This is a genomic window from Gilliamella sp. B2969 (assembly GCF_026536195.1).
Taxonomy (GTDB): Bacteria; Pseudomonadota; Gammaproteobacteria; order Enterobacterales; family Orbaceae; genus Gilliamella.
The window spans coordinates 1-57,671 of the sequence record NZ_JAFNOP010000008.1; the positions used below are offsets into that span (position 1 = coordinate 1).

47 protein-coding genes, 1 tRNA gene, 1 other RNA gene and 1 pseudogene (1 of these 50 running past the window's edge) are annotated in these 57,671 nt (G+C 36.6%); 23 read left to right on the top strand and 27 right to left on the bottom strand.

Annotation, left to right across the window (positions count from 1 at the left end; all coding sequences use genetic code 11):
* Positions 1-340 (bottom strand): annotated as a pseudogene (locus tag J3U66_RS08225) (hypothetical protein); the annotation flags it as partial.
* Between the two features lie 261 nt (positions 341-601).
* On the opposite strand from J3U66_RS08225, the gene J3U66_RS08230 reads away from it, so the two are divergent.
* Complete coding sequence (locus tag J3U66_RS08230; RefSeq protein ID WP_267348696.1) at positions 602-1,648, top strand: LacI family DNA-binding transcriptional regulator; 1,047 nt, start codon at positions 602-604, stop codon at positions 1,646-1,648.
* A gap of 79 nt (positions 1,649-1,727) precedes the next feature.
* On the opposite strand, the gene truB is transcribed toward J3U66_RS08230, so the two are convergent.
* The 12 genes from truB to J3U66_RS08290 form a co-directional block, all read right to left on the bottom strand.
* On the bottom strand, positions 1,728-2,627 hold the full coding sequence (gene truB, locus J3U66_RS08235; protein WP_416379734.1) for a tRNA pseudouridine(55) synthase TruB: 900 nt from the start codon (positions 2,625-2,627) through the stop codon (positions 1,728-1,730).
* A 68-nt stretch (positions 2,628-2,695) separates the two neighbouring features.
* Positions 2,696-3,073, bottom strand: a complete 378-nt coding sequence (gene rbfA / locus J3U66_RS08240; protein ID WP_065798776.1) for a 30S ribosome-binding factor RbfA — start codon at positions 3,071-3,073, stop codon at positions 2,696-2,698.
* A gap of 65 nt (positions 3,074-3,138) precedes the next feature.
* Positions 3,139-5,829 (bottom strand): translation initiation factor IF-2, encoded by a 2,691-nt coding sequence (infB, locus tag J3U66_RS08245; protein WP_267348700.1) that lies wholly within the window; start codon positions 5,827-5,829, stop codon positions 3,139-3,141.
* Positions 5,830-5,846: 17 nt separating this feature from the next.
* A complete protein-coding gene (gene nusA / locus J3U66_RS08250; RefSeq protein ID WP_065798778.1) occupies positions 5,847-7,322 on the bottom strand; it encodes a transcription termination factor NusA in 1,476 nt (491 codons plus the stop codon).
* Between the two features lie 16 nt (positions 7,323-7,338).
* On the bottom strand, positions 7,339-7,800 hold the full coding sequence (rimP, locus tag J3U66_RS08255; protein ID WP_065633366.1) for a ribosome maturation factor RimP: 462 nt from the start codon (positions 7,798-7,800) through the stop codon (positions 7,339-7,341).
* 191 nt (positions 7,801-7,991) lie between these two features.
* Positions 7,992-8,068: transfer RNA gene (locus J3U66_RS08260), tRNA-Met, on the bottom strand.
* Between the two features lie 207 nt (positions 8,069-8,275).
* On the bottom strand, positions 8,276-9,082 hold the full coding sequence (gene trpA / locus J3U66_RS08265; protein WP_267348702.1) for a tryptophan synthase subunit alpha: 807 nt from the start codon (positions 9,080-9,082) through the stop codon (positions 8,276-8,278).
* Positions 9,079-10,272 carry a tryptophan synthase subunit beta gene (gene trpB, locus J3U66_RS08270; protein WP_267343521.1) on the bottom strand — a complete coding sequence of 398 codons (1,194 nt, stop codon included), beginning with the start codon at positions 10,270-10,272 and terminating at the stop codon, positions 9,079-9,081. The genes trpA and trpB overlap by 4 nt, the downstream gene beginning before the upstream one ends.
* Before the next feature lie 21 nt (positions 10,273-10,293).
* The gene (gene trpCF, locus J3U66_RS08275) at positions 10,294-11,676 is read right to left on the bottom strand and encodes a bifunctional indole-3-glycerol-phosphate synthase TrpC/phosphoribosylanthranilate isomerase TrpF (RefSeq protein WP_323849543.1); all 1,383 of its coding nucleotides are present in this window, start codon (positions 11,674-11,676) and stop codon (positions 10,294-10,296) included.
* Between the two features lie 14 nt (positions 11,677-11,690).
* Positions 11,691-13,322: a bifunctional anthranilate synthase glutamate amidotransferase component TrpG/anthranilate phosphoribosyltransferase TrpD gene (gene trpD / locus J3U66_RS08280; protein WP_267333381.1), complete on the bottom strand. Its 1,632-nt coding sequence runs from the start codon at positions 13,320-13,322 to the stop codon at positions 11,691-11,693.
* Positions 13,322-14,884 carry an anthranilate synthase component 1 gene (locus J3U66_RS08285; RefSeq protein WP_267348704.1) on the bottom strand — a complete coding sequence of 521 codons (1,563 nt, stop codon included), beginning with the start codon at positions 14,882-14,884 and terminating at the stop codon, positions 13,322-13,324. The genes trpD and J3U66_RS08285 overlap by 1 nt, the downstream gene beginning before the upstream one ends.
* A gap of 343 nt (positions 14,885-15,227) precedes the next feature.
* Positions 15,228-17,303, bottom strand: coding sequence for a tetratricopeptide repeat protein (locus tag J3U66_RS08290; protein ID WP_267348706.1), 2,076 nt, complete (start codon positions 17,301-17,303; stop codon positions 15,228-15,230).
* Between the two features lie 320 nt (positions 17,304-17,623).
* Here J3U66_RS08290 and J3U66_RS08295 point away from each other — a divergent pair, with 320 nt between their 5' ends.
* Entirely contained in the window at positions 17,624-18,532 is a 909-nt protein-coding gene (locus J3U66_RS08295; RefSeq protein ID WP_267333377.1) for an SPFH domain-containing protein, read from the top strand.
* Between the two features lie 120 nt (positions 18,533-18,652).
* Positions 18,653-19,117, top strand: a complete 465-nt coding sequence (locus J3U66_RS08300) for an NfeD family protein (protein WP_267333376.1) — start codon at positions 18,653-18,655, stop codon at positions 19,115-19,117.
* A 50-nt stretch (positions 19,118-19,167) separates the two neighbouring features.
* On the opposite strand, the gene yqfB is transcribed toward J3U66_RS08300, so the two are convergent.
* The 8 genes from yqfB to dapD all read right to left on the bottom strand — a co-directional run bounded on the left by yqfB (position 19,168) and on the right by dapD (position 30,253).
* Positions 19,168-19,482 (bottom strand): N(4)-acetylcytidine aminohydrolase, encoded by a 315-nt coding sequence (gene yqfB, locus J3U66_RS08305; RefSeq protein ID WP_323849544.1) that lies wholly within the window; start codon positions 19,480-19,482, stop codon positions 19,168-19,170.
* 29 nt (positions 19,483-19,511) lie between these two features.
* Entirely contained in the window at positions 19,512-21,179 is a 1,668-nt protein-coding gene (locus J3U66_RS08310) for a bifunctional metallophosphatase/5'-nucleotidase (RefSeq protein WP_267348710.1), read from the bottom strand.
* Positions 21,180-21,401: 222 nt separating this feature from the next.
* Positions 21,402-23,549 (bottom strand): carbon starvation CstA family protein, encoded by a 2,148-nt coding sequence (locus tag J3U66_RS08315; RefSeq protein ID WP_065633355.1) that lies wholly within the window; start codon positions 23,547-23,549, stop codon positions 21,402-21,404.
* 292 nt (positions 23,550-23,841) lie between these two features.
* The gene (gene btsR, locus J3U66_RS08320) at positions 23,842-24,561 is read right to left on the bottom strand and encodes a two-component system response regulator BtsR (RefSeq protein ID WP_267348712.1); all 720 of its coding nucleotides are present in this window, start codon (positions 24,559-24,561) and stop codon (positions 23,842-23,844) included.
* Entirely contained in the window at positions 24,555-26,255 is a 1,701-nt protein-coding gene (locus tag J3U66_RS08325) for a sensor histidine kinase (protein WP_267348714.1), read from the bottom strand. The genes btsR and J3U66_RS08325 overlap by 7 nt, the downstream gene beginning before the upstream one ends.
* Positions 26,256-26,310: 55 nt before the next feature.
* Positions 26,311-28,584: a beta-glucosidase BglX gene (gene bglX / locus J3U66_RS08330; RefSeq protein ID WP_267346677.1), complete on the bottom strand. Its 2,274-nt coding sequence runs from the start codon at positions 28,582-28,584 to the stop codon at positions 26,311-26,313.
* 233 nt (positions 28,585-28,817) lie between these two features.
* Positions 28,818-29,309, bottom strand: a complete 492-nt coding sequence (locus J3U66_RS08335; RefSeq protein WP_267343529.1) for a YajQ family cyclic di-GMP-binding protein — start codon at positions 29,307-29,309, stop codon at positions 28,818-28,820.
* 119 nt (positions 29,310-29,428) lie between these two features.
* Positions 29,429-30,253, bottom strand: coding sequence for a 2,3,4,5-tetrahydropyridine-2,6-dicarboxylate N-succinyltransferase (gene dapD, locus J3U66_RS08340; RefSeq protein WP_065563367.1), 825 nt, complete (start codon positions 30,251-30,253; stop codon positions 29,429-29,431).
* Between the two features lie 223 nt (positions 30,254-30,476).
* Here dapD and J3U66_RS08345 point away from each other — a divergent pair, with 223 nt between their 5' ends.
* From J3U66_RS08345 to J3U66_RS08360, 4 genes are read left to right on the top strand one after another with little or no spacing between them, the layout of a single operon-like run.
* Positions 30,477-30,953: a prepilin-type N-terminal cleavage/methylation domain-containing protein gene (locus J3U66_RS08345; RefSeq protein WP_267343530.1), complete on the top strand. Its 477-nt coding sequence runs from the start codon at positions 30,477-30,479 to the stop codon at positions 30,951-30,953.
* Positions 30,947-31,513: a prepilin peptidase-dependent protein gene (locus J3U66_RS08350; RefSeq protein WP_267348716.1), complete on the top strand. Its 567-nt coding sequence runs from the start codon at positions 30,947-30,949 to the stop codon at positions 31,511-31,513. The genes J3U66_RS08345 and J3U66_RS08350 overlap by 7 nt, the downstream gene beginning before the upstream one ends.
* Entirely contained in the window at positions 31,494-31,928 is a 435-nt protein-coding gene (locus tag J3U66_RS08355) for a DUF2509 family protein (protein WP_267348718.1), read from the top strand. Before J3U66_RS08350 ends, J3U66_RS08355 begins: the two co-directional genes overlap by 20 nt.
* On the top strand, positions 31,921-32,256 hold the full coding sequence (locus tag J3U66_RS08360) for a type IV pilus modification PilV family protein (protein ID WP_267348720.1): 336 nt from the start codon (positions 31,921-31,923) through the stop codon (positions 32,254-32,256). The genes J3U66_RS08355 and J3U66_RS08360 overlap by 8 nt, the downstream gene beginning before the upstream one ends.
* A 25-nt stretch (positions 32,257-32,281) precedes the next feature.
* On the opposite strand, the gene J3U66_RS08365 is transcribed toward J3U66_RS08360, so the two are convergent.
* A complete protein-coding gene (locus J3U66_RS08365) occupies positions 32,282-33,025 on the bottom strand; it encodes an alpha/beta fold hydrolase (RefSeq protein ID WP_267343534.1) in 744 nt (247 codons plus the stop codon).
* A 136-nt stretch (positions 33,026-33,161) separates the two neighbouring features.
* On the opposite strand from J3U66_RS08365, the gene J3U66_RS08370 reads away from it, so the two are divergent.
* The 14 genes from J3U66_RS08370 (at position 33,162) to J3U66_RS08435 (ending at position 48,648) form a co-directional block, all read left to right on the top strand.
* A complete protein-coding gene (locus tag J3U66_RS08370) occupies positions 33,162-35,102 on the top strand; it encodes an exoribonuclease II (RefSeq protein WP_267348722.1) in 1,941 nt (646 codons plus the stop codon).
* Between the two features lie 191 nt (positions 35,103-35,293).
* On the top strand, positions 35,294-35,530 hold the full coding sequence (locus J3U66_RS08375) for a YecH family metal-binding protein (RefSeq protein ID WP_267333363.1): 237 nt from the start codon (positions 35,294-35,296) through the stop codon (positions 35,528-35,530).
* 149 nt (positions 35,531-35,679) lie between these two features.
* Positions 35,680-36,345 (top strand): hypothetical protein, encoded by a 666-nt coding sequence (locus J3U66_RS08380; protein ID WP_267333362.1) that lies wholly within the window; start codon positions 35,680-35,682, stop codon positions 36,343-36,345.
* A 69-nt stretch (positions 36,346-36,414) separates the two neighbouring features.
* On the top strand, positions 36,415-37,926 hold the full coding sequence (locus tag J3U66_RS08385) for a glucan biosynthesis protein G (protein WP_416379639.1): 1,512 nt from the start codon (positions 36,415-36,417) through the stop codon (positions 37,924-37,926).
* Between the two features lie 23 nt (positions 37,927-37,949).
* Positions 37,950-40,307 (top strand): glucans biosynthesis glucosyltransferase MdoH, encoded by a 2,358-nt coding sequence (gene mdoH / locus J3U66_RS08390; RefSeq protein WP_267348724.1) that lies wholly within the window; start codon positions 37,950-37,952, stop codon positions 40,305-40,307.
* Positions 40,308-40,374: 67 nt separating this feature from the next.
* On the top strand, positions 40,375-41,349 hold the full coding sequence (gene epmA / locus J3U66_RS08395) for an elongation factor P--(R)-beta-lysine ligase (protein ID WP_267333359.1): 975 nt from the start codon (positions 40,375-40,377) through the stop codon (positions 41,347-41,349).
* Positions 41,350-41,394: 45 nt separating this feature from the next.
* On the top strand, positions 41,395-42,702 hold the full coding sequence (gene rmuC / locus J3U66_RS08400) for a DNA recombination protein RmuC (protein ID WP_416379735.1): 1,308 nt from the start codon (positions 41,395-41,397) through the stop codon (positions 42,700-42,702).
* Positions 42,703-42,853: 151 nt separating this feature from the next.
* Positions 42,854-43,099 (top strand): exodeoxyribonuclease VII small subunit, encoded by a 246-nt coding sequence (gene xseB, locus J3U66_RS08405; protein ID WP_267333357.1) that lies wholly within the window; start codon positions 42,854-42,856, stop codon positions 43,097-43,099.
* Positions 43,089-43,961, top strand: a complete 873-nt coding sequence (gene ispA, locus J3U66_RS08410) for a (2E,6E)-farnesyl diphosphate synthase (RefSeq protein ID WP_267333356.1) — start codon at positions 43,089-43,091, stop codon at positions 43,959-43,961. The genes xseB and ispA overlap by 11 nt, the downstream gene beginning before the upstream one ends.
* A gap of 14 nt (positions 43,962-43,975) precedes the next feature.
* The gene (gene dxs / locus J3U66_RS08415) at positions 43,976-45,838 is read left to right on the top strand and encodes a 1-deoxy-D-xylulose-5-phosphate synthase (protein WP_416379631.1); all 1,863 of its coding nucleotides are present in this window, start codon (positions 43,976-43,978) and stop codon (positions 45,836-45,838) included.
* A gap of 7 nt (positions 45,839-45,845) precedes the next feature.
* Entirely contained in the window at positions 45,846-46,130 is a 285-nt protein-coding gene (gene zapA / locus J3U66_RS08420; protein ID WP_267333354.1) for a cell division protein ZapA, read from the top strand.
* A 65-nt stretch (positions 46,131-46,195) separates the two neighbouring features.
* Positions 46,196-46,376: non-coding RNA, 6S RNA (gene ssrS / locus J3U66_RS08425), on the top strand.
* 31 nt (positions 46,377-46,407) lie between these two features.
* A complete protein-coding gene (locus J3U66_RS08430) occupies positions 46,408-46,953 on the top strand; it encodes a 5-formyltetrahydrofolate cyclo-ligase (protein ID WP_267333353.1) in 546 nt (181 codons plus the stop codon).
* A 234-nt stretch (positions 46,954-47,187) separates the two neighbouring features.
* Positions 47,188-48,648: a catalase gene (locus J3U66_RS08435; RefSeq protein ID WP_267333352.1), complete on the top strand. Its 1,461-nt coding sequence runs from the start codon at positions 47,188-47,190 to the stop codon at positions 48,646-48,648.
* Positions 48,649-48,772: 124 nt separating this feature from the next.
* Here the strand turns inward: J3U66_RS08435 and J3U66_RS08440 are convergent, their stop codons facing one another.
* From J3U66_RS08440 to purH, 5 genes are all read right to left on the bottom strand, one after another.
* Positions 48,773-49,396: a hypothetical protein gene (locus J3U66_RS08440; RefSeq protein WP_267333351.1), complete on the bottom strand. Its 624-nt coding sequence runs from the start codon at positions 49,394-49,396 to the stop codon at positions 48,773-48,775.
* A gap of 4 nt (positions 49,397-49,400) precedes the next feature.
* Complete coding sequence (gene rlmB / locus J3U66_RS08445) at positions 49,401-50,156, bottom strand: 23S rRNA (guanosine(2251)-2'-O)-methyltransferase RlmB (protein ID WP_267348728.1); 756 nt, start codon at positions 50,154-50,156, stop codon at positions 49,401-49,403.
* Positions 50,157-52,547 carry a ribonuclease R gene (gene rnr / locus J3U66_RS08450; protein WP_267348730.1) on the bottom strand — a complete coding sequence of 797 codons (2,391 nt, stop codon included), beginning with the start codon at positions 52,545-52,547 and terminating at the stop codon, positions 50,157-50,159.
* A gap of 242 nt (positions 52,548-52,789) precedes the next feature.
* Positions 52,790-54,082, bottom strand: a complete 1,293-nt coding sequence (purD, locus tag J3U66_RS08455) for a phosphoribosylamine--glycine ligase (protein ID WP_267333348.1) — start codon at positions 54,080-54,082, stop codon at positions 52,790-52,792.
* A gap of 112 nt (positions 54,083-54,194) precedes the next feature.
* Positions 54,195-55,787, bottom strand: a complete 1,593-nt coding sequence (gene purH, locus J3U66_RS08460) for a bifunctional phosphoribosylaminoimidazolecarboxamide formyltransferase/IMP cyclohydrolase (protein WP_267348732.1) — start codon at positions 55,785-55,787, stop codon at positions 54,195-54,197.
* A gap of 249 nt (positions 55,788-56,036) precedes the next feature.
* On the opposite strand from purH, the gene idnO reads away from it, so the two are divergent.
* A complete protein-coding gene (gene idnO / locus J3U66_RS08465; protein WP_267333346.1) occupies positions 56,037-56,801 on the top strand; it encodes a gluconate 5-dehydrogenase in 765 nt (254 codons plus the stop codon).
* A 120-nt stretch (positions 56,802-56,921) separates the two neighbouring features.
* Positions 56,922-57,671: the 5' portion of an MFS transporter gene (locus J3U66_RS08470; RefSeq protein WP_267333345.1), read on the top strand. It continues 501 nt past the right edge of the window; 750 of the gene's 1,251 nt are visible here — the first part of the coding sequence; the start codon lies at positions 56,922-56,924; its stop codon lies off the right edge, out of view.

The window sequence follows — 57,671 nt, forward strand, 5'->3', positions numbered from 1 at the left end:
CGGTCAACGAGGGATCGAGCGGAGCAAAAGCACTTAAGGTATTAAGCGTTTGCGTTACCTTTGAGACAATATTGAAATTATTCGCCGGGTGAAAAATAAATGCGGCTTTTTGATTTAAAACCGAGTCAAGCGTGAGGTGTTTATCTGAACTTGTAAAGGAAATGCGATAATGCCAGGGCTGGTTAAGGGCTTCATCACTGCTTACCTCTAATACCGATATTGCTGAGCCTAGTGCTTCTATTGTTAATGTGTAACGATTATGGCTAACATCTGATAACATGTTGTTAATGCCAGCTTTTTCACCTAATGTGCTAATTAGGTTGCTGAGCGCCTTAGGCATAGTTATTTCCTTCTTATTCCTAACAATCTTTTTTTTAATAATTTATTTTTTATTAATTGTAAACGCTTTAAAACAAGGACAGTACATATTTAATCATAACAGATTATCTAAGTAGTATATATTAAATTGGCAAAATAGTCTTTAGTTACTACATAGTCAAAATTATTTGGAAGGCAGATCGCTAAATTCGCTCAAAATCAATTACAGAACTTAGTAACTTGATTAATGTAATTATAATTTTAATAGACTACTTTAATTATTATGAAAAAAACTACACTGTCTGTGATTGCCAAACAGGCAAATTTATCGATTGCGTCGGTATCTAGGGTGCTTAAAAAACCTCATTTAACCTCTGTTACAACGCAATCTAAAGTTTACCGAGCGATTGAAGAGTTAAAGATTGATATAAGTTGTAATTTAAAGCCTCATAGCCATTTTGATAAATCTGATCGCATTTTAGTTTTGGATAATCAATTTACACCATATACATTAATTAACTATGGACTGGAGCAGACGTTAAGACAAGCAGGTTTTACAGTATTTTATTTTCGCTTTCCATGCCAATCTAAAACTGATTTTCATCATTTAATTCAATTTATTAACCAAAACACCTTTGCCGGAATTTTAGTGATTAATGATGCACCTTACTTAAGTGAGCTTGAACAATTTAAAAAAGCATTGCCACCAATTGTTTTAATAAATCATTTTTCGCGTAATTTTACCTGTGTTTATTTTGATCATTTGATGATCGGTTACCAAATAACGCAATATTTATTAGAAAACGCACATCAAAAAATCGCAATTTTGATGAATGATAACAATAAAATTTGTTCCACACTTTTTTTGCAAGGGTATCAACAAGCGTTACTCAGAGCAAATATAGAATTTAATCCTCACTATCTTGTTGAGCGTTGCATTAGTTATGAACATGGCAGAGCTGCCATAAAAAAACTAATCAATAGCAATAATCCACCTTCAGCGATTATTTGTGGTGATAATAGTAGTTTGAGCTATCCAGAAAAGAATTATCATAATTTGCAATGTCATCTTTCCGATTATCATGTTGTTTTAGGTGCATTACATCAAGCCCATGAAAGTCAAGCTCAGCTAGTTCGTCCGCTTACTATAACCTATGTGGGCCATGCAAGTGCAAGGCAATATAACGAATTAGATAAATTAAGTCGAATAAATAAACCATTGTATAAAATGGGCCAAGATTCCGCTAATTTGCTTTGTCAACATATTGATAATGCTATAAAAAACGTTAAAAGCTATCACATTATAGAAGCAGAACCTCGTTTTTATTAATGATTAACATCCATTTTAACTTTACCCGATATTACGAGCAATAAATAGCATAAATTATCTAGGTAACGATGTTCTATAATCAAACTGATATCAGGCGTTTTGGTGATAGTTGATTAAATTTTTGTATACCAATACCGATAAACTGTTGTTCTTGATAAATTCGAACTAATGTTTCGCTCGATACTGATGTATCAAGTACAATATTTCGGCCTAACAATATGTCTTTTCCTTGAATATCAGTTAAAGTAATTTTTGGATAATCTTGCACAGGACTATCCACTGGCATAAGTAAAGCTTGTTTATCGGTAATGTGTTGTAATTCATCCAAGCTGATCATTTTATCAATCGGATAATTAGATACTTGCAAACGTCTTAAATAAATAACATGCGCACCACAGCCAAGTAGTTCGCCCAAATCATCAATAATGGTTCGAATATAAGTGCCCTTCGAGCAATGTATTTCTAATGTTAATTGGTTATTATCGGGATTAAATTGAATAAATTGATTTTGGTAGACAGTAATAGGCCTTGCTTCACGTTCAATCACAATACCTTGACGTGCGTACTCATATAGGGGTTTACCTTGATATTTTAATGCTGAAAACATGGTCGGTACTTGTAAAATATCGCCACGAAAATGCGTTAATGCTTCATCAATTTGTGATTGAGAAATATTAACAACTTTAGAACAAATAATTTGACCATCTGCATCTGAAGTATCAGTTCGTTCGCCTAACTGGGCAATCACGCGATAGCGTTTGTCTGAATCTAACAGGTATTGCGAAAATTTGGTCGCCTCACCAAAACAAATTGGTAACATGCCTGTTGCTAAAGGATCGAGTGCACCTGTGTGCCCTGCTTTTTTTGCATTGAACAGCCTTTTTACTTTTTGAAGTGCATCATTAGAAGCCATACCTTGCGGTTTATCTAACAATAAAACGCCGTGAATGTCACGGCGAATTTTTTTTGTATTCATCATTGGTGCTTTATATTCAAGGTTTAAGTTTTTTTAATAATTATTTGCTAAGTATAATTTTAACTTTTTAGTTAATCTTTATGCCGTTCATTGTCTTGTCTAATCACATCAGACACTAAATTAGACATTTGCATTCCTTTAACCAGTGACTCATCATAAAAGAATTTGATTTCAGGAATAATGCGTAAACGCATCGCTTTACCAATTAAGGTTCGGATATATCCTTTTGCATCATTAAGCACAGTTAGTCCCTGCTCAATAACTTGTGGATCATCATCATTAAGAAAAGTTACAAATACTTTGGCATAGGAAAGATCGCGCGAAATATCTACGCCAGAAACAGTGACCATTCCTAATCGTGGATCTTTGATTTCTCGTTGTAAGATGATCGCAATCTCTTTTTGTAATTCATGCCCAACTCGTGATGAGCGGCTAAATGTTTTTGCCATATCTATTTTCCTTAAAATATGAATAAGCAAGGCTTAAACCTTGCTTATAACATGTTTGGTAATGATTAAATGGTACGCTTGATTTCGATAGTTTCGAACACTTCGATGCTGTCACCAACACGAACATCATTGTAGTTACGTACACCAATACCACATTCCATACCATTACGTACTTCATTAACATCATCTTTGAAGCGTCGTAGGGATTCAAGTTCACCTTCATAGATAACAACGTTATCACGAAGTACCCGAATTGGATTATGGCGTTTGACCACACCTTCTGTCACCATACAACCAGCAATCGCACCAAATTTTGGTGATTTAAATACATCACGCACTTCAGCAAGACCAATAATTTCTTGTTTGTATTCTGGTGCAAGCATACCGCTCATGGCTTGTTTAACTTCGTCAATTAAGTCATAAATAACAGAATAGTAACGAAGATCTAAGTTTTCAGACTCAATAACCTTACGTGCCGATGCATCAGCACGAACATTAAAGCCTAAAATTATCGCATTTGAAGCCGCTGCTAATGAAGCATCAGTTTCGGTAATTCCACCAACACCTGAACCAATAATTTTCACTTTCACTTCATCAGTTGAAAGTTTAAGCAATGAATCACAGATCGCCTCAACCGAACCTTGAACGTCAGCTTTTAACACGATGTTAAGTTCAGATACATCACCCTCAGTCATGTTGGTAAACATGTTTTCAAGTTTCGCTTTTTGTTGACGCGCAAGTTTCACATCACGGAATTTACCTTGTCGATAGAGCGCAACTTCACGCGCTTTCTTTTCATCACGAACAACAGTGGCTTCATCACCTGCTGACGGTACGCCAGAAAGACCTAAAATTTCAACCGGAATTGAAGGGCCCGCTTCGGTAACTTCTTTACCTAATTCGTTGCGCATTGCACGAATACGACCATATTCAAAACCACACAGAACGATATCGCCTTTTCGTAAAGTACCTGATTGAACTAGCACTGTTGCAACTGAACCACGACCTTTATCTAAGAATGATTCAATTACCACTCCGCTTGCCATACCAGATTCATACGCAGTAAGCTCAAGGACTTCGGCTTGTAATAAGATTGCTTCAAGTAATTGGTCGATGCCGGTGCCTGCTTTAGCCGAAACATGAACAAACTGAGTATCACCACCCCAATCTTCTGACATAACGCCATATTGGGCCAGTTCACCTTTTACGCGCTCAGGATCAGCTTCTGGTTTGTCGATTTTATTCACTGCAACAACGATTGGTACATTTGCCGCTTTCGCATGTTGAATAGCTTCAATAGTTTGTGGCATCACACCATCATCAGCCGCTACAACTAATACCACGATATCGGTTGCTTTAGCACCACGAGCACGCATTGACGTAAATGCAGCATGGCCTGGTGTATCTAAAAAGGTGATTTCGCCATTTGGTGTTTTTACATGGTAGGCACCGATGTGCTGCGTAATACCACCGGCTTCACCCGATGCCACTTTCGCTTTACGGATGTAGTCAAGTAATGAAGTTTTACCATGATCAACATGTCCCATGATAGTGACGACAGGCGCTCGAGCAACTTTTTCAGCGCCGGTATCACGGTCGCTCATGAGCGATTCTTCTAGTTCGTTTTCACGACGAAGTACCACTTTGTGTCCCATTTCTTCGGCAACAAGTTGTGCCGTTTCCTGATCGATAACCTGATTAATGGTTGCCATCGCCCCCATCTTCATCATAGTTTTGATAACTTCGGAACCTTTAACAGCCATTTTATTAGCAAGTTCAGCAACAGTTATCGTTTCACCAATGACTACATCACGGTTAACGGCTTGAACAGGTTTAGTAAAGCTTTGTTGCAATGCACTTTTACCTTTCTTTTTGTGACCACTACGCGTAACGGCACGGGCTTCTTCTCGTTCAGCTTTACCTTCAGATAATTTACTAGCTTTTTTCTGTTTAGTTTGTTTACCGCCACGACCTCGGCCTCGACCACCTTCGACTTCTCGGTCGGTATCATCTTCAGCAGCGCGTGCATATTTAGATGTGGTGACATGATAATCATCATCTTCACTATTGTCGTTATCATCAGTATCACTATATTGCTCGGCTAGTTTGCGAGCTTCTTCGGCCATACGTTTAGCATCTTCTTCTAATTTTCGACGATTTTCTTCTTCAGCTTTACGTTTTATTTCGTTGGCCTCTGCTTCTAAACGCGCTTTTTCTTCTTGTGCTTTTTTTACTTTAGGATCCGTTGTCGGCTCTTGCACAGGTTTAGCGGCTTGCTGTTTAGCTTTCTCTTCTTGAGCACGTTTTTTAGCCTCTTCTTCGCGTTTTTTAGCTTCTTGCTCTGCAGCTTCTGCAGCTAACTTCGCTTTCTCTTCAGCTTCTTTACGCGCTTGTAATTCTGCTAATTCTGCTTCTTGTTTAGCTTTTTCAGCTTCTAGACGTGCTTTTTCTTGCTCGGCAGCAATTTCAGCCGGATCGCGTTTTACAAAAGTACGTTTTTTACGGACTTCGACTTTAATTTCTTTGCTTTTGCCACCCGCACTTGACACATTCAACGTTGAATGAGTTTTACGTTGTAGTGTTAATTTTGTTGGACCTTGCTGAGGATTTAAATGCGCAAGCAAAGCTTCTTTTTCCTTTTGTGTAACAGTGTCAGACGCGGTTTTTTTCATCCCAGCATCGGCAAACTGTTGCAAAAGTGTTTGCACTGGAGTATTTATCTCTTGAGCCAGTGTTTCGATTGATACTTTGGTCATGTATTACTTTCCCTCAATTATTCATTTGCAAACCAACAAATATTACGTGCAGCCATAATAAAATCGCCAGCTTGTTTACTTGTTAAACCTTCAATATCCACGAGATCATCGGTACCTTGTTCTGCTAAATCTTCCAAGGTAATAACGTCATGTTGGGCTAATTGGTAGGCTAATTCTTGTGTCATACCCGGTAAATCTAATAAATCTTGCGCCGGTCTTTTATCGCCACTATGAGCAAGCGCTAAGGTTGTTAAAGCATCTTTTGCGCGATTTCTTAATGCTTCAACCAGTTCTTCATCAAGTTCTTCAATTTCAAGTAATTCATCAACCGGTACATAAGCAAGTTCTTCTAGCGAAGTAAAACCTTCTTCAACTAATAGTTGTGCCAGATCTTCTTCAATGTCTAAATGCTTCATTAAGTTACTGATTGCAGCAAATGATTCGGCATGATGTTTTTCTTGTAAATCTTCGGTACTCATTACATTTAACGTCCAACCCGTAAGTTGTGATGCTAAACGGATATTTTGCCCATTTCGACCAATAGCCTGTGGTAAAGTATCAGCATTAACAGCCACATCCATTGTATGTTTATCTTCATCAACAACAATTGACACAACATCAGCAGGTGCCATTGCATTAATCACGTACTGTGCAGGATTATCATCCCACAATACGATATCAATACGTTCACCACCAAATTCATTCGAAACAGCTTGGACTCGAGCGCCTCGCATACCAACACATGCACCAACTGGATCGATACGACGGTCGTTACTGCTAACAGCAATTTTAGCGCGAGAACCCGGATCACGAGCAACACCTTTAATGTCGATCATCTCTTCACCAATTTCAGGAACTTCAATACGGAATAGCTCTTCCATCATCTCAGGGTTAGAGCGACTAATACAAAGTTGTGCTGGTTTATTATCTTGTTCAACCAAATATAAAATACCGCGTACACGATCGCCAATACGGAAGTTTTCGCGTGGCAGCATATCATGACGTGACATCATTGCATCGGCATTATTACCTAAATCTAAAATCACGCTATCGCGATTGGTTTTTTTGACGATACCCGTTACGATTTCACCAATTCGGTTTCTAAACATGTCAATGACCATTGCACGCTCAGCTTCGCGTACTTTTTGTACAATAACTTGTTTCGCCGTTTGTGTTGTAATTCGGTCAAAAGCAACAGATTCAATTTGTTCTTGAACATAGTCACCAATTTTTAATGTTGGATCTTCATATTGCGCTGCTTCTAGGGTTATTTCTTTAGTTGGTTGTGTAACTTCATTGACCACCAACCAACGGCGAAATGTATCATAATCGCCAGTTTTATGATCAATTTTTACCACAACATCAATATCAACATTATGTTTCTTTTTAGTGGCTGTTGCTAATGCGGTTTCTAACGCTTCAAAAATTTTGTCACGCGTTAGTGCTTTTTCATTTGATACTGCTTCAACAACAGCTAAAATTTCTTTATTCATCCTTTACACCCGTACTCTATTTAAGGTTAAAATTAGGTACTATATTTGCTTTTTGAATATTGCTAAAAGCAAACACTTCATCGTTATTATCCACCGTTAGTGTAATCATCTCATTATCAATGGATTTTATCTGTCCTTTCCATTTGCGACGATTAGCAACAGGAATACGCAGACTAATTGTGACTTCTTCACCAACAAAACGTTGATAGTGTTCTAACGTAAACAGTGGTCTGTCCATACCTGGTGATGAAACTTCAAGGTTATAAGCATCTTTGATAGGATCTTCCACATCAAGCACAGCGCTAATTTGTCGGCTAACATCAGCACAATCATCAACAGTTATACCGTTTTCACTATCTATATAAACTCGTAACACTGGGTAACGGCCACGAATGTATTCAACGCCAACTAACTCAAAACCAAGGGCATTCACAGGTTCTTGTATGATATCCGTCAATTGCTGTTCTATATTAGCCAAACAAACCTCCACTGCAAAAAATAAAAAAAGGGCATATAGCCCAACATTCCTTTTAAACTTACGCTTAAATCAAAACACGAAAAAAAACCTCGACATGCGAGGCTACATTTAAAACTAACTATAATGAAGCCACTTGATTCGAACTTTCACGCAATAAAAAGGGTAAATTGATTTATGAATGAAAATCTAAGTGGTTGCGGGGGCTGGATTTGAACCAACGACCTTCGGGTTATGAGCCCGACGAGCTACCAAGCTGCTCCACCCCGCGATAGATGGTTGAAGATTATACCTTATTTTAAATAAAGTGCAACGTGTAATAATGTTAATTTTAGCAAATATAGCTGAAGTAATTGATTAATCTAACAGAATAAATTTCAGTCTTTTTTACAAAACAAATGTAAAATAAGTAAGCAAAATGGCATAACCAAATCTATAAAAAAATAAAATATTCCGCTGAATTCTCAGCGGAAAAAAATTATTTAGACGTCGCTAATTTCATCTTTTTAACAAACTCGGTCATTTCATTTAGCATTTTTTCAGGTTCATCTAAATTTTTCTCGATAATTTTGACTGTCGCAGATCCGGCGATCGCACCAGCTGCTCCTGATTTAATTGCTTCACTCACTTGTGAGGGTTCTGAGATACCAAATCCTTGAATCGCTGGCGGCGCGCCGTACTGAGTCAATTTTTGGATTAAATGCGTTAAAGGTTTATTGGCGCGATTTTCAGTACCGGTTACACCAGCACGTGACACAAGATAGGTGTAACCTTTACCCAATTCAGCTATTTTTTTAATAACTTCGTCATCAGCATTTGGTGGGCAAATAAAGATTGGCGCAATCTTATATTTTTCTGCATGTTTGGTAAATTCTTGTGCATACTCAACCGGTAAATCAGCAATTAATACTGAATCTACGCCTGCTTTTGCACATTTCGCATAGAAGTTATCAATACCATTTTTAAAAACTAAATTAGCATAGATGAGTAAGCCAATAGGAATATCAGTATGATAGCTTCTGATTTGAGTTAATATTTCAAAACATTTTTCAACACTAATACCACCTTTAAAAGCGCGAATATTCGCATTTTGAATGGTTGGTCCATCGGCCATAGGGTCAGAAAACGGAATACCCAGCTCTAATGCATCCGCACCAGCATCAATTAAAGTTTGTATTATTTGTAAAGAGAGTTCTGGATTAGGATCCCCAACAGGAACAAAAGGAACAAATGCGCCCCGCTTTTCTTGATTTAATTTATCAAATAATTTTTGATAACGGTTCATTCAATTTCTCCTTTTGCTTTTAAAATATCATAAACAGTAAAGATATCTTTATCTCCGCGGCCCGATAGATTGACAATCAACAGCTGCTCTTTATTAGGATTTTCTTTGATCATCTTTAGTGCATAAGCTAAAGCATGCGATGATTCTAACGCAGGAATAATACCCTCATGACGCGACAACGCTTTAAAGGCATCTAACGCTTCATCATCGGTAATCGAAACATATTGCGCACGGCCGATACTATCTAAATAAGCATGTTGAGGTCCAACCGATGGAAAATCAAGGCCCGCTGATATCGAATACGACTCTTCAATTTGTCCTTCATCAGTTTGCATCATTGGCGATTTCATACCAAAGTAGATACCCAATTTACCATGTTTTAATGATGCACCATGTTCACCGCTTTCAATGCCGTGTCCACCCGGTTCAACACCAATTAAGCGTACTGATTTTTCTTCAATAAAATTTGCAAACATACCAATTGCATTAGATCCACCGCCAACACAAGCAATCACGGCATCAGGCAAACGTCCTTCTTTTTCCATAATTTGTTGTTTGGCTTCGCGGCTAATCATCTGCTGAAATTCACGTACAATAGTCGGGAAAGGATGCGGACCTGCTGCGGTACCTAGCATATAGTGAGCTTTTTCATAACTTCCTGACCAGTCACGCAACGCTTCGTTACAGGCATCTTTCAAGGTAGCTGAACCTGTTTCAACTGGAATCACAGTCGCCCCCATTAAACGCATTCTAAACACATTAGGCGCTTGCCGTTTAACATCTTTTGCGCCCATATAAATACGGCATTTTAAGCCAAGTAACGCACAGGCCAGTGCTGATGCAACGCCATGCTGCCCTGCACCGGTTTCGGCAATAATTTCGGTTTTGCCCATACGTTTGGCAAGTAACGCTTGCCCTAATACTTGATTGGTCTTGTGCGCACCGCCATGTACAAGATCTTCACGTTTTAAATAGAGTTTAGTTTTAGTGCCTGCTGTTAAGTTTTTACATAAAGTAAGCGCAGTAGGTCGACCGGCATAATTGACTAATAAATCATTAAACTCTTTTTGAAAACTTGGATCATGAATCGCTGATAAAAAAGCATCCTCAAGTTGCTCAAGCACCGGCATCAATATTTGAGGGACATACTGCCCACCAAACTCACCAAAATAAGGATTTAATTTTGACATAACTATTCCTTTTAACATTAATTAAATTTGTTCAAATACAGCTTGAATTTTGTGTTTATCTTTAATACCCGGCGAAATTTCGACACCAGAATTTAAATCCACCCCAATCACATTTGTAGCTAAAGCATTTTTTATATTTTGCGGATTAATGCCGCCGGCTAAAATCACATTAGTTAAATCTTGCCCAGCTAGTAGTGACCAATCAAAGCTTTTACCCGTTCCCCCGGCGCCATGATCAAATATATAACGACTGACTAACGGATTATTGTGTTCGGGGATGGTATTGCTGATACTTAATGCTTTCCAAATCTGACAATTTTTAGGTAATTTTTCACGTAATAATTGGATATATTGGTTATCTTCATCACCATGCAATTGAACAGCATAAAGTGAAAGTTGTTCGGCTATTTGACAAACTTGATCTATCGTTTCATTTTTAAACACACCTACCCAATTTAGCGGCGCAGCTGAAATGACTATTCGGGCATTTATTGGCGAGATATAACGAGGTGATTTTGGTGCAAATATCAATCCACCATATACCGCACCGGCTTGGTAAGCTGCTATCGCATCTTCAGCGCGAGTTAAACCACAAACTTTATTTTCACCCAGCATGACTTTACGAATCGCTAAGGTTAAATTAGGTTCTGACATCAGCGCGCTACCAATTAAAAAACCATTAGCAAACTGACTTAATTCTTTAACCTGATTATGTGTGTAAATCCCCGATTCGCTGATAATAATGCGATCATCAGGAATCGTTTTCGATAGATTTTTAACGCGATTTAAATCGACACTCAAATCACGCAAATTACGATTATTAATGCCTATCACTTTAGCACCAAGTGCAATTGCTCGTTCCACTTCGGCTTGCGTGCTTGCTTCGGTTAATACGCCCATATTGAGTTGATGAGCGATACGGCTTAAGTGACGATACTCATCGTCATTGACGACTGATAGCATTAATAAAATGGCATCGGCCTGATAATAACGCGCTAAGTAAATTTGATATTCATCAATAATAAAGTCTTTGCAAAGAACAGGCTGAGTTACCTCATTACGTACGATAGGCAAAAACTCAAAACGTCCTTGAAAGTATTTTTCGTCGGTCAACACCGAAATAGCCGAAGCATAATCTTTATACACTTTGGCAATAGTTGCAGGATCAAAATCATCCCGAATTAACCCTTTTGACGGTGAGGCTTTTTTGCATTCTAAAATAAATGCTGTTTTAGTTTGATTCAATGATTGATAAAAATCACGATCACTAGGCTTCACATCCATTTTAAATGTTTCAAGCGGTTTTGATGCTTGCTGTGAGACTAACCAACTTTGTTTATCTTCGATGATTTTTTTCAATACGGTTGCCATTTCAACATTTTCCGTTAATGCTGCAATTGCCATATTTTTCTCCACTGTTATCTTGCCGCTAATTGCTGTAATAGTTGATAAGCTTTACCACTACGCATCATTTCAATCGCTTGTTTAGCATTTTGTTTTAAATCGGACTGACCAAACAAACTCATTAACATCGCAACGTTAGCGGCGATCGCTGCTTCATGAGCCGGTTTGCCATGTCCTTGTAAAATCGCAATTAACATATCACGATTCATCTCTGGCGTGCCACCTTCAATATCTTTTAATGTATATTGCTGTAAGCCGAAATCTTGCGGTGTTAATGTAAAGTAACGAATTTTGCCATTATGCACTTCAGCCACTTGCGTTTCACCATGAATCGCAACTTCATCCATTCCTGAACCATGTACCACATAGGCATGGGTATAACCTAACATAGTTAACGTTTCAGCAATCGGTTTGATTAAATCTGGGTGATATACCCCTAATAAAATTCGTTTAGGACGAGACGGATTAATGAGCGGCCCTAGTACATTAAAAATCGTTCGAGTCTTCAATTGCTGACGAACCGGCGCGGCATGACGAAAACCTGAATGATATTGCTGAGCAAATAAAAAACATACACCAAGCTCATCCAACGCCTTACGCGAATCTTCGGCCGGCATATTTAATTTAATGCCTAAAGCAGACAACACGTCTGATGAACCTGATTTACTCGACACCCCACGGTTACCATGTTTAGCCACCTTGTAACCTAACGCAGCAGCCACAAAGGCACTGGCGGTTGAAATATTAATACTGTTGGTACCATCACCGCCTGTTCCGACAATGTCGGTAAACGCATAATCTGGAATAGCAAAACTATCGGCATTTTCAAGCAGTGCTTGCGCAGCTCCTGCGATTTCATCTGGCTTTTCACCGCGAACTTTCATACTAATTATTGCTGTTGCCAATACCGTCGGTTCGATTTTACCTTGAATAATTAAATTGAACAGTATTTTACTTTCTTGTTGGCTTAATACCTGTCCTAAATATAACTTATTGAGAATAGGTTGAATATTATACTCTTGCTTATCAATAATGGCTTCTTGTTTTGGTTGCGCTGTTTTTTGTGATGGATTAAGCGCCCACTCAATGGTTTGCTCAAGCAGTTTTACCCCTTGAATAGTTAAAATTGATTCGGGATGAAACTGAAAACCACACACCCGATCCTCATCATTACGCACCGCCATCACAATATTGTTACACAAGGCATTAATGGTTAGGGTTTTAGGAATATTTTCGCCTTTTAATGAATGATACCGCGCGACCGGTAATGGATTAGGTAAGCCTTTAAACATGGCTTGTTCATCGTGTTCAATAAGTGAAGCTTTGCCATGTAAAATATCACCCGCCGGTACAATGCTTCCACCATAAGACTCAACAATCGCCTGATGACCAAGGCAGATACCTATAATCGGTAATTTACCTTTTAGGCGTTTAAGTAATTCTGGCATACAACCTGCTTCACTTGGTGCGCCGGGTCCTGGCGATAACATCAAAATCGGATTTTGCATTTGTGAGAGTTTTTCAACTATCACATCAGCCGGGATCGTATTACGATAAATCGTCACATGATGTTGGCTATTACGTAGTTGATCGACGAGGTTATAAGTAAAAGAATCAATATTATCAATAAATAAAATATTAGCCATTAGAATACACCTTCTACATTATGTGCTGCCATAATTGCTCTAACCACAGCGCGCGCTTTATTACGTGATTCGTCGGATTCAAATTGTGGTTCAGAATCTAAAACCACGCCGCCACCAGCTTGAACAGTCGCTATGCCGTTTTCAACATAAGCACTACGAATCACAATACACGTATCAAGGTCACCATTGGCAGTAAAATACCCTACTGCCCCACCATAGCTACCCCGTTTAACTTTTTCTGATTCGGCAATCAATTGCATTGCACGAATTTTGGGCGCACCGGTTAATGTCCCCATATTCATGGTCGCTTGATAAGCATGAAGTGCATCTAAATCTTCACGTAATTGACCAATGACTTTTGACACCAAATGCATCACAAACGAATAGCGATCAACTTTGAGTAAATCTTTAGTATATCGTGTACCCGGCTGACAAATACGTGCTAAATCATTACGAGCTAAATCGACTAACATTAAATGTTCTGCTAGTTCTTTCTTGTCGGTACGCATATCTAACTCTAAACGACTATCTAAATCATAATCAATGTCGCCATTGGCGGTTAAGCCTCGAGGACGCGTTCCGGCAATAGGATAGATTTCAACTTGATTGGTAGCTTTACTATATTTAAGCGCGCTTTCAGGTGAAGCACCAAATAACACAAAATCCTTATCTTGCATATAAAACATATAAGGGCTTGGATTATTAGTTTTAAGAAGTTGATAGGCAGACAAAGGCTTAGGACAAGGCAATGTAAAACGACGAGATGGCACTGCTTGAAATATTTCGCCTTGTTGAATCGCATCTTGCATCTTTTTAACTATGGTATTAAAGTCATCATCACTTTTATTACAATCAACCGTAATATTGGCAAGGGATTGAGTAGGAATTGGCTTTATCGGTTGGTTTAACAAAGTTTGCAGCTCATCAATACGTTTAGTTAAACGTTCCACTTCGTTTGGATCAGCCGTGAAAGCGGTCGCTTTTAATATTGAAACGTGATTTTGATGATTAATTTCTAATAACGTTTCGGCTAAATAAAAACAAAAATCTTGGCAGCGCATATCAGTAGGGAGTTTAGGTAAATTTTCAAAACCAGCCACCAAATCATAACTAAATAGCCCGCCAACAAAAATCGCATCATGGCTTGCTTGTTTCGAATAATTCACAAGACTAAGTAGCGTTCTTAACGCATCAAAAACGGATAGCGATTTTAATCGAGAATCCTCATCTTGCATGGCATCAACTTGAGGAAACACCAATGTCAACTTTGACGTTTCAACTTCAACTTTCACAGTACTTGCTGAAAATGCATCGGCAAGTAAAGGTAACAACGTTTGCCCATTTGAAGTTAAAGCTTCAAATATCACCTGCTGATCGATTGCCGAAATGCGTAACGCACTATCCACAATCATCACACTTTTTATGCCTTGCTTGTTATCGATTTCGGCTGATTCAAGCAGCAATGTAGCTGGCCTGTCATGACATAATTGATAAAATACCTGAGTCGGATCTTGATAATAACCAATGGTTTTGGTTATCTGCGTTAATGTTGGCTTATTCATTGTTGACTCTCTATTTTTAAATTTTTATTTAAACTATGCATTTGATTATGAAAAACTAAAAACCCGCGCTAAGCGGGTTTTACATACAAAGACAATGCTTTATCAAATCACCCGCCCAAACTCATACGCCACCAACCAAAATTAGCGAATTTGCAAGCAATCAAATAACAGTATTGTGATTTCATGATTATTATTAATGTAAAATGAATGTTGTACTATTAAACTAGTTCATTGATGCAATGTCAAGTGAATATTTTGTGTGCAGAAATAAAATTTATTTTAGTATATCAATAGCAAGTTTAACCAAAGGATGCTATTTGTTATAAAGCATCCTTTGTAAAAATTAGCGCAACGGCATTTCGGATTGAATCACTTTAACCAACTTAGATCTTGGTTTTGACGAAATCCGAAAGTGGTTAGTAATCCATAACTTATGATGTGCTTCACATTGCGGACCTAAATAAATCTTCTCAATATAATCTTCCACCGTTTTGTAATTAATAAATAAACTGCTGGCTTGAACATAATCTGTCGGCGCTTGAATTTTTTCATCGGCAATATTTGTGATATAAATCATTCGACATTCATCTTCATCTTCAAATGCAGCATGCTTGATTAAGCACGAGATAGGCATGACGGCTAAGGTAATTAATTGATCGAGAATAGAAAGATTTTTTATGCTTCTGTTTTTATTTAAATTTTTTATTACTTGTTTTATTTGATTTAGTTTTTTTCTAATTGTTTTAATTTTATGCTTTTCATCTAATTGTTTTAGGTAGTCATTCCATTTTTCTTCAATCTCAGCTGCAGAACTTTCTCGGTGCTCCAGATAAAAAGAAAATTTATTACGTTTGGCAAGACTAATATATTCATTATTTGGATCAAAATACAAACAACGGAACAAAGGTAGATCATGAAAGGAGGATTGTGTTAACGGTTCGTTCTTCTCATTAGCATCAGTTTTATTATCAATAAAATCTTGTCTTGCCATTTTAACTGATGTTAATTTATTTAAATGATTAATACCATCAGGATTGATGCTTTGTTCAACATCGTCGCCAAAAAAATTTTGGTTAAAAACTACACTAACACTCGAGCCGACAATATTGTTTTCATTGCCATATAAACGAAATTGATTTAACGAATTGTGATTAAATGAAAAACTGGCTAAAAAGCTTTTGATTTCACTATCCGTATCGGTTTTAATATTAAGCCAACTAGTGAGTACCTGATTTTCAGTGGGATCGTTCATAAAATCAACCACATTTAAACGAAAATCGCTAGGCTCATTTTTTAAAAGACTAAATAACACGCCCGGTCTGGTATAATGTGCAACCTGCCGTTCATATTGTTTCTCTTCACTTTTTAAGTTTTCATTTAATTTAAATGTAACCAGTAACTGCTCCTGAATATCTTGTGCTAATGTTCTGATATAACAAATGTACTGAGTAACGGATTGCTCGCGTTTATTGGCATCGGCAAATAGTGAAGAAGCTTCATTCTTATCAATGACTGATAACATGATTTGAGCAATAGTATAAAGCATAAATAAATCATTGGAATAAGACACTTTCAGATAATATTCTTTTGCTTTTTTAAAACTACCTTCTGTTTTGTTAAAAAAGATATTATCCCCTAAATAAAGATTCGCTATATTGGAAACATAAGAATTAATGCTATCACAACATTGTAAGAAACACTGACTGGCTTCGTTATAAAGCTGTTTTTTAGTTTGATAGATAACACCCAAATTACATTGTGCCCTAACATAAGCATCGGCATTATCCTCCCTTTGTACCTGTAAATAATGGTATTCTGCCTGCTTGATATCCTGTTTTTTAAATTGGTAAATAAGGGCTAAATTACATTGTGCCCTAGCATAAGCATCAGCGTTATCCTGCCTTTCTACCTGTGAATAATAATGTTTTGCCTGATCGTCATTCTGTATTTTAAATTGGTAAATAAGCGCTAAACAATATTGAGCCCTAGCATAAGCATCGGCATTATCCTGCTTTTCCACTCGTGAATAATAGTGTTCTGCTTGCGCTATGTTATTTTTTTCATCTTGATATATCAGGGCTAAATTGAACTGAGCTTCGGCATATAAATTAGGATCAACACTCTTTTCAATCTGTAAATAATGGTGTTCTGCCTGCGCTATGTTATTTTCATGTTGATATATCTGAGCTAAATTAAACTGAGCTGTAGCATATAATGTCGAATTACCTAACTTTTCAACCTTTAATAAATGTTTGATTGCAGCTTCAGTATTTTGATCCAAAAAATAAATTTTGGCTAACTCTAATTGAGCCTTTGAAAATGCTTCATCGCCATCGTTTTTGGTGATTTTTTTAAAATCTGCAATTTTCTGCTCGATCGTTTGTTGTTTAATATTTTGTTCAACTGTTTGCTCTTCCATTATTATTCCTATTCTGTTTTTCTTGTCATATTTAATCGTAGTAAACAATTAAACGACAGCCAGTATGTATTTGGCTGGAATGATTCTTGTTGGTTAATATTAGCGCGTCGTTTAAATTAATAGACACAGTTTAGCGTTAAGTTAAAAAATCACCAAAAATTTAACAAGGGATAGAGCAAAAATATGACTAAAAATAAATTAGCTTCATAAAATCAATAATAAATAACATAAAGATTATTTATTAATAACTGGTCAAAAAATCTCATAGCCATTAGAATGCTTATACCGTCGAAATTCATATTACTAAGAGAAATTAATCTATGCCTATATTTTATATTTTTATCGGTATCATCGTGTTACTCGCACTAATCACCGTTTTAAAATGTATTACCATTGTTCCGCAAGGTTATCAATACACCATTGAGCGTTTTGGTAAATACACCCACACACTTGAACCGGGATTGAATATCATTATTCCTTTTATGGATGGGATTGGTCGTAAAATTAATATGATGGAACAAGTGCTTGATATTCCATCACAAGAAGTTATATCAAAAGATAATGCCAACGTACAAATTGATGCCGTTTGCTTTATTCAAGTGCAAGACGCAGCTAGAGCCGCTTATCAAGTCAATCAACTTGAACGTGCTGTGATTAATTTAATGATGACAAATATTCGTACGGTACTCGGCAGCATGGAACTTGATGAAATGCTATCACAACGTGATCATATCAACTCAAAATTACTTAGCATTGTTGATGATGCAACAAACCCTTGGGGCATTAAAATCACCCGTATTGAAATTCGAGATGTTCGCCCGCCGGCAGAACTTATTGCCGCGATGAATGCACAAATGAAAGCAGAACGTAATAAACGTGCGGAAATTCTGGAAGCTGAAGGTGTTCGTCAGGCAGCAATACTACGTTCAGAAGGTGAAAAACAGTCCGAAATATTAAAGGCCGAAGGTGAGCGACAAGCTGCATTTTTACAAGCCGAAGCCCGTGAACGTGCGGCCGAAGCCGAAGCAAAAGCCACACAAATGGTGTCTGATGCAATTGCAGCAGGTAATATCAATGCAGTTAATTACTTTGTTGCACAAAAATATACTGAAGCGCTACAACAAATCGGATCGGCAGATAACAGTAAAGTCATTATGATGCCTTTAGATGCATCAAGTTTAATGGGCAGTATTGGTGGCATTGCGGAGCTCATTAAAAACTCTAAATGATGTCACAAGGTAGTTTCCGAACTGGTTGTATATATTTTCCAAGGTACTTTAAGTACAAGTTATTTTGGAATTAAATAAATACTTTTGCAATTTCAATTATGTAATTAGGTAAATTAAACGATGACTGATATTTTAACCGTTATTTATAATTCCCCTCATTGGGTATTTTTTATTTTAGGGGGAACATTATTAATTGCAGAATTGCTTGGTACTGGTGGCTACTCACTTTGGAGCGGCATCGCTGCAATTGTTGTTGGTCTTATTGCTTGGATTTTGCCTCTGTCTTGGCCTGTTTTATGGATTTTATTTGCTATATTTACCTTGGTTTCAGCATATTTATGGTGGCTATGGCTTAAAAAGTCTGGGCAAAGCAAACCGAATAGCAACGAAATTAATCAGCCACAACAAGATTTAATTGGTATTAAAACCCTTGTTACCGACGCCATTATCAATGGCTCAGGCCGAGTCAAAATCAAAGACGGCACTTGGCCAGCACAATGTAATATTAATTTACCGGTTGGTCATGCTGTTGAAGTTATCGCGGTTAATGGTCTAGTTTTAACGGTACAACCAATAAAAAACTAGTCACATTTTGCTTTTTACCAGTAAAAAAACGCGCCTAAGGCGCGTTTTTTTTAGATTGATAATAGTTGAAAAGCAATAATAACAAACTGTTGTTCGTTAGGGTAAATATCACTAATGACTTTTTTCAGTTCAGTTAGGCTCATATTTTCCTGCTTAGCCTGTTCTTCAGTCAATTGATTGAGTGTTACAGGCGTCACATTAGTAATTTTTATACTACAAAAACATGCATCCGTTTCAAAAACGCCCACTCGCAACGTATCACCCACCTTAAAATGTGATTCACTTTTATCACGAATAGTAATAGTTTTTAAACCAGCCAAAATATCCGATTTAAAACGTTGGTAAAACGTTATATCATTTTTCACAACGATCATCCTTTTTATTAAACGAGCGGTTAAGGTTTGATACCGATCACTTGCCAGTTATGGTTAGATTCATCAGTAATTTTACCTTTTTTGACGTCTGTAATATATTTTATCGTCATATTACGGATAGTACCTTGTTCATCACCAAAAGCGGTTCGTGAGTCCCAAGTTGGTTCAACACGTCTTCCTTCTAATGGCCCACCTTTTTTGACTAACATCTCGTAACGATAAGCGTTCATACCTAATTTTAGCTTCATATCCGCAGTGATAGCCTGACCATTAAGCAATGTTAAATTTTTAATTCGCTCACCAACCGGTTGAGTTAAATCAATAGTATATTTGACCCCACCAAACATATCGTAAGTCATATATTTTGACGCGCCACGAATGGGATCATATTGATAATTTTTATCGCCCGGTTGTACTTGAGCAAAATAAGCAGCAGACCATTCCATATAGTCTTTAAGGTCTTGACCGGTAACTTCGAATATACTGGTTTCACCAGCGGTATATTGGTAGTTATTGGCGATATCTTTACGCGTGATTGGACCTTTATTCAGTATTGCTTTTTTATTATCAACCAACACAGAAGTCACATCCGCACCGCTATAATATAATTGAACGGCATTGAGTAAATGAGTTAGCCCTGTTTCTTCGAGGTAAATCGCAGGAATACCATGAATCATTTGCTGGGGAACCAAATCACGATCGGTTTCACCAATAACCTGATTGGCTATTTCTCTTAATTGTTGATGATAAGGCGCATAAATTTTTTCAATTGCTGGATCGGCAGCATACGATTTAACTGGCTGTGTTTCGGCTTTTTTATTCACTAAAGAGGCTTTGTTCTTTTCAAGATCAAAGGTTAAATCAACCACCGAAACCACGGTACCATAACGATGTGGTTCGGTAATCAAAACATTATTGATCACTTTTTCACTTATATTTTGATGATTGTGCCCAGCTATAATCACATCGATATCGGGCACTTGGTTAGCCACATCAGCAACGCCGGTTCCTGGTTTATTGTTTTCATTATCCACCCCCATATGGGTAACTAAAACAATAGCATCAACATGTTGTTGTTTTAACTTTTCAACTTGTTTTTGTATTTCTGGAATTGGCATAGTGAATTCCATTTGTTTTACATAACCTGTTTTATCTTCATATTCAGGTACAAATGGTGTCGTTGCCCCAATAAAACCAATTTTTACGCCATCTTTTTCAATAATGGATGTAGCGGGTAAATAGGCTTTACCTGAGTCTTTATAAAAGATGTTCGCTGCTAATGTTTTACCTTTAAATTCAGCAACGATTTTATCAACAACTGGCATGCCAAAATTAAATTCATGGTTACCTAATACCATAATGTCATATTTCATAGTATTAAGAGCCTCAATAGCTGGATGATTTTTCACATCGTGAAAACGTTCAATTTGGTTATCTTGAATAATATCACCCGCATCAACCAAAATGACATTAGGGTGATGCTCACGAAACTGATTAACAAAGGTAGATATTTGTGCGTAAGAACCGGATAAATCAGCCTTATCTGTACCATAATCCCAAGGTAACATTCGTCCATGAACATCGGAAGTTGCTAAAATAGCGACATTTACCTGTTTAGCCAACAGTGGCAAGGGACTGGATAAAGCCACAATCGTGAATAATGATAACAATCTTTTATTGAGTAACATTTTAAGCTCCTTTAAAACTCGACAAACAAATAATCTTCCCTATACGAAAATAAAATAACTAATACGTTAAAAGCATCGTTCATTTATAATCACAACTCGCAATAAGATAATATTAAATGATATAAAAATACCCAACAATATAACAATATTATTGGGTATGAGATAGATAACCATCAATATTTTTTGACAACTTGATAATGTAACGTCATCAATAATACAGACTTAATGTGACATTGAAGTTTTTACACCGCCTTCAGGAATTGGCACATAAGCTGTCTCTTTATCTGTTCTTTGTTTATTATTACGTACTTTTAATGCAGTTTTAATACCAAAGAAAATAATACTGTAAACAACCACTAAAAATAGAATACTTAAACCCGCATTAGTATAATTGTTAATAACGATATGGTGCATATTATCAATTTGTTGTGCGGTTAATTCACTACCTTCAGCAATGCGACGTTTATACTCATTGGCTAAATAGAAGAAACCTTCTAATTGCGGATCATTACTGAATAATTTCAATGCTAATGCCCATGTTGTACAAATGAGTAACCATATTGCTGGAATAATTGTCACCCAAATATATTGAGCACGTTTCATTTTAATTAATACAACCGTTGCTAACACTAACGCAACCGCCGCTAACATTTGATTTGAGATACCGAATAATGGCCATAAGCTCTTAACACCACCTAATGGATCAACAACGCCTTGATAGAGTAAGTAGCCCCACAAACCAACACAACCCACTGTACCAATAAAACCGGCAATGAGTGAATCGGTTTTTTTCAAGAATGGGACAAAGTTACCTAAAAGGTCTTGTAGCATAAAACGACCAGAACGGGTACCAGCATCAAGTGCAGTTAAGATAAATAACGCTTCAAATAAAATACCAAAGTGATACCAAAAGCCCATATTGGCACCAGGAATAATTTGATGGAACACGTGTGCAATACCTACCGCTAGCGTTGGCGCACCACCGGCACGATTAAGCACTGACGGTTCACCAATATCTTTGGCTGTTTGTAAAATTTCGTCAGGTGAAATGACAAATCCCCACGAACTAACCGTTGCAGCAGCATGGGCTGTCACATCTTTAAGTTGCTCCATTATCATTGGCGCTTGATCAGTACCTAATTTATGCAAATCAGGCATAGTAATCCCTAAAGCTGCCGGTGGAGTATTCATAGCGAAATAAAGACCTGGCTCAATAATTGAAGCAGCGACTAATGCCATCATGGCAACGAATGACTCCATTAACATTGCACCGTAACCGATGAAGCGAGCATCCGTTTCGTTAGCAAGTAATTTTGGCGTTGTACCTGATGAAATTAATGCATGGAAGCCAGAAACAGCACCACAAGCAATCGTGATAAATAAGAATGGGAAAAGTGAACCTTTCCAAACTGGACCGGTACCATCAACATATTGGGTCACATCTGGCATTTTTAAATCAGGATTTAAGATAACAATACCAATAGCTAAACCAACAATTACACCGATTTTTAAAAATGTTGCTAAATAATCACGAGGTGCTAGGATTAACCAAACAGGTAACATTGCTGAAACTAAAGCATAGCCCACTAATACATAAGTAATAGTCGTTGCTTTGAAAGTTAAAGCTGGCCCCCAATATGCATCATGCGCAATTACACCACCAAACCATATTGATAACACTAATAACACAATACCAATAACAGATACTTCTAATACCCGTCCTGGTCTTAAAAATCGCATATAAATACCCATAAATAAGGCAATAGGTACTGTTGAACAAACAGTAAATACCCCCCAAGGGCTTTCAGCTAGCGCTTTAACCACAATCAATGCTAAAACCGCAAGTATTATAAGCATGATAAGGAAGCAACCAAATAGCGCTATGGTGCCAGGAATCGCCCCCATCTCTTCTTTAATCATTTCGCCCAAAGATGAGCCATTACGTCTAGAAGATAAAAATAGAACCATAAAGTCTTGTACCGCACCGGCAAACACGACACCTGCAAGTAACCAAAGTGTACCTGGTAAGTACCCTACTTGAGCGGCAAGTACCGGCCCAACCAATGGCCCTGCGCCGGCAATGGCAGCAAAATGGTGACCAAATAATACATATTTATTAGTCGGTACAAAGTTTAAACCATCATTATTAATGACAGCAGGGGTTGCACGCGTCGGATCTAATTGCATGACCTTTTTGGCGATATACAAACTGTAATATCGGTACGCGACAAGATAAATTGAAACAGCAGCAGCAACAATCCATAGTGCGCTGACATGCTCACCTCGCCGTAATGCAATTACGGCTAAACAACATGCACCAATAAAGGCTAAGATCAGCCATGGAATATGCTTAAAGACTTTATTATTCATAATAACTCTCTTCATGGGTTTTAAATTTAATTAGTTCGAAATTTAACACCATTTAAAACAGATATAGACTTACTATGTTTTGATATTAAAAAAACCATTATTTTTAATTTCATTAAAATAGCTTGTCTGTATTGCTATAGCCTAAAATAACGACTAAAAGTTCCTTTACATCCAAGCCTATAGTAATTTTTTAATGAATATAGAGGTATCGATATTTAAGTTATAGGTTAAATAGAAAAGATGAGTGGTTAAATTTAGCGAATGAGTGGTTTTTGCGGATAACAACAAAAAACTATAATCCCAACATCTCTTTGAGCTGTTTTAAATAACGACGGCTAACTGGAACTGATATATCATTATTTAAAATAATATCAACGCCATTTGTATCATTGAAACGAATTTCTTTAAGCTTTTTTAAATTAACTAAATATTGACGATGACAGCGGATCAATGGTGTTTTATCTTCTAGAGTCTTTAAGGTTAATTCGGTAAAGTATTCTTGATTGGCTTGATTAAAAACATAAATGCCGCTAATTTTAGACGACACATAATAGACATCCTCAATATTCAACAGATAAATACGATTATGCCCAACACAGGGAATATACTCAAAATCCTGCTTGATTCCTTTTAATTGGCAAATATCACAAGGAATACAGTGATGATGCAATCGATTTAGCGTTTTATGTAAGCGCTCTGATTCAACAGGTTTCAATAAGTAATCAAAAGCTTGCTCTTCAAAGGCTTTGACCGCAAACTCACTATAAGCAGTTAAAAACACTATATGTGGCATGGTTTTAGGATCTAACATAGATAACATTTCAATACCATTGATTTTCGGCATTTGAATATCTAAAAAAACCACATCAGGTTGCAAACGATGAATTTCACGAATCGCTTCCATTGCATTATTACATTCAGCAACAATATTAATTTCAGGATCACTTTCAAGCAAGCAACGTAAATTTTCACGGGCAAGCAATTCATCATCTACAATAATTACATCTAACATTGGATACAGCTTTCCTTTTGTAAAGGCAATGTTAATACTACTTTAGTATAAGTATCAGGTTCACATTCTATTTTTATTCCGTATTGCTTACCATAACGAATATTAATTCGTTTATCAACCAAATTTAGACCTAATCCTTTTGTGTCTTTTTTATTTTCGCAGTAGTTACCAGCGTTATCCATAACCTCTAAAACTAATGTTTGATTTTGTTCATAGGCATAAATCGCCACTTTTCCTTTACCAATTAATTGCGAAGTACCATGTTTAATCGCATTTTCCACTATCGGTTGTAGTGAAAAAGCCGGTAACTGAGCCGATTCTAAATGTGGGGGAATAGCTATTTCGACGGTCAATTGTTCCATAAAGCGCATTTTTTCAATTTGTAAATAAGCATTAACATGCTCAATTTCGTCTTTCAGCGTAACAATTTCATCTGTTCGCTTAAGATTTTTGCGAAAAAAAGTCGAAAGATTCTGCACTAATTGTGATGCTTGTTGTTTATCTCGACGAATAACGGCCAATAACGTATTGAGCGCATTAAATAAAAAATGAGGATTAACTTGAGCGTGCAATAATTTAATCTCAGTTTTAGATAATAATTGTTTGTAGTGCTCATTTTGCCCAGCTAAAATTTGTGCGGACAGTAAACTGGCGATGCCTTCACCAAGCGTACGATTGATCGAACTAAATAATGTATTTTTAGCTTCATACAATTTAATTGTACCAACAACAGTATTGTTTTCACCTCTCAGCGGAATAACTAACGTTGAACCTAAGCGGCAATATTTATTAATTGAACATTGATAAGGTTGATGAACGCCATCAAGATATTTAACATCATTTTGTTCAATCGCTTCTAAAGTAATATTAGAGGTAATTGGTGTGCCGGGTAGATGATGATCATCACCAACACCAATAAATGCTAAGATTTTTTCTCTATCAGTAATCGAAACTGCACCAATATCTAACTCTTGATAAATAATTTGTGCAACTTTAGTACTATTACGTTGATTAAAACCATCACGAAGTAACCCTTCGGTACTTGCGGCAATCTTAAGTGCCTTTGCGGAAAAGGCTGACGTATATCGTTCAAAAATAGCGCGCCTATCGAGTAAAATTCGCATAAACATAGCAGCGCCAATGCTATTAGCCACGATCATTGGCGCAGCAATACTTTTAACTGCATGTAAAACCACGTCAAAAGGGCGTGAAATTAGTAGCACCATTATCATTTCAAGCGATTCAACTAATAAGCCTAAAACCCCGACTAACAAAGGATTATAGATAAGATCAACTCGACCTTTTTTCATTAAGCCATAATGCAATAGACCACTAATCAATCCTGTTAAAATAGTCGAAAGCATACAACTTTCAGCGGTAATTCCACCTAACGTATAACGATGAATTCCCCCTGTTATCCCTACTAATAGCCCGACCATGGGGCCGCCAAGCAAACCGCCTAAAATAGCGCCAATGGCTCGAGTGTTGGCTATTGTGTCTTCTATGTGTAAACCAAAATAACTGCCCATAATACAAAATAGAGAAAAGATACAATAACAGACTAACTTATGAGGTAGATGCACAGTTACTTGCATTAATGGAATAACAATAGGTGTTTTACTTAGCAAATAAGCAATAACTAGATAAATACACATTTGTTGAAGAAGTTGTAAAACAAGATCAAATTCAAACATAATATTGACCACAAAATAAAACCGTCGACAGATGTCGACGGTTAATATAATTAATTTATTTATCTAATAAGGTAAAGGTCTGTTTATCTTGCGTTGTCGAATCAGAGCCAACGTAGATATTGAATTTACCTGGTTCTGCAACATATTGCATTTTGTCATTCCAGAATTTTAGCATATCTGGTTTGATCACTAATTTCACTTCACCTTTTTCATGAGGTTTTAAAGTAATATTTTCAAAACCTATCAACTGTTTAACGGGTCGACTGACCGAAGCTGTGATATCTTGAAGGTAAAACTGTACCGTTTGGCTACCTTCTTTCTCACCAATATTCTCAACATTTGCAGTCACCACAATTTCACCATTTTGCGGCATCTCAGTACTTGATAAGGCAAAATCTATCGTAAAATGGGTATAACTTAAACCAAATCCAAACGGGAATAGCGGTTCATTAGGACTATCAAAGTACGATGTTGTATATTTCCCCATATTTTCAGTACCATGAGGGCGACCAGTATTTAAATGACTGTAATAGACGGGAATTTGCCCAACATTATCAGGAAATGACATTGGTAATTTAGCCGATGGGTTATAATCACCAAATAAAACATCAGCGATAGCATTGCCCCCTTCGGTGCCTAAAAACCAAGTTTCGAGCATAGCATCAGCTTGTTCATACTCTTCTTTTACAGTTAATGGGCGACCATTCATTAATGCTATAACTAAAGGTTTGCCTGTTGCCTTTAAAGCTTTGATTAACCGTTTTTGGCTTGCTTGCAATGAAAGATCGGTGCGACTAGATGACTCATGCGCCATTCCCTCAGCTTCCCCTACAAATAACACAACAACATCGGCTTTTTTAGCTTTAGCAACTGCTTCGGCAATCATTTTATCAGCAGGACGAGGATCAAATTTGGTGGTTTCTTCATATAAATTTAAAAATTTATATAAATTAGAATCATCGGAAAGATTAGCACCAAATGCGTAACTAATTGTTTTAGGATCTTTTACTGCATTTTTGATTCCTTCTAAAGGTGTGACAGCTAGATTAGCGCGTCCGGCACCTGACCAACTACCTAAAATATCGCGCTTAGAATCGGCAAGTGGTCCAATCACGGCTATTTTCTTGTTTTTGGCTAAAGGTAAAATGCTATTTTTATTTTTCAACAACACAATACTTCGACGCGCTACATCTCTGGCTTCTTCTCGATGTAGACGGTTGTCGGCAAACATCGTATCGATATCTAATTTAGGATCTAAATTACGATGAGGGTCATTAAACAGCCCCATGTCATATTTGAGTTCTAATACATGTCGACAAGCTTTGTTAATATCCTCTTCTGTGAGGACACCTTCATTAACAAGTTCAGGTAAAAATTGAAGAAAATATTCATCATTCATACTGATATCAATACCTGCTTTTATCGCCACGCGAACAGCATCTTTAGCATCGCTTGCCACACCATGATTAATCAATTCACGAATCGCACCATGATCACTTACAACCACACCATTAAAATGCCATTGGTCACGTAATACTTCAGTCAGTAGCCAATGATTAGCTGTCGCTGGAATACCGTTAACACTGACTAAAGACACCATTACAGCACGACTACCGGCATCAATGGCTGCTTTATAAGGTACAAGATACTCTTGGAACATTTTACGTTCACTCATATCGGTGCTGTTATATTCGCGACCCGCTTCGACCGCACCATATAGCGCAAAATGCTTAACGGTTGTCACTAACGATTTTTTATCATCAAGAGACTGTTTTTGCATTTTTTCGACAAAAATACGTCCTGCTTCAGATGTTAAATAGGGATCTTCACCAAAGCCTTCAGAAACGCGTCCCCATCTAGGATCTCGGGTAATATCAACCATTGGAGCCCAAGTAATATTTAATCCATCTGAGGTCGCTTCGTCGGCAGACACTTCAGCAACTTTACCTATAACATTACGATCCCAACTCGATGCAACACCTAAATTAATTGGGAATACCGTACGATGGCCATGAATAATATCAAATCCAAAAAATAGAGGAATTTTATTCGGGGACTTTAAAGCGCGGTCTTGCATATTTGTCAAATCTGGCTCAACAACAGTATTAAAAATACCGCCAATCTCTCCAGCCTCGATTTGGTCTAATACTTTTGGTAAAGTGAGATCGCCACCTACACTAATTAATCTTAACTGACCCACTTTTTCTTTTATGGTCATTTTTGATAATAAATTATCAATAAAAGCTTTTTTTTCTTCGCTATTCGAATCTTGTGCGAACAAAGAGCCTGAAAACAGAAAAAAAACCAAAACAACTATTAATTTTTTCATCATGATAAATATTGTTATAATTTAAAGGATAGACATGAAGATAGCATAACTTATTCGCGCATAAAAATCTCGTTATTTACATTGTTTTCATTTATGTTTAAAACAAGATCGCATTTATTATATAAAAAAATTGACGTTAATATTATTTAACCTCAAACTTTTTTACATAATAAGTGCGGGCTAATCGTTTAGCGTGAGTGATTGCCAGACGACGTTCACGAAGGTTACATTAATTAGTCTCTAAAATTAGTAAATTGAAACGGTTGTCCTAATTCTCCGTTTTTAACTAATGTCATCGTTGCTTGTAAATCATCACGTGATTTACCCGTAACGCGAACTTGTTCCCCTTGTACTTGGGCTTGCACTTTAAGTTTACTGTCTTTAATCAACTTAACTATTTTTTTAGCTAACTCTTTATCAATACCTTGTTTTAGTTTTACTGTAATACTGTATAGTTTTCCACTATGTTCCATCTCTTCCGGAATTTCAAGTGCCCCACCATCAATACCACGTTTGGCTAACTTATCACGTAAAATATCCAATAGCTGTTGTACTTGGAAGTCAGATTGACTGGTCGCTTTAATCGTTTCATTTTTTTCATTAAGCTCAAATGAGGCTTCCACATTTTTAAAATCCCAACGCGTAGTTAGTTCACGGGTCGCGTTTTCAACACCATTTTTCACTTCTGGCATTTGAATTTCAGAAACAATATCAAAAGAAGGCATAAATTCTCCTTTGCGAATAATTAAAAATAAAATTAACTTGATGAATGTTATGAGAATATATTGACTGTCCCTATATCAAAAGCAAAGACAGTCAATTAATTTATGGTAATTGATTGCGATTAATCGATGGTACGAAGTAATTCGTTAATTCCTACTTTACCTAACGTTTTAGCATCGACTTTTTTTACAATTACTGCACAATAAAGGCTATATTTGCCATCTTTAGTTGGTAAGTTACCTGATACCACAACTGAACCGGCTGGCACGCGACCGTAATGGACTTCACCTGTTGCGCGATCATAAATTTTAGTACTTTGACCGATGAAAACACCCATTGAGATCACACTGCCTTCTTCAACAATCACACCTTCAACGATTTCACTACGTGCACCAATAAAGCAGTTATCTTCAATAATCGTTGGATTTGCTTGCAAAGGTTCTAATACGCCACCGATACCAACACCACCTGATAAATGAACATTTTTACCAATTTGCGCACAAGAACCAACAGTTACCCAAGTGTCAACCATTGTACCTTCATCAACATAAGCACCAATATTTACATAAGATGGCATTAATACGGTATTACGAGCCACATACGCACCTTTACGTGCAATTGCTGATGGAACGACACGGAAGCCTTCTTGTTGGAAGCGTGCTTCATCATAATCAGCAAATTTTAATGGCACTTTATCATAATAATTTGTTGCGCCACCATCAATAAGTTGGTTCTCATTAATACGGAAAGAGAGCAACACTGCTTTTTTTAACCATTGATGAGTCACCCAATCGCCATTAATCTTTTCCGCGACACGCATTTTACCGCTGTCTAATAGAGCGATACATTGATTAATTGCATCACGCGTTACTGTATCAACATTTGAAGGCGTGATTTCAGCACGACGTTCAAATGCTGCCTCAATAATAGTTTGTAATTGTTGCATTTCTCGTTTCCTTTAACTTTAAGTCCGTTAGCAAATTTAAATAGATGCACAGTATAATATAATATGTCACGCTTTTTAAGCGGTTTGTCGTATCAAACTTTCTTTCTTGTTAATAAACAACATTTATTTGGAATTAAGTTCACAAATACCCCACACACATAAAATACCAAAACCAAACTTTTCTATACTTATCGATATTGAAAGTTTACTAGACAAAAGATAAATGCAAAATTTTGGATTTTCATTGTTAGAATTATTGATTGTTATTTGCATAAGTGCAATTTGCGCCGCTATTGGCATGCAACAATGGAAAGAGATACAGCTCCGTAACGAATTAGTCTCAACAACACACCAATTAGCCTATTTTTTAAATGAAGTCCAAGTTAAAGCTAATACTGAAAATGAAAATTATAATCTTCATCTATTTTTATCCCCTTGGTGTTTAACTATTACATCCGGTGAGCCGCCAACAAGTTGTCAAACTGGCCTATTACAGTTTATCAAACCTAACAATTCGGTTGACATTAAATTATTAAACGAACAAAAAATCATTACATTTTGGGGAAGACGGAATATGGCTCAAACAGGCTCATTTGAACTCAGCAACACAATTGGTACAACCAGAGTGTTAATATCATTTCGTGGGCGAATTCGATTTTGTCGCATCAACAGTTATTTGCCAAGTTTACCCGCATGTTAAAACAAGCAGGATTTTCACTACTTGAAATGTTGTTATCAATAACACTTTCAAGTTTAATTTTTATTGCAGTGACAGATTATTACTTTCAGATACAAGCACATACTTTACAATATTATCGAGCCATTCATCTGCAACAAACTGTTCAACAAGCACTATTTGGCATAGCCAAAGATATAAAGCGCGCAGGGTTTATTGCTAACGATCCGAGTAAACCAAATAAAACTGCATTAGCCATTATTAACGAAAAAAATTGCATTATTATTCGTTACGATAGTCAAATCCGACATGATTGGATCGATGACGCTTCAGCCATGAATAACGCAGATAGTTTTGTCTATCGCTTTATCAACAATAATATTGAATATAAAACGGGTGCGACTGCTTGCAATGAACCCAAGTGGGAAAAATTATTCGATCCAGCTGAGATTAAAGTGACAACCTTCCATCTGAAGCAACAGGCTAATAGTATCGAAATAGTATTAGCAGCTGAACTCAAACAACATCAACAAGTAAAATATCAAATAAGCAAAATAGTGAGAAATGAAAATTTTTATCCATAAAAACAACCATGAACAAGGTTTTAGTACGATTATCATGGTTATTATTTTAACCATTATTGGTGCTATATTATTAACAAGTGCTCACTTACTAATGATCTCATGGCATAAAACACTAGCCAGAGAAAATCAATATTATCACCGTTTTAATCAAGCAAATTCCGCATTAAATTGGGCACTAACCCAAAGTTGGCAAATACCAACAGATAATTGGCAATGCTTATTTGAAGCAAAATATCAATGGAAAGTGTGTATCAAAAATTCTTTATTACAAATCGACAACTACGTACTGATACGCGGTGAATCAGAAGGTTTATTTGTTTATAGTTTGGCGCATCATCAAGGTGGTAAACTCATCGTACAAAAAGGTCATTGGCTTGATTATTGCCCAGAAAAAAGGAGAGCTTATTGTGAATAACAATGCTATGACAGGATTTAGTATAATTGAAGTGATGATAGCCTGTTTGATATTTGCCATTGTTATTATCAGTTTTAGCAATTATCAACACACATTAACCTATTTTTATCATTATCTTTCAAATCAACAAAAGGCACAGCAAATTGCGTTTTCATTACTTGATAGTTACCCTAATATAGCGAGGCACATTGTACCTAACAATTGGCAATATAATATTCGCAGTGAGCCTTACACAAGCCAGTGCCAACTCGTATCGGTCACAATAACAACCAAGCCTAACAAGCAAATTAATCAGCAACGATTATTTTGTCATATAATAAATGAGTAGCGTATTGGCCAATGGATAAGTTATCTTAAAGCCACTGTTTTAAAAGTTGCAAAACTTGCTGAGTTTTTTCTGCATGAACATTGTGCCCTGCTCCTTCAATTGTTTCTATCACAGCATTGGGAAATTGACGCAATATTGCTTCATAATATTGTTGCATTACATAATTGGAATTGCTACCGCGCACGAAAAACGTTGGCTTATACCAAGGAGAAATAGGTTGCCAATCACGTAAATGACTATATTGACTCACAATCACATTAGCATTAAATAACCAATGTCCATTTTTAAAAGATTTGAGCAAAAATTGGATTGTTCCATCTGATAGTCCTTGACTTTGCATAAGGTCAATAATCTGTTTTTTATCGGTAAGATTTTCAGCAAGGCAAGTACTTAACGACTCTAAAACCTGCGCATTATCCGTAGTCGGGTATTTAACTGGCGCAATATCAAGGGCGACAATTTTTTTGATTTTTTCAGAAATAATTTGGGTTAGTCGCAACGCAACCTTGCCCCCCATTGAATGACCAATTAAGATGATTTGATCTAATTGCAAATGATGACAAAGCGCTGCAATATCTTCTGCCATAACATTTAAATTCATCTCATTTGACCATGGCGATTGACCGTGATTACGCAAATCAACTTGAATGGTTTGATAATCAGATACAAAGTGCTTAGCTAACATATTTGAATTATCCAAACTGCCAAACACACCATGTAAAAAAATTATTGGTTGTCCTTCACCTTGTAATTTATAGTGTAAATTCATTTTTACATAATCCTTCATATCAAAACTTGTCTATTATAAGCCTAATTTCATTAAGATGATTAATTAATTCAATAACAAAAATTGCAATAACTATGATAAAATCCCAGACTAATTTTTTCAAATAATGTTAAGACATATGTTCCAAAATAACCCACTATTAGCCCAATTAAAACAAGAACTTCATCAACAAACACCCCGCGTTGAAGGTGTTGTAAGAGCCCACGAAAAAGGATTTGGTTTTTTAGATGTTGATAATAAAACAAGTTATTTTATTCCTGTTGCTAAAATGAAAACGGTGTGTCATGGCGATAAAGTATCAGGAACCATCATCGCCAATAATGATAAAGAGTCTTTTGATCCAGAAATATTAATAGAAAGTGCGTTACAAAAATTCATCGGAAAAATTGGTTTTCAAGATAACGCAATGATTATCCATGCTGAAAATATGCCAGAAAATCTTGTTATTCGCTGTAAAGTCAATAAACACGTTACCGAAAAAATCAAAGAAGGTGATTGGGTAACTGCAACACTGATTGCCCATCCACTACAAGAAGATAAAAACAGCTTTTTTGCCGAAGTTACCCATTTTATTGCTGAAGATAACTCTAAATACCTTCCTTGGTTAAAAACATTAGCCCGCTATAATTTAGATGATAAAGCGCCAACAGCTAACACATTGGCAATAACAGAAAATGAGCTAACCGATCGTCAAGATTTAACCTATATCGATTTTTTTACGATCGATAGTGAAGATACTGAAGATATGGATGATGCCATATCGATTGAAAAAGATGCACACGGTAATTATTTACTCAAAGTAGCTATTGCCGACCCTACCGCTTATGTAAGCGAAAATAGTGAACTTGATGATATCGCTAAACAAAGAAGCTTTACAACGTACTTGCCTGATTTCAATATCCCAATGCTGCCAAAAGAGCTTGCTGATGAGCTTTGCTCACTAAAAGCCAATCAAAAAAGGCCAGCTATGGTATGTGAAGTAAAAATCGATGCTAATGGTAATATTGATGACAATGCAATTGCATTTATTCCTGCATTTATCGAATCGAAAGCAAAACTTTGTTACCATAATGTTTCTGATTTTTTAGAAAACGGCAGTTTACTATCATCTGATAATTTAACGATACCGGAGCAACTTAATTGGTTAGCTAGTCTAGCAACACTAAGGACAGCGTGGCGACAAAGTCATGCTTTGGTATTTAAAGATATGACTGACTATCGTTTTATGCTCGATGAGAACCGACAAGTAAAATCAATTATTAAAGAAACACGCGGTATTGCTAACCAAATCGTTGAAGAAGTGATGATAATAGCCAATCAAGCTTTAACCATGCACTTAACTGACAAAATTGGTTTTGGTATTTTTAATGTCCATGCGGGTTTTGACCCTAAATTTATGGATCAAATTTTAAAGATCTTAAATGAACATGGCTTAACGCAATTTGATAAAGACGCTTTATTATCGTTTGAGGGGTATATCCAGCTGCGCCGTATCATCGATAACGATGCCTTTTTAGCCTCGCGCCTGCGAAAATTTCAAAGCCCTGCCGATTTTTCCCTTGAGCCAAGACCACATTATGGACTCGGATTTAACGCTTATGCAACATGGACTTCACCAATTCGAAAATATGGTGATATGATAAATCATCGATTAATTAAGGCTTACCTACGCCAGCTTCCATTAACTTCACCTAGCATAGAGCTACTTAAAATAATGGGTGAAAAGCGTAAAACATTACGCCTCGCCGAGCGTGATATGGCTGAAAATCTTTATGCACAATATTTATCGGATAAAATTAATCATCGTTTTACCGCTGAAATTATTGATATTAATCGCGGTGGTGCTCGGGTACGCTTAACGGATATTGGCGCTTTTGCATTCTTACCGCTGTCAATGATCCATCCTGTACGTGAGCAAATTTGCTCCCTTCCGGAAGAAGGCGTTATCAAAATTAAAGACGAAATTTGCTATAAACTAACCGATACCATTTCGGTCGTTATCCATCAAGTTAAAAAAGAAAATCAATCAATTATAGTGAAATTAGCGGATAATCACTAATGCACATTTTTTTTATCATGATAAGTGGTATTAATTTCTCATTTTTCCCCTGAAATCAATCGGGGGAATACTGACTAATAATTAATGATATTTTAACGCTTAACCTCTTTTTTTTCTTGATAATATCTGATATCTTTCTTCACTCATTAAAATAATTATTATAATTAAATAGGCAAGATGCAGAGGGTACTATGTTATCAATTCATGGGCATGAAGTCTTACATATGATGGCTGGAAATAGCTATACAGAATCATCTCTAAAGGAAGCTATCGAAAAACAGTTTGGAAAACATGCTAAATTTCACACTTGCTCTCAAACTGATATGGATTCAACACAACTTATCTGCTTTTTAAAATTAAAAGGTAAATTTAAACCCGTTACTGATGTTGAATTTACGGTCAATGAAACAAAGATTTGTCATCATTAAGTTTCAAAATATGTTTAAGTGTTTTGAGACTGTTATAAATTTAAATTAATCGTATAGTGTATTTAATAGAATATGAGTATATAATTTCGGGCAAAGACTAATAGCCAGCCCTCAAATTACAACTCTAAAATATATTCATGGAATTTAATATGAAAATTAGTAACATTTTAATCTGCGCAATTGTTCCTATTCTTGTCGCCAGTTGTGTACATAGATCGGCTGCACCGGTGAAAAAAATAGAACAGCCGATTGAAACAGATGAGTTAACATTAATCAAACAACAAACCGAATTAAACAATCCATATGTTGTTAATGCAAAAACACAATTACAGCAACTTATTGGCACAAAAAACTTCGATAATTACATTAAAAAAACCGGCATATTAAGTTGCCAAAATGATGAAAATCAATCATCTTGCGTGCTGAATTTTTACCTGACTGAATATTACAAATTAAAATATAATCAACAGATTAAGAAAGTTCTTGAAGAAAACCTGACCGAACATAAAATTGAATTGAGCAAAATAAAAGCAACACCTGCTAATATAAAAAATTATTGTGACCTCTCAGCAGATTTTCTTGCTGCTGTTTATACCAATGACAATCAGAAAGTTTCTAACTACTTCCAACCTTTATTCAAAATGTCAGAAGAAGATATGTCATCATTACATGCTAAAATCATCAAAGATAATTATTCACACTTCTTAATTGATGAAAATCCAAGTATTTTGCAAGAAATGAAAAGTGAGTTTCTTGAAAAATGTTTAGACGATCCAAAAGACAACATTATTAATTATATAAATATTTTTAGATAATCCTAACGCGAGTTTTTTATGCACAATTTATTACCAATTAGTCAGTTTAGTAAAACATTCACTGGCAAGATGCTTTGCGTAGTGTCGGCTTCTTGTATCAGTTTTTCTTCATGGGCTTTTTCGTTTAATGATGTGGTGACGCAAGCTGAAAATTTATCAAAACAAGCTTATGTACAACCAACTAAAAATATTCCAAACGAACTATCATCGTTACAATTCGCTGATTATCAGAAAATTCAATTTAATCACCAAAAAGCTTATTGGAGTGATCGAAAAAGCCGTTTTAAACTTGAGTTTTATCATGAAGGTATGTATTTTGATACGCCTGTAAAAATCAATGAAATTGTTAATAACCAAGTTAACGAGATTAAATTCGATCCAAGTTACTTCGATTTAAGCAAAATTAATCTCGATAAGTTAGACACAAAACATCTTGGTTTTGCTGGATTTAAAGTCCATTATCCAATTAATAATCCGACTAAAACAGATGACGAAATTTTCACTGCACTGGGTGGTAGTTATTTTAGAGCGGTAGGTAAAGATCAACGTTATGGACTTTCAGCAAGAGGATTAGCCATCGATACAGGTGAAATGTCTGGTGAAGAGTTTCCTCGATTCAAAGAGTTTTGGATTGAAAGGCCGCTGCCTAATCAAAAACATTTAGTGATTTATGCACTCCTTGACTCTCCACGTGTAGCTGGTGCATATAAACTTACTTTGGTACCGAGTGTCGATACAACAATTACCGTTGAAGCTAAAGTATTCTTCCGAGATGGCGTGAAAAAACTCGGTGTCGCACCATTAACCAGCATGTATTTATATGGACCAAATCAACCTTCGCCATTACTTAATTATCGTCCTGCGATGCATGATTCAAATGGGTTATCAATTTTATCAAATAATAACGAATGGATTTGGCGACCACTCAATAACCCAAAACGTTTATCTTTCTCATCATATAGTTTAGATAATCCTAAAGGATTTGGGTTAATTCAGCGAGATAAAGGTTTTGATGATTATCAAGATCTTGATGATCACTATGAACAACGTCCGAGTGTTTGGACAGAAATTTTGGACGACTGGCACAAAGGACGAGTTGAATTAGTTGAAATCCCGACCGCAGACGAAACCAACGATAATATTGTCTCTTATTGGGTGCCAGAAAAACAATACAAAGCTGGTGACACTCTTAGTTTTAAATATCGCCTACATTATACATTGGATGAACAACAACGTTATCCAGATAATATAGCAAGAGCAATTAGCACGCGATTATCACTCGGTGATATTAAACAGGCTAACTTAATTCGTAAGCTTGATGGGTCTAATGCATATGTTATTGATTTTGCAGGACCTCAACTATCAGAACAAGTTCCGGTGAAAGTCATATCAAGCATCAATAATGGTTCTATTGTCAGTAGTGATGTCCAGTACAATCCGGTTATTAAAGGTTGGCGAGTGCTGGTTCGATTTAATGTTGAAGATAATAAAAAACCAACGGATATCCGCATCCAATTAGCATCAGAAAAAACGAATGAAGTTTTATCTGAAACATGGAGCGGTCAATATCCTGGACAATAAAATTATAATAATAAGCCAATAATATGAAAAACAATTACTTTTCAACTCTTTCTGGTGCAGCTAACTGGCACCAGAATTTAAAAAACAATGATATTCCTTCAGATGATAGTGAGTTTTTAAAATATCGCCTAAACCAAATTGGTGATACCTCAACTTATATCGATGAAAGAAAGCAGCAACCAAGTTACCCGGAAGTTGAACGGGTCTCGATTCAACCACAAATATGGAATAAGCGTTATCACGCCAAAATGAAGTCAGGTTTGAATATTTTAGCGTTGATACGCCGATTAATCATGCTTGCGCTTATTGTAGTACAAACCTATTTTGGTACCAGTTATTTATCAACACTATTACCCTATCAAAGCTGGCAAAAAATTAATTTTATGGCCAACTGGGCAATCAATCCTGAATTGGCAATATATAGTATCATTCCTTATATTATACAATGGTTTATTATCGCTCTGTTTGCAATTTTATTTGCCTGGATCTCAATTGGATTTTGGACCAGTATTATGGGGCTTATTTTAGCTATTATGGGGAAAGATCGTTATACCATTGAAATCCCAAAAGATGCTGCAGCACATATTGATGCCAAACATCGTACAGCCCTTGTTATGCCAATTTGTAATGAAGATGTCGCACGTGTGTTTGCTGGGTTACAAGCAACTTATCAATCATTGGTGGAGACCGGAAACGCAGCTTGCTGTGATTTCTATATTTTAAGTGATACCAATGATCCTGATCTTTATGTCAATGAACTAAAAGCTTGGGCTGATTTTAATGCCCAAAAACAGAATAATGGTTGTAATGTTTTTTACCGCCATCGTAAGCGTCGTGTTAAGCGCAAAAGTGGCAATATTGATGATTTTTGCCGACGTTGGGGACATTTATATGAATATATGCTAATTCTTGATGCTGATAGCATTATGACAGGTGATTGCATACTGAATATGATTGCAATGATGGAGATGACGCCTAAAGCAGGTATTTTACAATCTCCGCCTAAATCAGTCAGAATGAAAACCCTTTACGGACGAATTCAGCAATTTGCTAATCAAATTTATAGTGATATTTTCTGTTCTGGAACCCACTTTTGGCAACTCAGTGAAGCCCAATATTGGGGACATAACGCGATGATTCGCTTAAAGCCATTTATTGAGCACTGTATTTTATCGCCACTACAAAAACGCAAAGGACCAATACATATTTTATCGCATGATCTTGTTGAAGCAACCTTAATGCGCCGTGCCGGTTATGGTGTTTGGATTGCTTATAATATGAATGGTAGCTATGAAGAGTTACCTGGAAATATGATTGAAGATCTTAAACGAGATAATCGTTGGTGTATGGGGAATTTAATCAATTTACGCTTAATTTTTAAAAGTGGTATTACACTAACCCACCGTGTTATGTTTTTAACCAGTGGTATGGCATATATCTCATCTTTGTTATGGTTAATATTTTTGATCTTCTCAACATTACTGCTATTAGTTTTTAATTTGTCAGATCAGCAATATTTTTTCCAGCCAAATCAATTTTATCCTACCTGGCCCAAATGGGATGAAAATTTAGCAATTCAACTATTATCTACCACTATGGTGTTATTATTTGCGCCAAAATTTTTCAGTTACGGCATTATTATTGCTAGAACAGGCGCTAAAGAGGTAGGCGGTGTCTTTAAATTGACCCTATCTATATTTATTGAAATGATATGGTCAATGATTTTAGCACCAATACGGATGATCTTTCACAGTAAATTTGTGATAAAAGCCTGGTTAGGGAGTAAAATTCAATGGAAATCACCCTCCAGAAACGATGATGCTTTAACTTGGGGAGAATCATTCTATTTTTGTTGGCCTCTTTCATTATTAGGCATAGTTTGGTTATGTATTATTATCTGGTTAAATCCGCAATTTACATTATGGTATATCGCCATACTTATCCCGTTAACCATTTCACCACTGGTCATTAGGGTATCGGGCTTATCAAGTATTGGTATCAAAGCGCAAAAAGCAGGTTTGTTTTTAACCCCTGAAGAAACGCACCCAGCAAGAGCGGTAACACTTACAGGTGAGTATTTGGTTAAAACTGAAGCAAATATTGTTGAACATGGTTTTATAATGGCATTAGTTGATCCTTTGTATAATGCATTAGCTTGTGCATTATCCACATCGCGCCATTTATCTAATGTAAAAAATCAGCAAAAACGTAGTGAACTGATTGAACAATTTGAACAGGTTGATTTAGCAAAAATCAATAAAGAACAACAACTAGCAATTTTAGAAGACCCAATTATTCTTTCTGCACTTCATCGTCATATTTGGCAACAGCAAGAAAAATACGACAATTTATTCACTTTGTGGCAAAATGAACGCCAGTAATAAAAAATAGGGCATTAGCCCTATTTTCTTTTTTTAGTAACTAATCAAAATCCATGGATATTTTTTTATGACTTGGCAACCTTCCTCATCTATCAATAATTTACTTAAGCGCGCGAAAATTATTTCACAAGTACGACAATTTTTTGCTGATCGCTGTATATTAGAAGTCGAAACGCCGACATTGAGCCAATATGCTGTTACAGATGTACATTTAAGTTCATTTTCTACAACATTTTTTAAACCAGGTGAATTTGACGAACAACTTGGACGAAAGATGTCTTTAATCACCAGCCCTGAATATCATATGAAACGTCTACTTGCCGCTGGTAGTGGTCCAATTTTTCAAATATGCAAATGCTTTCGTAATCATGAAGAAGTTGGTCGTTTTCATAATCCAGAGTTTACCATGCTCGAATGGTATCGTATACAGTATGATATGATGCAAATGATTAATGAAGTCGACGACCTATTACAAACTATTTTAGACTGTGAGCCGGCTGAACGAGTCTCGTACCAAAAGGCGTTTCAACGTCATTTAAATATTGATCCACTAGAAGCCGATCACGCGACATTAGTAAAAGCCATTAACCAACTTGATATTGGTATTAATGTTGATGATTATGACAAAGATGGGCTATTACAATGCTTATTCACTTTTGGTGTAGAACCCCATATTGGACTTGAAAAACCGATTGCGGTGTATCACTTTCCCGCATCCCAAGCCGCATTAGCTGCAATTAGTAGTGAAGATCATCGTGTAGCTGGCCGTTTCGAGTTTTATTATAAAGGGGTTGAGCTTGCCAATGGTTTTAAAGAGTTAACTAATTCACAAGAGCAAAGACAACGTTTTGAGCAAAATAATTTAGATCGCTCTAAACAAAATCTACCTCAACAAAATATCGATATTGAATTACTTGCCGCCATGGAGTCAGGTTTACCGGATTGTGCAGGTGTTGCTATAGGCTTAGATCGTTTAATCATGTTAGCCCTCAATTCAACGACCTTAGATGACGTTATATCGTTCACTTTTGATAGGGCTTAAACCATGCTCGGAACTTTAGGTTTAACTCAATGGGTTGCTATCATCATGACTGTGATAGCATTGATATTATTAATTGTAGTGATTAAATCTAAACTCACTATAAATAATATAAAGCAATTATTTGAATTGCAACTGTCGCAAAAAAATCATGAAAGTCAATCTTTGACTGAAAAGTTACAACAATTAGAAAATGAACTCAATCAATATCGTCTACAATATGTGACACAAAATGCAACTATTACTGAGCTAAAAACCCGTTTGGAAGAAACGAAAAGCTCAGCTTATGAAAAGCAATCAATACTTGAGCAAAGTGAGCAGCGGCTAACAACTCAGTTTGAGAATTTAGCTAATCGAATTTTTGAGCAAAGTGGTAAAAGAATAGAACAACAAAATAAGCAAAGCCTTGATTATTTACTTTCTCCGCTAAAAGAGCAATTAGAAGGATTTAAAAAGCAGGTACAAGATAGCTTTGGTCAAGAGGCAAAAGAACGCCATACCTTGACGCATGAAATCCGTAATTTGCAACAACTTAATGAGCAGATGACAAAAGAGGCCAACAACCTAACTAACGCTTTAAAAGGTAATAATAAAACCCAAGGTAATTGGGGCGAATTTATTTTAAGTCAAATACTTGATAATTCAGGGCTAAGAGAAGGTTATGAATATGATACACAAGTTAATTTGACCAATGAAAACAATCTGCGATTGCAACCAGATGTTATCGTTCACTTACCACAAGGTGGAGATGTGGTCATTGACTCGAAAGTAACACTTGTTGCTTATGAACGTTATTTCAATAGCGATGATGATACGATTAAAAGTAAATCAATGGCTGAACATTTAGCCGCTGTACGTAATCACCTAAAACAACTAAGCCAAAAAGATTACCATAAACTTAATGGAATTAATTCGTTAGATTATATTTTAATGTTTATTCCTGTTGAGCCAGCGTTTTTATCGGCCATTGATCATGATCCTGCGTTGATTAACGATGCTTTAAAAAATAATATTATGATAGTCAGTCCAACCACATTATTAGTTGCTTTACGTACGATTCATAACTTATGGCGCTATGAATACCAAAACCGCAATGCTGAATTAATTGCCGACAAAGCAAGTAAATTATATGATAAAGTTCGTGGTTTTATTGAAGATATGGAAAACTTAGGAAATTGCCTTGATAAAGCTCAGCAAACTTATCAAAATTCGTTAAATAAACTATCCAAAGGACGTGGTAATATAATTGGACAAATTGAACGTTTTCGTGAAATGGGCATCGAAGTTAAAAAACCGATCAATCCTGATCTAGCTTTAATATCGAAAGATGAAGTAGATAGTGAAAACGAAGATTAACTGTTATTGTCAAATAATCTTAAATTGTGAATACCATGAGTTATTATGTTATTAAATTTTCAGAGGAAACACATATTTCAGCATAAAAATAACCTTATTTATCCTTATTGAAATTATGTGTACACTCATTTACGCAAAAAAGGAAGCGCATATGGCAAAAAAACCAGTGACAGAACCAAGTTTTGAACAAACACTTAAGCAACTTGAAGCGATTGTTTCACAACTGGAAAATGGTGATTTACCATTAGATGAAGCATTAAATGAGTTTGAAAAAGGGGTTAAATTAGCCCGAACAGGGCAAAAACAATTACAACAAGCAGAGCAACGTATTCAGATATTATTAGCTGAAAATAGTGATGCGCAGTTGTCTGAATTCTCAATTAATCATGATGAATAATCTTAATGTATTACAAGAACGGATTAATTCGTTTTTAGCAGCCTACATTTCGCAGTTTCCTTGTTCCGAATTACAACAAGCAATGCGTTATAGCTTGTTAGCAGGGGGTAAGCGAATTAGGCCTATTCTGGTTTATTTAACAGGACAGATGTTTAGTTGTTCACTCGCTAAACTTGATGATGCGGCGGCAGCCATTGAAGCAATACATACCTATTCGTTAATCCATGACGATTTACCCGCTATGGATAATGATGATTTACGTCGAGGCAAACCAACTTGTCACATAAAATTTGGGCAAGCGCAGGCAATATTAGCCGGCGATGCCTTACAAACGTTAGCATTCACTATACTCTCTGAAAGCCAACACATTAATGACCAAACTAAAATTTCAATGATTGCTGAACTAGCCAAAGCTAGCGGATTAAATGGCATGTGCATTGGACAGTCACTGGATTTACAAGCTGAACATCAAACGGTAACACTTGAGCATTTACAACAAATACACAATTATAAAACTGGTGCACTAATCAAAGCAGCCGTCCGACTTGGTGCGTTGGCATGTGGAGAAGACAGTAAACCTTACTATGCCATGTTAGACAGTTATGCTCAAGCAATTGGGTTAGCGTTTCAAATTCAGGATGATATTTTAGATATAATCGGTGAACAAGCAATTATGGGCAAACCTCAAGGTTCAGATATCGCGCAAGAAAAGAGCACGTATCCCGCTTTAATTGGACTACAATCAGCAATAAAAATGACCCAAACGTTGTATGACCAAGCTATCGATAGTCTTAACCAAATACCTTATGATAGCCAACCATTACAAAAACTGGCTGATTTTATTATTAATCGTAAAAGTTAAACAATAGCTCAATGATGACAATGAATTTGGATAATTATCCGTTACTAAAAACCATCAACTCGCCAGAAGATTTAAGACGATATCCTTTGTCTCAATTACCCGAAATTTGTCGCGAGTTAAGACAATTTTTACTTGATAGCGTTAGCAAATCGAGCGGTCATCTTGCATCCGGATTAGGTGTTATTGAGTTAACTGTTGCATTACATTATGTATATTATACGCCCTTTGATAAGGTTATATGGGATGTTGGGCATCAAGCTTATCCACATAAAATTTTAACTGGTCGCCGTGATAAGATGCTCACGATTCGACAAAAAGATGGATTACATCCATTTCCTCATCGTGAGGAGAGTCTATATGACGTATTAACAACCGGTCACTCATCTACATCGATTAGTGTTGCGCTTGGAATAGCTATTAGCGAGCAAAAAAAACAATCAGGGCAAAAAGTTGCCGCAGTTATTGGTGATGGAGCATTAACTGCAGGCATGGCGTTTGAAGCCATGAACCATGCCGGGCATATTAAGCCAGATATGTTAGTGATTGTTAATGATAATGACATGTCAATTTCTGAAAATACAGGTGCGCTTAATCAACATCTAACCCAAATTTTATCAAGTAAAGCTTATGCCTCTTTTCGTGAAAGTGGTAAGCGAGTACTTGCCAATATTCCACCACTTAAAGAGCTATTTAAAAAAACGGAAGAACATTTAAAAGGATTAGTCACGCCAGCTATTTTATTTGAAGAACTTGGCTTTAATTATATAGGCCCCGTTGATGGGCATGATGTTGAAAATTTAGTTCTCACATTGCAAAAAGTGCGTCAACTAAAAGGACCACAACTACTTCATATTATTACCAAAAAAGGCAAAGGATATGCGCCAGCTGAACAAGATCCAACATTATGGCATGGCGTCCCTAAATTTAACCCAGTTGACGGAACTTTGCCTAAAACCAACAATGTTGCCCCAACTTATTCACAAGTCTTTGGTGATTGGTTATGTGAAATGGCAAAGCATGATAAACAGCTAGTTGCAATAACGCCAGCTATGGGTGAAGGATCAGGCATGACAAAATTTGCTGATCAATACCCTGATCAGTTTTTTGATGTTGCCATTGCAGAACAACATGCTGTCACGCTGGCAACAGGATTTGCAATTAGCGGTTTTAAACCTGTAGTTGCCATATACTCAACATTCTTACAACGCGCTTATGATCAAGTTATTCATGATGTTGCCATTCAAAATTTACCCGTACTATTTGCTATTGATCGAGCTGGGATTGTTGGCGCTGATGGTGAAACACATCAAGGTGCATTTGATCTAAGCTTTTTACGCTGTATACCCAATTTTGTTATTATGACACCAAGCGATGAAAACGAATGTCGGCAAATGCTCTATACCGGTTATTTACATCATGGCCCTGCTGCTGTGCGTTATCCTCGTGGTGAAGGTATTGGTGCTTTATTAAAACCGTTACAAACAATACCGTTAGGTCAGTCAAAATTGTGCCGTGAAGGGCAAAACATAGCTTTACTCAATTTTGGCACATTACTGCCTGAAGTTTTACAGGCAGCCAACCAAATTAATGCTACAGTCATAGATATGCGCTTTGTAAAGCCATTGGATGAAAAAGTCCTTTTGCACATTAGCCAAACACATAATATACTGGTCACCGTTGAAGAAAACAGTATCAAAGGCGGAGCTGGTAGTGGCGTCTGTGAATTTTTATTATCGAAAAAAATAAAATGTGATATTTTAAATATTGGGTTACCTGATAAGTTTATTGCGCAAGGATCACAAACTGAGGTTCGCAATGAACTGGGTTTAAACTGTGAACATATTATCAAAAAAATTAATAATTTTATAAAACAATAGGTTAAATATGGAAACTAAAGCTGTCACTATTCAAATTTTTGGACGTACTTTAAAATTTAATTGTCCGGTTGATGAAGTTGACGCACTCGCTAATGCCGCAAAAGACTTAGATGCGCGCTTAAATAATTTACGTGAAAAGTCATCACAAATAAGTAGTGAACAACTCATTATGACCGCAGCACTGAATATTTCTTACGAACTAACAAAAGAAAAAGAAAAAAGTAATGAATTCAGTGATAGATTAAAAATGTTACAACAATTACTTGATTCAGCTTTAAATGGCAATAATTAACGGTTTTAATTGTAAATTTAATCAAAACGATCTTGTATCATTTGTTAATTTTAGTAATATTATACCCATCTCTGAGATGTTCGCGATATGGGTTAGTCCCCTGAGCCGATATTCTTTACTTTAGAACGGTGTGATTTTCAATTGGTGTGTATGCCTTATTGATAAGGAAACCTAAAAATTGGAACATGCTGTTCACCTTGAACCTTGGGTTCAAGGGTTACGACCCTAACGACATCTTGGAGTGCCTTTCATTGTTTTGACTTTGTAGTGGTAATTGATGAACATTAGACAGATTATCCGTCAAAAAAGACGGCAATTATCCCACCATGAACGCCAAGTTGCCCAGCAAAATATTTATCATAAAATTACCCATCATGCCGATGTTAATTCAGCTCAAAATATAGCGATATTTCTACCATTTGATGGAGAAATCGATACGCTACCAATAATCGAATACCTCTGGCAACAAAATAAATCTGTTTATTTACCCATTATTCATCCATTTGTGAAAACACATTTATTGTTTTTACACTACACCCCAAATACGCCTTTATTAAAAAATCGGTTTGGTATTTTACAACCGGCTTTAAACGTTTCAACTATCATACCGTATCAAAAACTTGATATTATCTTTACGCCATTGGTTGCATTTGATGAACGAGGATACCGAATGGGAATGGGCGGTGGCTATTATGATAGGCTACTTGAAAACTATCCAATATACAATATTAAACCTATTGGACTCGCTTTTGCTTGTCAAAAAGTCGAAAAAATCAATAATCAACCTTGGGATGTTCGATTGCCAGAAATTATTTATGCTTAACTGATAACCAAGCCCAAAGGATAAATACGAATCATTCGCATTATTACCCCAAAAAACATCAATTTATTTTATTTATCTATGATAAAAACCAAATTTAGCTATATAATAATTTAGCGTTAACTTTTTATCATGCACTACCGCCCTATTCTTTTGTCTTTTGAGCCAATATTTAATTCCAAATGGAGATAAATATTCTTGAAAGCACGTTATAAATATTTAAAAAGGAGTATTGCAATGTCAGAAAATAAAGTATTAACCACCAACAACGGCGCACCAATTGCCGATAATCAAAATTCTCGCACTGCTGGTCCTCGAGGCCCTGTATTACTCGATGATTACCAACTTATCGAAAAACTAGCCCAATTCAATCGCGAAAATATTCCTGAGCGTCGAGTCCACGCCAAAGGATCGGGAGCACACGGTACTTTTACAGTAACAAATGATATAACAAAATATTCATTTGCCAGTATATTTGCTAATGTTGGAAAACAAACACCTGTTTTTGTGCGATTTTCAACCGTAGGCGGTGAACGTGGTTCTTCTGATACAGCCCGCGATCCACGTGGTTTTTCAGTAAAATTTTACACAGATCAGGGTAACTGGGATATTGTTGGCAACAATACACCAGTATTTTTTATTCGTGATGCAATTAAATTCCCGGATTTTATTCATACCCAAAAACGTGATCCCAAAACAAACCTAAAAGATCCGCAAATGATGTGGGATTTTTGGTCCTTATCACCAGAATCACTTCATCAAGTGACCATTTTATTTTCTGATAGAGGAATTCCTGATGGTTACCGCCATATGCATGGGTATGGTAGTCATACTTATAGCCTTATCAATAAAGATGGGGTAAGAACTTGGGTGAAGTGGCATTTCAGAACTGAACAAGGAATTAAAAATATTGATCCTAAAAAAGCCTCAGAAATGGACGGAACTAATCCTGATTCAGCTCAAGAAGATCTATTCAAGGCGATTGAAAATGGCGACTATCCAAAATGGCGGCTTTATATGCAAGTGATGACTGAAGAACAAGCCGATCAACATCCAGAAAACCCTTTTGATGTGACTAAAGTTTGGTCACAAAAACAGTATCCATTAATCGAAGTCGGTGTAATGGAACTGAATCGAAACCCTGAAAATTATTTTGCTGAAGTCGAACAAGCCGCTTTTGAACCAAGTAATATAGTACCAGGAATAGGTTTATCTCCAGATAAAATGTTACAAGGTCGAGTTTTTGCTTATGCCGATGCTCACCGTTATCGAATTGGTACGAATTATCAACAATTACCTATAAATGCACCAAAATGTCCGGTACATAATTATCAGCGTGATGGCGCAATGCGTTTTCACAGCCCAGATAATGCGCCTAACTATGAACCGAATAGCGTTGATAGTGCACCTAAAGAGCAACCACAATATGCCTACCCGCCTATGCATGTCCCGGCAGGCACAATGGATAAGCATGATCATCGTGTTGATGGTGATTATTATTCACAACCAAGAGCATTATTCAATTTAATGAAACCAGATCAAAAACAGTTATTAATTGATAATATTGTTGGGTCGATGAAAAATGTTGATCGCAATATACAAATTCGTCAATTAAAACATTTTTATAAAGTTCATCCCGACTATGGGCAAGGTGTCGCTAAAGGTCTCGGTATTGATGTTAATTTAATCAAAGATTAACTTCATAAACAAGAAAAGCCGACGTAATAACGTCGGCTTTTTTATTTTTCAGATAACATGAACATTATTGAATAGTAAACGTTGTTACAAATATCTATAAAAAAATGAATTAACTTGATTAAAATTATTTAGCTTTATTTTTTTTAGTTAATTTTTTTAAGATAATCGACATTAATGGTCGATGGCATTTATATATCATATCAGGTGAAACCATAATCAATTCGGCAAGTGGTACTGTCCAATCGGGTTTGTCGGTATTGTCTAAATGTTTATCATCGATTGGAATCTCAATAGTATAACGCTGCGTATTGGCAAATAGCTGTTGTTTTTTAGCAATATCATTATCATCTTCATCACTCAGCATTTTACAATTATCAAGGATTTGCTGGGCGAAAATATCTGGCCAATTTTCTACGACATTTTTCATTTGCACATAATCAGAAATGTGTCTTAGCATGTCACGAAACAGTAGCAAATAGACCATTTGGACATTACGCCCCGATAAACTTGCTATCTGCTCGTCAGTTAGCGCTTTATTGATAACACTTGGACCCCATTTAAAAAACAGCGTATCTTTGTACATGTTTACAATCGGTTTTATTCGACGGTACTGTGTTTTAACTAGCTTATCAATTTCATGTGAAATTTGCAGAGTTGGGTAACCAACTCTGTTACGTCCATTAAGATCCCGCTCAGACAGCGATTTTTGCTGTTTTTTGGGCAAGAGTTTTTTTAACAATCCTAACATATTGTCATCCTTGTGATTGTTCTTTTTGCCGAACAATTTCGAACAGACAAACGCCAGTAGCGACCGATACATTTAGCGATGAGACAATTCCTGCCATCGGTATACTCACAAGTTCGTCACAATGTTCTTTCGTCAATCGACGCATGCCTTCTCCTTCTGCGCCCATGACTAAAGCAAGAGAGGTGGGTTTAGTAAAAAAATTGGTTTGATAAAGTGTTTTATCTGCTTCACCAGCAGTACCCACAATCCAAACTTGATATTCATCTTGCAACATACGCATTGTACGCGCTAAATTGGTCACCCTAACCACCGGCACACTTTCAGCCGCACCACAAGCAACTTTTTGTGATGTAGAGTTTAGCGAAGCGGAGCGATCTTTAGGCACAATAATAAAATTAACACCAGCAGCATCAGCCGTTCGTATACAGGCACCTAAATTATGCGGATCAGTGACACCATCTAAAATCAATATAACAGGATTCGATTCTTGTTCCATCAACAATGGAATATCGTTTTCTTGATAACTTCGACAAGGTTTTACCATAGCTAAAATACCTTGATGGACACCGTTCTTAGATTTTTCATCAAGCCATTGACGGTTAGTTATTTTCACCGGTAAAGCTAACTGTTCAAGCTGATGAACCAGTGAAATAAGGCGTTTATCTTCTCGACCTTTAATAATAAATACTTCAATAATTCTTTCCGGCGCACGGGTAAGCAGTGCTTCAATGGCATGAATGCCATAAACTGTTTCACTCATCTATTTGCTACTCTTTTTTCGTTTATTACTGGTTTTTGACTTTGCTCGTTTACTGTTTTTATTTTTAGGTTTACTTTCAATTTTACTTTGAGATTTTTCACTATTTTTACTGGTGGATTTTGTACTTTTGCGCTTAACAGGTCGATCAATTTTTGGCTTTTTCTGTTCTTGTTTCGATTTAGTCTTCGCTGTTTTACCTTGACGCATTGGTTTATTATTGCTGCCCACCAATGAAAAATCAATTTTACGCTCTTCTGGATTGACATTATCGACTTTAACTTGAACTTTATCGCCCAGACGATAACTGTAACGAGTATTTTCACCAATTAAACGATTACGTGATGGATCAAAAATATAATAATCGTTTTCTAGCGAGGATACATGAACCAAACCATCAATAAACAGATCATCTAAACGGACAAAAAAGCCAAAATTAACCACACTCGAAATCGTGCCATTAAATACTTCACCAACATGATCTTGCATATAATCGCATTTAAGCCAATCAACAACATCGCGTACTGCTTCATCAGCTCGCCGTTCAGTCATGGAGCAATGTTCACCAAAATAGAGCATTTCATTCATAGTATAACGGTGCCCACCAGTTTTACTGGTTTTATCAAGCTCATTGGCTAAAATCCATTTAATCGTGCGGTGCAATAATAAATCAGGATAGCGACGAATTGGCGAAGTAAAATGCGCATATTCATCTAACGCTAAACCAAAATGACCTCGATTTTCGGGATCATAGATAGCCTGCTTCATGGAACGAAGTATCACCGTTTGTAGCATTTCATGATCAGGACGTTCTTCAATTGCTAACATCAATTGGGCAATATCTTTAGATTTAGGATTGGTTCCGCCACCCAGTGATACGCCTAATTCGCTTAAAATACTTCGCAAATTATTCATGCGATCTTCATCGGGTTTATCATGGACGCGAAACAGTGAAGGCACGTTTGCCTTAATAACCAATTTGGCTGCTGCTACATTAGCTAAAATCATGCACTCTTCAATAATTTTATGGGCAACATTGCGCTGCACGAGCTCAATACTTTCAATACGTTTATCGGCATTAAAAATAAATTTTGGCTCTTCTGACTCAAAACCTATCGCACCACGTAAGACTCTTGAATTATCGAGCACATTATATAACCCGTAAAGATTTTCCAGATGAGGAACTAAATCATGATAATGTTCTTGTAACTCGCGATCACCCTCTAAAATTTTAGCCACTTTAGTATAGGTTAGCCGAGCATGCGAATTCATCACCGCTTCATAAAATTGATAACTTGTTAATCGACCTTTGTTTGATACCGTCATTTCACAAACTAAACATAACCGATCAACTTGTGGATTGAGTGAACAAAGCCCATTAGATAGCTCTTCTGGTAACATTGGCACAACGCGTGACGGGAAATAAACCGAGGTACCACGTAAACATGCTTCTTTATCGAGTGGTTTACCAGGACGAACATAGTAACTAACATCTGCAATGGCGACCCATAATCGATAGCCTCCACCTCGATTTTTTTGACAATACACCGCATCGTCAAAATCACGAGCATCTTCACCATCAATAGTCACTAAAGGAAGCTCTCGTAAGTCTTTACGACCTTTTTTCGCACTTTCAGGAACGTGATCGCTAAATTTACTCACTTCTTTTTCGACAGGTTTAGGTAATTCATAAGGAATTTCGTGATTACGTAGTGCGATATCGATAGCTAAATTGGTCCCCATGATTTCACCAAGAACCTCTTTAATAATACCGACTGCTTTTTGGCGGCGTTCAGGGCGTTTTTGCAACTCAACCACCACCACTGCGCCCATACGCACAGTGAGATTAGGTTTGCCAGCAATTAAAATATCGAAGTTTAAACGGCTATCATCCGGTACCACAAACCCAACACCTTGTTCAATAAAATAACGTCCGACAATTTGGTTACTACGAGGTTCTAAAATACGAACAACACGCGCTTCTGTTTTTCCACGATATTGATTACCCATAGGTTGAGCTAAAATAACATCACCTTGCAGTACCTTTTTCATCTGATCCGGCGATAAAAAATAATCCTCAGGCTGACCTTCTACACGCAAAAAACCAAACCCATCACGATGCGCAATGACACTGCCTTTAACCATCGCAAATTTTTCTGGCAAGGCGTAGCATTTACGGCGCGTAAAGACAACTTGTCCATCACGCTCCATTGCGCGCAAACGACGATGTAACGCGACTTTTTGCTCTTCGTTTTTAATTGCAACAGCCTGCGCAATTTTCTCTAAACTTGCGGGTTTGGCTTCTTTAGTTAAATAATCTAAAATAAGTTCGCGGCTCGCTATGGGAGATTCATATTTTTCTGCTTCTCGATCAAAGAAGGGATCTTTTATCATAAGGGATATCCGGTGATCTAATATTGCTGTTAGCATAACATAGAGTGGTATAACTTAAAATGAACATTATTGATCAGGCAAGAATAATCTTTACCTACCTCACTGAATAAAAATAGAAGTGTTTCTATTGATTTTATTTGATTTTTTTAAAGTTATTACTATGATTTTTTTAATATGTTTTTTTATTTTGCCTACATTAAAAATATGGCGCTGTTATTAGCGCCATCATTGTATAGTGTCATTTATTGGTTAAGCTTTTCTCGTTCAATTGCCCGATAACCAATATCTTTACGATAAAAACAACCATGCCAATAAATATCTTTAATTTGTTCATAAGCGCGCTTCTGCGCTTCAAGCACAGTATTACCTAAAGCTGTTACGCAAAGCACTCGACCACCATTGGTATAAACTCGTCCTTTTTCTAAACTGGTGCCAGCGTGAAATATTTTACAATCTTGAGTTGATTCTGTCGGTAAACCAAGAATGACATCTTGGGTATTATATTCACCAGGATAACCACCGGCGGCTAATACTACCCCCAATGCTGGTCTTGGATCCCATTTCGATTTGACGGTATCTAGTTTACCCTCGACAGCTGCAAGGCAAAGTTTCACTAAATCAGATTGCAGTCGCATCATAATAGGTTGCGTTTCAGGATCACCAAATCGACAATTAAATTCAATGACTTTAGGGTTGCCTTCTTTGTCAATCATTAACCCAGCATATAAAAAGCCAACATAAACATTACCTTCCTCAGCCATACCATTGATTGTCGGGTAAATAATTTGATCCATCACTCGGCTGAAAACTTCATCAGTAACAACAGGGGCGGGCGAATAAGCGCCCATACCACCAGTATTTAAACCAACATCACCATCCCCAACACGTTTATGATCTTGGCTCGTTGCCATAGGTTCAACATTTTTACCATCAACCATGACAATAAAGCTGGCCTCTTCACCTTCTAAAAACTCTTCAATGACAACTCGGTGCCCAGCATCACCAAAGGCATTTCCCGCTAGCATATCGCGCACCGCATCTTCAGCTTCTTTTATTGTCATTGCAACAATCACCCCTTTACCTGCCGCAAGTCCATCGGCTTTAATAACAATTGGCGCGCCTTTTTGACGAATATATTCAATGGCCGGAGTAACTTCGGTAAAATTTTGATACTCTGCAGTAGGTATATGATGCCTGGCTAGAAAATCTTTAGTAAATGCTTTAGATCCTTCTAATTGTGCGGCAGATTTTGTTGGACCAAAAATTTTTAATCCTGCTTTTTGAAAGCTATCTACCACACCTATCACTAATGGGGCTTCAGGTCCGACAATGGTTAAATCGATGTGTTCTTGCTGTGCAAAATTTAACAATCCCCCAACGTCCGTTGCTTTAATGTTAATATTTTCTAAATTCGGTTCAAGCGCAGTGCCTGCATTGCCGGGTGCAACAAAGACTTTTGAAACTAATGGTGATTGTGCTACTTTCCAAGCTAGAGCATGTTCACGCCCACCATTACCAATGACTAAAACTTTCATAAAAGATCCTTTAAAAACTTTAAGCTAAAAAGCGAGGTGAAATTTGAGTTTTTGCAAACTGAGTTTAGCACGCTCTTTTCTCGTGACATTGTATTGTCTTGTTATTCAATTATTAGTGTCTAAAATGACGCATATGGGTAAAAATCATCGCAATATTATGTTCATCTGCTGCCTGTATGACTTCGTCGTCACGAATCGATCCACCCGGCTGAATCACACAGGTGACGCCCACCGCTGCGGCTGCATCAACGCCATCTCGAAATGGGAAAAAAGCATCAGAGGCAACAACGGAACCTGCAACTTGTAAGTTTTCATCTTGCGCTTTAATTCCTGCAATTTTTGCTGAGTATACTCGACTCATTTGCCCCGCACCAATACCAATTGTCATATTATCCTTGGCATAAACAATTGCATTTGATTTAACAAATTTAGCCACTTTCCAACAAAATAGTGCATCTGAAAGTTCTTTAGCTGTTGGTTTTCGTTTAGTTACTACAGTCAATTGAGTTTCATCAACTATGCCTAAATCACGCTCTTGCACCAAAAGTCCACCGTTTACTCGTTTAAAATCTAAGCTGGCTTTCGATGATGTTGATAATTTTCCGGATTCTAATACACGCACATTTTTCTTAGTTTGTGTAATCGCTAACGCCTCTTGCGTCACTGATGGCGCAATAATGACTTCAACAAATTGTTTATCAACAATAGTTTGTGCTGTTTTAGCATCTAACGTTCGATTAAAAGCGATAATGCCACCAAATGCCGACGTCGGATCAGTTTTAAATGCATTTAAATACGCGGTTAAAATATTATCACTCACCGCAACACCGCAAGGATTAGCGTGTTTTACAATCACACAAGCTGGTTCAGCAAATGATTTTACACATTCAAGTGCTGCATCTGTATCTGCAATATTGTTATACGAAAGTGCTTTACCTTGTAGTTGTTTAGCGGTTGCAATTGAAGACTCTTGGATATCTTCTTCAATGTAAAAAGCCGCTTTTTGATGAGCATTTTCGCCATAACGCATGTCTTGTTTCTTAATAAATTGCAGATTGAGTGTTCGAGAAAATTCACCAGAAGGTTTATCGGTTTCACCATAATAAGGTGGCACCAGTCTTCCAAAATAATTAGCAATCATGCCATCATATTTAGCGGTATGTTCAAAAGCTTTAATCGCCAAATTAAACCGGTATTCGAAAGTCAGTGAATTTTGCTGTTTATCGAGCATATTAATAATTGTCGCATAATCACCACAATCAACAACAATAGCCACATCTTTGTGATTTTTAGCAGCAGATCGCACCATAGTTGGTCCACCAATATCAATATTTTCAACCGCATCTTGCAAGGTACAATCGGCTTTAGCCACGGTTTGAGCAAAAGGATATAAGTTAACCACAACCATATCGATAGGTTCGATGTGATGATTTTGCATTATTTGATCATCTATGCCACGTCGACCTAAAATTCCGCCATGAATTTTTGGGTGTAACGTTTTAACTCGTCCATCCATCATTTCAGGAAAACCCGTATAGTCAGATACTTCCGTTACCGGTATTTGATTTTCGATTAGCAATTTAGCGGTACCGCCAGTGGAAAGGAGTTCTATTTTTCTAGCTGATAATGATTTGGCAAATTCAATGATTCCGGTTTTGTCAGAAACACTTAATAAAGCGCGACGGATAGGACGATACTGCTGCATGAAAGGCTCCGAAGTTGATATTCTACATCCAAGTCAGTGAAGTGGTTATTATATATAAAACAAGGGTAGATGTTTAGTACTAAGTTTCTAAAAAGCCATCAAAAATTTTTAACCATAATATTTGAACTTGATCACATAACTGAGATTTTCCTGTCAATTGCGACTTTGCTCACTTTATTTTTTTTATTTTTAGTAATAATGTTATGCGTAACTGTTATGCATAACATTATTATAAAAAGGGAGAAAAATATGCAATCTTTATTCGATTTAAAAGGCAAACGCGCTTTAATTACTGGTTCGGCTCAAGGTATTGGCAATTTATTAGCTAAAGGGTTGGGACAATATGGTGCCAGTATCATCATCAATGATATTACCGATGAAAGAGCAAAAAATGCTGCAACACAATTAGTCCAACAAGGTATTGATGCAGTCGGTATTGGTTTTGATGTGACGAACTCAAGTTCAGTTAAACAAGCAATTGATGATATTGAACAAAACATCGGACCTATCGATATCTTAATCAATAATGCGGGTATTCAACGACGTCATCCATTTACAGAATTTCCTGAAGCGGATTGGGACGCCATTATTAATGTTAATCAAAAAGCGGTGTTTTTAGTATCACAGCAGGTTGCCAAACATATGATTGCTCGCAAGCAAGGCAAAATTATTCATATTTGTTCAATGCAAAGCGAATTAGGGCGCGACACAATTACGCCTTATGCCGCATCAAAAGGTGCGGTAAAAATGCTGGTTAAAGGTATGTGTGTTGAGCTTGCTCGTTACAACATTCAAGTTAATGGTATTGGTCCGGGCTACTTTGATACTGAAATGTGTAAAGCATTAGTTGAAAATGCAGAATTCACCAAATGGCTATGCCAACGAACACCTGCTGCCCGCTGGGGAAAACCTGAAGAACTTATTGGTTCAGCAGTATTTTTATCGTCAGCAGCATCGAACTTTGTCAACGGACATATTCTTTATGTGGATGGCGGTATGTTATCTGCGGTGTGATGTTTTTTACGGTGAGATCGTTATCAAATCACTTTTTTATCAATTTAATGCGTGTATTTGGTTTCGATATCTCCTTACCGACTGAACAATTTTCTTTATTATTAAATCACGAGAACTAATATGAATATCACTAATAAACTAGCCCCCTCTCGTTGGTGGCGATTGATGCCTATTATTTTTATTACCTATAGTTTAGCTTACTTAGATCGAGCCAATTATGGTTTTGCCGCAGCCGCCGGTATTAATAATGATCTTGGTATTACTAAAAGTACCTCTTCACTAATTGGCGCCCTCTTTTTTTTAGGTTATTTTTTCTTTCAAGTCCCTGGATCAATTTACGCAGTTAAACGTAGTGTACGAAAATTGATTTTTATTTGCCTAATTTTATGGGGAGGTTGTGCTGCATTAACCGGTATGGTTACTAATATTGCATCTTTAATGATCATCCGATTTGTTTTAGGTATTGTTGAAGCTGCCGTTATGCCTTCTATGTTAATCTACATTAGTACTTGGTTTACTAAAGCTGAGCGTTCAAAAGCCAATACGTTTTTAATTTTAGGTAATCCGGTTACTGTGCTTTGGATGTCAATTGTATCAGCACACTTAATCGATCTTTATGGTTGGCGTGAAATGTTTATTATTGAAGGGCTGCCTGCCGTCCTTTGGGCGCTAATTTGGTGGATTGTAGTCCGAGATAAACCTTCACAAGTAAACTGGTTAACCGATAAAGAAAAAGCAGATTTTAAAGCGGTAATGGACAAAGAACAGCAAAATATTAAGCCTATGCGCAATTATGGCGAGGCTTTGCGTTCAGGAAATGTCATTAAACTTTGTGCAGTCCATGCGCTATGGAGCATTGGTGTTTACGGT

What these genes read in the sequence shown, in the direction of transcription:
- trpA (WP_267348702.1), bottom strand. Translation starts at nt 9,082, where the DNA reads ATGAACCGTTATCAAAAATTATTTGATAAATTAAATCAAGAAAAGCGG.
- dapD (WP_065563367.1), bottom strand. Translation starts at nt 30,253, where the DNA reads ATGCAACAATTACAAACTATTATTGAGGCAGCATTTGAACGTCGTGCT.
- mdoH (WP_267348724.1), top strand. Translation starts at nt 37,950, where the DNA reads ATGAAAAACAATTACTTTTCAACTCTTTCTGGTGCAGCTAACTGGCAC.
- J3U66_RS08310 (WP_267348710.1), bottom strand. Translation starts at nt 21,179, where the DNA reads ATGTTACTCAATAAAAGATTGTTATCATTATTCACGATTGTGGCTTTA.
- zapA (WP_267333354.1), top strand. Translation starts at nt 45,846, where the DNA reads ATGGAAACTAAAGCTGTCACTATTCAAATTTTTGGACGTACTTTAAAA.
- dxs (WP_416379631.1), top strand. Translation starts at nt 43,976, where the DNA reads ATGACAATGAATTTGGATAATTATCCGTTACTAAAAACCATCAACTCG.
- J3U66_RS08230 (WP_267348696.1), top strand. Translation starts at nt 602, where the DNA reads ATGAAAAAAACTACACTGTCTGTGATTGCCAAACAGGCAAATTTATCG.
- ispA (WP_267333356.1), top strand. Translation starts at nt 43,089, where the DNA reads ATGATGAATAATCTTAATGTATTACAAGAACGGATTAATTCGTTTTTA.
- nusA (WP_065798778.1), bottom strand. Translation starts at nt 7,322, where the DNA reads ATGAATAAAGAAATTTTAGCTGTTGTTGAAGCAGTATCAAATGAAAAA.
- btsR (WP_267348712.1), bottom strand. Translation starts at nt 24,561, where the DNA reads ATGTTAGATGTAATTATTGTAGATGATGAATTGCTTGCCCGTGAAAAT.
- J3U66_RS08285 (WP_267348704.1), bottom strand. Translation starts at nt 14,884, where the DNA reads ATGAATAAGCCAACATTAACGCAGATAACCAAAACCATTGGTTATTAT.
- J3U66_RS08430 (WP_267333353.1), top strand. Translation starts at nt 46,408, where the DNA reads ATGAACATTAGACAGATTATCCGTCAAAAAAGACGGCAATTATCCCAC.
- xseB (WP_267333357.1), top strand. Translation starts at nt 42,854, where the DNA reads ATGGCAAAAAAACCAGTGACAGAACCAAGTTTTGAACAAACACTTAAG.
- infB (WP_267348700.1), bottom strand. Translation starts at nt 5,829, where the DNA reads ATGACCAAAGTATCAATCGAAACACTGGCTCAAGAGATAAATACTCCA.
- J3U66_RS08365 (WP_267343534.1), bottom strand. Translation starts at nt 33,025, where the DNA reads ATGAATTTACACTATAAATTACAAGGTGAAGGACAACCAATAATTTTT.
- J3U66_RS08355 (WP_267348718.1), top strand. Translation starts at nt 31,494, where the DNA reads ATGAAAATTTTTATCCATAAAAACAACCATGAACAAGGTTTTAGTACG.
- J3U66_RS08290 (WP_267348706.1), bottom strand. Translation starts at nt 17,303, where the DNA reads ATGGAAGAGCAAACAGTTGAACAAAATATTAAACAACAAACGATCGAG.
- J3U66_RS08370 (WP_267348722.1), top strand. Translation starts at nt 33,162, where the DNA reads ATGTTCCAAAATAACCCACTATTAGCCCAATTAAAACAAGAACTTCAT.
- trpD (WP_267333381.1), bottom strand. Translation starts at nt 13,322, where the DNA reads ATGGCTAATATTTTATTTATTGATAATATTGATTCTTTTACTTATAAC.
- J3U66_RS08325 (WP_267348714.1), bottom strand. Translation starts at nt 26,255, where the DNA reads ATGTTTGAATTTGATCTTGTTTTACAACTTCTTCAACAAATGTGTATT.
- bglX (WP_267346677.1), bottom strand. Translation starts at nt 28,584, where the DNA reads ATGAAAAAATTAATAGTTGTTTTGGTTTTTTTTCTGTTTTCAGGCTCT.
- J3U66_RS08440 (WP_267333351.1), bottom strand. Translation starts at nt 49,396, where the DNA reads ATGTTAGGATTGTTAAAAAAACTCTTGCCCAAAAAACAGCAAAAATCG.
- J3U66_RS08350 (WP_267348716.1), top strand. Translation starts at nt 30,947, where the DNA reads ATGTTAAAACAAGCAGGATTTTCACTACTTGAAATGTTGTTATCAATA.
- rmuC (WP_416379735.1), top strand. Translation starts at nt 41,395, where the DNA reads ATGACTGTGATAGCATTGATATTATTAATTGTAGTGATTAAATCTAAA.
- purD (WP_267333348.1), bottom strand. Translation starts at nt 54,082, where the DNA reads ATGAAAGTTTTAGTCATTGGTAATGGTGGGCGTGAACATGCTCTAGCT.
- J3U66_RS08385 (WP_416379639.1), top strand. Translation starts at nt 36,415, where the DNA reads ATGCTTTGCGTAGTGTCGGCTTCTTGTATCAGTTTTTCTTCATGGGCT.
- truB (WP_416379734.1), bottom strand. Translation starts at nt 2,627, where the DNA reads ATGATGAATACAAAAAAAATTCGCCGTGACATTCACGGCGTTTTATTG.
- J3U66_RS08335 (WP_267343529.1), bottom strand. Translation starts at nt 29,309, where the DNA reads ATGCCTTCTTTTGATATTGTTTCTGAAATTCAAATGCCAGAAGTGAAA.
- J3U66_RS08295 (WP_267333377.1), top strand. Translation starts at nt 17,624, where the DNA reads ATGCCTATATTTTATATTTTTATCGGTATCATCGTGTTACTCGCACTA.
- trpB (WP_267343521.1), bottom strand. Translation starts at nt 10,272, where the DNA reads ATGTCAAAATTAAATCCTTATTTTGGTGAGTTTGGTGGGCAGTATGTC.
- idnO (WP_267333346.1), top strand. Translation starts at nt 56,037, where the DNA reads ATGCAATCTTTATTCGATTTAAAAGGCAAACGCGCTTTAATTACTGGT.
- purH (WP_267348732.1), bottom strand. Translation starts at nt 55,787, where the DNA reads ATGCAGCAGTATCGTCCTATCCGTCGCGCTTTATTAAGTGTTTCTGAC.
- J3U66_RS08345 (WP_267343530.1), top strand. Translation starts at nt 30,477, where the DNA reads ATGCAAAATTTTGGATTTTCATTGTTAGAATTATTGATTGTTATTTGC.
- J3U66_RS08300 (WP_267333376.1), top strand. Translation starts at nt 18,653, where the DNA reads ATGACTGATATTTTAACCGTTATTTATAATTCCCCTCATTGGGTATTT.
- J3U66_RS08315 (WP_065633355.1), bottom strand. Translation starts at nt 23,549, where the DNA reads ATGAATAATAAAGTCTTTAAGCATATTCCATGGCTGATCTTAGCCTTT.
- rbfA (WP_065798776.1), bottom strand. Translation starts at nt 3,073, where the DNA reads ATGGCAAAAACATTTAGCCGCTCATCACGAGTTGGGCATGAATTACAA.
- trpCF (WP_323849543.1), bottom strand. Translation starts at nt 11,676, where the DNA reads ATGGCAATTGCAGCATTAACGGAAAATGTTGAAATGGCAACCGTATTG.
- J3U66_RS08380 (WP_267333362.1), top strand. Translation starts at nt 35,680, where the DNA reads ATGAAAATTAGTAACATTTTAATCTGCGCAATTGTTCCTATTCTTGTC.
- rnr (WP_267348730.1), bottom strand. Translation starts at nt 52,547, where the DNA reads ATGATAAAAGATCCCTTCTTTGATCGAGAAGCAGAAAAATATGAATCT.
- J3U66_RS08375 (WP_267333363.1), top strand. Translation starts at nt 35,294, where the DNA reads ATGTTATCAATTCATGGGCATGAAGTCTTACATATGATGGCTGGAAAT.
- J3U66_RS08435 (WP_267333352.1), top strand. Translation starts at nt 47,188, where the DNA reads ATGTCAGAAAATAAAGTATTAACCACCAACAACGGCGCACCAATTGCC.
- rlmB (WP_267348728.1), bottom strand. Translation starts at nt 50,156, where the DNA reads ATGAGTGAAACAGTTTATGGCATTCATGCCATTGAAGCACTGCTTACC.
- epmA (WP_267333359.1), top strand. Translation starts at nt 40,375, where the DNA reads ATGACTTGGCAACCTTCCTCATCTATCAATAATTTACTTAAGCGCGCG.